58 protein-coding genes and 2 rRNA genes (1 of these 60 running past the window's edge) are annotated in these 57,671 nt (G+C 41.7%); 31 read left to right on the forward strand and 29 right to left on the reverse strand.

Annotation, left to right across the window (positions count from 1 at the left end):
- Together FTU35_RS00005 and rrf are read left to right on the forward strand one after the other, a co-directional pair.
- A 23S ribosomal RNA gene (locus FTU35_RS00005) occupies positions 1–109 on the forward strand; the annotation flags it as partial.
- 191 nt (positions 110–300) lie between these two features.
- Positions 301–415, forward strand: a 5S ribosomal RNA gene (gene rrf, locus FTU35_RS00010).
- A gap of 163 nt (positions 416–578) precedes the next feature.
- On the opposite strand, the gene FTU35_RS00015 is transcribed toward rrf, so the two are convergent.
- From FTU35_RS00015 to rplM, 5 genes are all read right to left on the reverse strand, one after another.
- Positions 579–1,229, reverse strand: coding sequence for a hypothetical protein (locus FTU35_RS00015; protein WP_004972488.1), 651 nt, complete (start codon positions 1,227–1,229; stop codon positions 579–581).
- A gap of 16 nt (positions 1,230–1,245) precedes the next feature.
- Positions 1,246–1,674, reverse strand: coding sequence for a ClpXP protease specificity-enhancing factor (locus FTU35_RS00020; protein ID WP_154321031.1), 429 nt, complete (start codon positions 1,672–1,674; stop codon positions 1,246–1,248).
- A 10-nt stretch (positions 1,675–1,684) separates the two neighbouring features.
- Positions 1,685–2,338, reverse strand: coding sequence for a glutathione S-transferase N-terminal domain-containing protein (locus tag FTU35_RS00025; protein WP_168418860.1), 654 nt, complete (start codon positions 2,336–2,338; stop codon positions 1,685–1,687).
- Between the two features lie 223 nt (positions 2,339–2,561).
- Positions 2,562–2,948, reverse strand: coding sequence for a 30S ribosomal protein S9 (rpsI, locus tag FTU35_RS00030; RefSeq protein ID WP_154321029.1), 387 nt, complete (start codon positions 2,946–2,948; stop codon positions 2,562–2,564).
- Positions 2,949–2,960: 12 nt separating this feature from the next.
- A complete protein-coding gene (gene rplM, locus FTU35_RS00035) occupies positions 2,961–3,389 on the reverse strand; it encodes a 50S ribosomal protein L13 (protein WP_004909012.1) in 429 nt (142 codons plus the stop codon).
- 266 nt (positions 3,390–3,655) lie between these two features.
- Between rplM and FTU35_RS00040 the strand changes: the two genes are divergently transcribed.
- From FTU35_RS00040 to FTU35_RS00055, 4 genes are all read left to right on the forward strand, one after another.
- Entirely contained in the window at positions 3,656–4,045 is a 390-nt protein-coding gene (locus FTU35_RS00040) for a hypothetical protein (RefSeq protein WP_154321028.1), read from the forward strand.
- 62 nt (positions 4,046–4,107) lie between these two features.
- Positions 4,108–5,076: a 4-hydroxythreonine-4-phosphate dehydrogenase PdxA gene (gene pdxA, locus FTU35_RS00045; RefSeq protein WP_154321027.1), complete on the forward strand. Its 969-nt coding sequence runs from the start codon at positions 4,108–4,110 to the stop codon at positions 5,074–5,076.
- Positions 5,077–5,095: 19 nt separating this feature from the next.
- Positions 5,096–5,908, forward strand: a complete 813-nt coding sequence (gene rsmA, locus FTU35_RS00050) for a 16S rRNA (adenine(1518)-N(6)/adenine(1519)-N(6))-dimethyltransferase RsmA (RefSeq protein WP_154321026.1) — start codon at positions 5,096–5,098, stop codon at positions 5,906–5,908.
- The gene (locus FTU35_RS00055; RefSeq protein ID WP_154321025.1) at positions 5,908–6,756 is read left to right on the forward strand and encodes a symmetrical bis(5'-nucleosyl)-tetraphosphatase; all 849 of its coding nucleotides are present in this window, start codon (positions 5,908–5,910) and stop codon (positions 6,754–6,756) included. The genes rsmA and FTU35_RS00055 overlap by 1 nt, the downstream gene beginning before the upstream one ends.
- Before the next feature lie 83 nt (positions 6,757–6,839).
- On the opposite strand, the gene FTU35_RS00060 is transcribed toward FTU35_RS00055, so the two are convergent.
- The 6 genes from FTU35_RS00060 to hflX form a co-directional block, all read right to left on the reverse strand.
- A complete protein-coding gene (locus FTU35_RS00060; RefSeq protein ID WP_004972473.1) occupies positions 6,840–7,292 on the reverse strand; it encodes a DUF2147 domain-containing protein in 453 nt (150 codons plus the stop codon).
- Between the two features lie 104 nt (positions 7,293–7,396).
- Positions 7,397–7,843, reverse strand: coding sequence for a DUF2147 domain-containing protein (locus FTU35_RS00065; protein WP_154321024.1), 447 nt, complete (start codon positions 7,841–7,843; stop codon positions 7,397–7,399).
- Positions 7,844–8,022: 179 nt separating this feature from the next.
- Positions 8,023–8,469 (reverse strand): DUF2147 domain-containing protein, encoded by a 447-nt coding sequence (locus tag FTU35_RS00070; protein ID WP_154321023.1) that lies wholly within the window; start codon positions 8,467–8,469, stop codon positions 8,023–8,025.
- 88 nt (positions 8,470–8,557) lie between these two features.
- Positions 8,558–9,232 carry an LrgB family protein gene (locus FTU35_RS00075; RefSeq protein ID WP_154321022.1) on the reverse strand — a complete coding sequence of 225 codons (675 nt, stop codon included), beginning with the start codon at positions 9,230–9,232 and terminating at the stop codon, positions 8,558–8,560.
- A 9-nt stretch (positions 9,233–9,241) separates the two neighbouring features.
- On the reverse strand, positions 9,242–9,613 hold the full coding sequence (locus FTU35_RS00080) for a hypothetical protein (protein ID WP_004972466.1): 372 nt from the start codon (positions 9,611–9,613) through the stop codon (positions 9,242–9,244).
- A 35-nt stretch (positions 9,614–9,648) separates the two neighbouring features.
- Positions 9,649–10,989, reverse strand: a complete 1,341-nt coding sequence (gene hflX / locus FTU35_RS00085; RefSeq protein ID WP_004972465.1) for a ribosome rescue GTPase HflX — start codon at positions 10,987–10,989, stop codon at positions 9,649–9,651.
- 292 nt (positions 10,990–11,281) lie between these two features.
- Between hflX and FTU35_RS00090 the strand changes: the two genes are divergently transcribed.
- The gene (locus FTU35_RS00090) at positions 11,282–12,100 is read left to right on the forward strand and encodes a 1-acyl-sn-glycerol-3-phosphate acyltransferase (protein WP_096901584.1); all 819 of its coding nucleotides are present in this window, start codon (positions 11,282–11,284) and stop codon (positions 12,098–12,100) included.
- Between the two features lie 97 nt (positions 12,101–12,197).
- Here the strand turns inward: FTU35_RS00090 and FTU35_RS00095 are convergent, their stop codons facing one another.
- A complete protein-coding gene (locus FTU35_RS00095; protein WP_225530245.1) occupies positions 12,198–13,808 on the reverse strand; it encodes a phospholipase D family protein in 1,611 nt (536 codons plus the stop codon).
- A 176-nt stretch (positions 13,809–13,984) separates the two neighbouring features.
- Between FTU35_RS00095 and FTU35_RS00100 the strand changes: the two genes are divergently transcribed.
- Positions 13,985–14,995, forward strand: a complete 1,011-nt coding sequence (locus FTU35_RS00100) for a metallophosphoesterase (protein WP_004972462.1) — start codon at positions 13,985–13,987, stop codon at positions 14,993–14,995.
- Positions 14,996–15,061: 66 nt separating this feature from the next.
- Here FTU35_RS00100 and FTU35_RS00105 read toward each other — a convergent pair whose 3' ends face one another.
- Both FTU35_RS00105 and FTU35_RS00110 read right to left on the reverse strand, forming a co-directional pair.
- The gene (locus FTU35_RS00105; RefSeq protein ID WP_180064411.1) at positions 15,062–16,375 is read right to left on the reverse strand and encodes an MFS transporter; all 1,314 of its coding nucleotides are present in this window, start codon (positions 16,373–16,375) and stop codon (positions 15,062–15,064) included.
- A gap of 185 nt (positions 16,376–16,560) precedes the next feature.
- Positions 16,561–17,208, reverse strand: a complete 648-nt coding sequence (locus tag FTU35_RS00110) for a hemolysin III family protein (RefSeq protein ID WP_180064412.1) — start codon at positions 17,206–17,208, stop codon at positions 16,561–16,563.
- A 107-nt stretch (positions 17,209–17,315) separates the two neighbouring features.
- Between FTU35_RS00110 and FTU35_RS00115 the strand changes: the two genes are divergently transcribed.
- Complete coding sequence (locus FTU35_RS00115; protein WP_180064413.1) at positions 17,316–18,536, forward strand: SAM-dependent methyltransferase; 1,221 nt, start codon at positions 17,316–17,318, stop codon at positions 18,534–18,536.
- 23 nt (positions 18,537–18,559) lie between these two features.
- A complete protein-coding gene (locus FTU35_RS00120; RefSeq protein WP_004972455.1) occupies positions 18,560–18,982 on the forward strand; it encodes a GNAT family N-acetyltransferase in 423 nt (140 codons plus the stop codon).
- 112 nt (positions 18,983–19,094) lie between these two features.
- Here FTU35_RS00120 and FTU35_RS00125 read toward each other — a convergent pair whose 3' ends face one another.
- The 4 genes from FTU35_RS00125 to FTU35_RS00140 form a co-directional block, all read right to left on the reverse strand.
- Positions 19,095–19,427 carry a hypothetical protein gene (locus tag FTU35_RS00125; protein WP_004972453.1) on the reverse strand — a complete coding sequence of 111 codons (333 nt, stop codon included), beginning with the start codon at positions 19,425–19,427 and terminating at the stop codon, positions 19,095–19,097.
- Positions 19,428–19,598: 171 nt separating this feature from the next.
- Positions 19,599–21,734: a 3-hydroxyacyl-CoA dehydrogenase NAD-binding domain-containing protein gene (locus tag FTU35_RS00130; protein ID WP_180064414.1), complete on the reverse strand. Its 2,136-nt coding sequence runs from the start codon at positions 21,732–21,734 to the stop codon at positions 19,599–19,601.
- Positions 21,735–21,745: 11 nt separating this feature from the next.
- Entirely contained in the window at positions 21,746–22,951 is a 1,206-nt protein-coding gene (locus FTU35_RS00135) for an acetyl-CoA C-acetyltransferase (protein WP_096901568.1), read from the reverse strand.
- Between the two features lie 229 nt (positions 22,952–23,180).
- A complete protein-coding gene (locus tag FTU35_RS00140) occupies positions 23,181–24,191 on the reverse strand; it encodes an AraC family transcriptional regulator (protein WP_004972448.1) in 1,011 nt (336 codons plus the stop codon).
- A gap of 210 nt (positions 24,192–24,401) precedes the next feature.
- Between FTU35_RS00140 and FTU35_RS00145 the strand changes: the two genes are divergently transcribed.
- The 4 genes from FTU35_RS00145 to FTU35_RS00160 all read left to right on the forward strand — a co-directional run bounded on the left by FTU35_RS00145 (position 24,402) and on the right by FTU35_RS00160 (position 29,215).
- Entirely contained in the window at positions 24,402–25,562 is a 1,161-nt protein-coding gene (locus tag FTU35_RS00145; RefSeq protein WP_178319464.1) for a CaiB/BaiF CoA-transferase family protein, read from the forward strand.
- A 237-nt stretch (positions 25,563–25,799) separates the two neighbouring features.
- Positions 25,800–27,443, forward strand: a complete 1,644-nt coding sequence (locus FTU35_RS00150) for a nitrite/sulfite reductase (protein ID WP_180064415.1) — start codon at positions 25,800–25,802, stop codon at positions 27,441–27,443.
- Positions 27,436–27,921 carry a DUF934 domain-containing protein gene (locus FTU35_RS00155; protein WP_167845799.1) on the forward strand — a complete coding sequence of 162 codons (486 nt, stop codon included), beginning with the start codon at positions 27,436–27,438 and terminating at the stop codon, positions 27,919–27,921. Before FTU35_RS00150 ends, FTU35_RS00155 begins: the two co-directional genes overlap by 8 nt.
- Positions 27,922–28,228: 307 nt before the next feature.
- Entirely contained in the window at positions 28,229–29,215 is a 987-nt protein-coding gene (locus FTU35_RS00160) for a diaminopimelate dehydrogenase (RefSeq protein ID WP_004972441.1), read from the forward strand.
- Positions 29,216–29,344: 129 nt separating this feature from the next.
- Here the strand turns inward: FTU35_RS00160 and FTU35_RS00165 are convergent, their stop codons facing one another.
- Together FTU35_RS00165 and FTU35_RS00170 are read right to left on the reverse strand one after the other, a co-directional pair.
- Positions 29,345–30,520: a thiolase family protein gene (locus FTU35_RS00165; protein ID WP_179988517.1), complete on the reverse strand. Its 1,176-nt coding sequence runs from the start codon at positions 30,518–30,520 to the stop codon at positions 29,345–29,347.
- 130 nt (positions 30,521–30,650) lie between these two features.
- Complete coding sequence (locus FTU35_RS00170; RefSeq protein ID WP_178867341.1) at positions 30,651–31,169, reverse strand: GspH/FimT family pseudopilin; 519 nt, start codon at positions 31,167–31,169, stop codon at positions 30,651–30,653.
- Between the two features lie 375 nt (positions 31,170–31,544).
- On the opposite strand from FTU35_RS00170, the gene omp38 reads away from it, so the two are divergent.
- Positions 31,545–32,585 carry an outer membrane protein Omp38 gene (gene omp38 / locus FTU35_RS00175; RefSeq protein WP_179991556.1) on the forward strand — a complete coding sequence of 347 codons (1,041 nt, stop codon included), beginning with the start codon at positions 31,545–31,547 and terminating at the stop codon, positions 32,583–32,585.
- A gap of 441 nt (positions 32,586–33,026) precedes the next feature.
- Here the strand turns inward: omp38 and FTU35_RS00180 are convergent, their stop codons facing one another.
- The 3 genes from FTU35_RS00180 to FTU35_RS00190 form a co-directional block, all read right to left on the reverse strand.
- Positions 33,027–34,490, reverse strand: a complete 1,464-nt coding sequence (locus tag FTU35_RS00180; protein WP_179991557.1) for an amino acid permease — start codon at positions 34,488–34,490, stop codon at positions 33,027–33,029.
- A complete protein-coding gene (locus FTU35_RS00185) occupies positions 34,487–35,524 on the reverse strand; it encodes a methyltransferase (protein WP_179991558.1) in 1,038 nt (345 codons plus the stop codon). Before FTU35_RS00185 ends, FTU35_RS00180 begins: the two co-directional genes overlap by 4 nt.
- 65 nt (positions 35,525–35,589) lie before the next feature.
- Positions 35,590–36,960, reverse strand: a complete 1,371-nt coding sequence (locus FTU35_RS00190; RefSeq protein WP_154321012.1) for a uracil-xanthine permease family protein — start codon at positions 36,958–36,960, stop codon at positions 35,590–35,592.
- A gap of 170 nt (positions 36,961–37,130) precedes the next feature.
- Between FTU35_RS00190 and typA the strand changes: the two genes are divergently transcribed.
- Together typA and mscL are read left to right on the forward strand one after the other, a co-directional pair.
- Entirely contained in the window at positions 37,131–38,969 is a 1,839-nt protein-coding gene (gene typA, locus FTU35_RS00195; RefSeq protein WP_154321011.1) for a translational GTPase TypA, read from the forward strand.
- 199 nt (positions 38,970–39,168) lie between these two features.
- A complete protein-coding gene (gene mscL, locus FTU35_RS00200; protein ID WP_004972423.1) occupies positions 39,169–39,603 on the forward strand; it encodes a large conductance mechanosensitive channel protein MscL in 435 nt (144 codons plus the stop codon).
- A 91-nt stretch (positions 39,604–39,694) separates the two neighbouring features.
- On the opposite strand, the gene FTU35_RS00205 is transcribed toward mscL, so the two are convergent.
- Both FTU35_RS00205 and mutM read right to left on the reverse strand, forming a co-directional pair.
- Positions 39,695–39,973, reverse strand: a complete 279-nt coding sequence (locus FTU35_RS00205) for a peptidylprolyl isomerase (protein ID WP_004972420.1) — start codon at positions 39,971–39,973, stop codon at positions 39,695–39,697.
- Positions 39,970–40,830 carry a bifunctional DNA-formamidopyrimidine glycosylase/DNA-(apurinic or apyrimidinic site) lyase gene (mutM, locus tag FTU35_RS00210; protein ID WP_154321010.1) on the reverse strand — a complete coding sequence of 287 codons (861 nt, stop codon included), beginning with the start codon at positions 40,828–40,830 and terminating at the stop codon, positions 39,970–39,972. Before mutM ends, FTU35_RS00205 begins: the two co-directional genes overlap by 4 nt.
- Before the next feature lie 288 nt (positions 40,831–41,118).
- Between mutM and FTU35_RS00215 the strand changes: the two genes are divergently transcribed.
- Complete coding sequence (locus FTU35_RS00215; RefSeq protein WP_154321009.1) at positions 41,119–42,255, forward strand: NADH:flavin oxidoreductase/NADH oxidase; 1,137 nt, start codon at positions 41,119–41,121, stop codon at positions 42,253–42,255.
- A gap of 123 nt (positions 42,256–42,378) precedes the next feature.
- Positions 42,379–43,311, forward strand: coding sequence for an AEC family transporter (locus FTU35_RS00220; protein WP_096901559.1), 933 nt, complete (start codon positions 42,379–42,381; stop codon positions 43,309–43,311).
- Positions 43,312–43,413: 102 nt separating this feature from the next.
- Here FTU35_RS00220 and FTU35_RS00225 read toward each other — a convergent pair whose 3' ends face one another.
- Both FTU35_RS00225 and FTU35_RS00230 read right to left on the reverse strand, forming a co-directional pair.
- Complete coding sequence (locus FTU35_RS00225) at positions 43,414–44,220, reverse strand: tetratricopeptide repeat protein (protein ID WP_026438287.1); 807 nt, start codon at positions 44,218–44,220, stop codon at positions 43,414–43,416.
- A gap of 190 nt (positions 44,221–44,410) precedes the next feature.
- On the reverse strand, positions 44,411–45,133 hold the full coding sequence (locus tag FTU35_RS00230; protein WP_180064416.1) for a folate-binding protein YgfZ: 723 nt from the start codon (positions 45,131–45,133) through the stop codon (positions 44,411–44,413).
- 256 nt (positions 45,134–45,389) lie between these two features.
- On the opposite strand from FTU35_RS00230, the gene acnD reads away from it, so the two are divergent.
- From acnD to FTU35_RS00290, 12 genes are all read left to right on the forward strand, one after another.
- Entirely contained in the window at positions 45,390–47,996 is a 2,607-nt protein-coding gene (acnD, locus tag FTU35_RS00235; RefSeq protein WP_168418122.1) for a Fe/S-dependent 2-methylisocitrate dehydratase AcnD, read from the forward strand.
- Between the two features lie 250 nt (positions 47,997–48,246).
- Entirely contained in the window at positions 48,247–48,390 is a 144-nt protein-coding gene (locus FTU35_RS00240) for a zinc ribbon-containing protein (RefSeq protein WP_004972403.1), read from the forward strand.
- Between the two features lie 105 nt (positions 48,391–48,495).
- Entirely contained in the window at positions 48,496–49,068 is a 573-nt protein-coding gene (locus tag FTU35_RS00245) for a DUF4126 domain-containing protein (protein ID WP_180064417.1), read from the forward strand.
- A 565-nt stretch (positions 49,069–49,633) separates the two neighbouring features.
- Positions 49,634–49,885 (forward strand): DUF6868 family protein, encoded by a 252-nt coding sequence (locus FTU35_RS00250; protein ID WP_179990539.1) that lies wholly within the window; start codon positions 49,634–49,636, stop codon positions 49,883–49,885.
- A 119-nt stretch (positions 49,886–50,004) separates the two neighbouring features.
- Positions 50,005–50,718 carry an SIMPL domain-containing protein gene (locus tag FTU35_RS00255; protein ID WP_004972399.1) on the forward strand — a complete coding sequence of 238 codons (714 nt, stop codon included), beginning with the start codon at positions 50,005–50,007 and terminating at the stop codon, positions 50,716–50,718.
- 193 nt (positions 50,719–50,911) lie between these two features.
- Positions 50,912–51,577 carry an RluA family pseudouridine synthase gene (locus FTU35_RS00260; RefSeq protein ID WP_180064418.1) on the forward strand — a complete coding sequence of 222 codons (666 nt, stop codon included), beginning with the start codon at positions 50,912–50,914 and terminating at the stop codon, positions 51,575–51,577.
- Positions 51,578–51,837: 260 nt separating this feature from the next.
- A complete protein-coding gene (locus FTU35_RS00265) occupies positions 51,838–52,788 on the forward strand; it encodes a DUF5660 family protein (RefSeq protein ID WP_180064419.1) in 951 nt (316 codons plus the stop codon).
- Positions 52,789–52,954: 166 nt separating this feature from the next.
- Positions 52,955–53,332: a ribonuclease E inhibitor RraB gene (locus FTU35_RS00270; protein WP_168418128.1), complete on the forward strand. Its 378-nt coding sequence runs from the start codon at positions 52,955–52,957 to the stop codon at positions 53,330–53,332.
- Between the two features lie 116 nt (positions 53,333–53,448).
- Positions 53,449–53,814 carry a DUF488 domain-containing protein gene (locus FTU35_RS00275; RefSeq protein WP_168418129.1) on the forward strand — a complete coding sequence of 122 codons (366 nt, stop codon included), beginning with the start codon at positions 53,449–53,451 and terminating at the stop codon, positions 53,812–53,814.
- 102 nt (positions 53,815–53,916) lie between these two features.
- Entirely contained in the window at positions 53,917–54,258 is a 342-nt protein-coding gene (locus tag FTU35_RS00280; protein WP_168418130.1) for a zinc ribbon domain-containing protein YjdM, read from the forward strand.
- A gap of 240 nt (positions 54,259–54,498) precedes the next feature.
- Positions 54,499–54,840, forward strand: coding sequence for a YegP family protein (locus tag FTU35_RS00285; RefSeq protein ID WP_004972386.1), 342 nt, complete (start codon positions 54,499–54,501; stop codon positions 54,838–54,840).
- Positions 54,841–54,986: 146 nt separating this feature from the next.
- The gene (locus tag FTU35_RS00290; RefSeq protein ID WP_154321003.1) at positions 54,987–56,054 is read left to right on the forward strand and encodes a DUF1176 domain-containing protein; all 1,068 of its coding nucleotides are present in this window, start codon (positions 54,987–54,989) and stop codon (positions 56,052–56,054) included.
- A 121-nt stretch (positions 56,055–56,175) separates the two neighbouring features.
- On the opposite strand, the gene FTU35_RS00295 is transcribed toward FTU35_RS00290, so the two are convergent.
- On the reverse strand, positions 56,176–57,111 hold the full coding sequence (locus FTU35_RS00295; protein WP_179988526.1) for a tRNA-dihydrouridine synthase: 936 nt from the start codon (positions 57,109–57,111) through the stop codon (positions 56,176–56,178).
- 316 nt (positions 57,112–57,427) lie between these two features.
- Positions 57,428–57,671, reverse strand: the final stretch of a protein-coding gene (locus tag FTU35_RS00300) for an inner membrane protein YpjD (protein ID WP_004972376.1). Its footprint extends 566 nt past the window's final position; only the last 244 of its 810 coding nucleotides appear in the window; its start codon lies off the right edge, out of view — the gene reads right to left on this strand; it ends in the stop codon at positions 57,428–57,430.

Below are 57,671 nucleotides of genomic sequence, written 5' to 3' on the forward strand. Positions count from 1 at the left end.
TTTATGCCTCCTAAAGAGCCGTTGAAGACTACGACGTTGATAGGTTGGATGTGGAAGCATAGCGATATGTGAAGCTGACCAATACTAATTGCTCGTGAGGCTTGACTATACAACACCCAAACAGTTGGGGTTGAATGCTCAATCGATTCAAATCCAATCAGTCAATTCAGACTGATCTTGATTTAGTTAACGCTAAACAATAAAATTCAGACCCAATACAGCCCAATCTGTTACAGATTCGGAAAACGCAGTGCATCACTATCGTGAGTAAGACCAATGCAAGTCTCCGTAAACAGTTGTGCTGGCGACCATAGCAAGAGTGAACCACCTGATCCCTTCCCGAACTCAGAAGTGAAACCTCTTCGCGCTGATGGTAGTGTGGGGTTACCCATGTGAGAGTAAGTCATCGCCAGCTCATTATTCAAACACCCTCAACAAATGTTGGGGGTGTTTTTTATGTGGAAAAGAAAATAAAGTTAGAAAAATAAAATTATAAAAAGAAAGGAAACATAAAAGTGAAGGCAAAATAAAACCATCAGATGATGATGGTTTTATTACGGCTTAGATAGAAGATTGATTTAAGCGAATAATTGAGTAACGGAACACCATAGAATTGCTAAAATCGCAATCGCAACGATAGGTTCTAGTACTTTAGACCAAGTGGGTACAATTGCTTCTACAGGCTCAATATTTTGATGATCATCGTGGGTATGTTGTTGTACCATTTGATTAAACTCCTTCATTGATGCCTCTAATGATAGCTCTTCTTGAGGAATTGGTTTAGAACCTTTTAACTCTATTAGATCGTTTGTTGACCAAACCCAATCATCCGCTTGACCGGATAAATGTTCAATTTGACCTAGCAATAATTCACCTAGACCTTTATTGCCAAAATTACCGGTTTGATCCAATTGCTTGAGCTCTGTGAGTTGTAAGGCTAAGACTTCACTAATATTCTGTTCAAGCTCAGTTTTGGAGAGAGGTGACTGATTGTGTGGAGATGTGGTGAGTCGACGTGCAATTTCCTGAATATATAATTCATCTTGATGATCAATTTCTTGATAAAGTTTTTGGTTGTCTTCTCGCCACAGACTGACCAGTTTGCCTAAGCTCAGCGCATTGATTTCTTGAATATATTGGTCGCGATCAACAGCATTATATTGTTTCAAAAGCGAGGGCTTTTGAAGTTTAATCTGCGCTGCAAAATATTGTACTAAATCAAAAGCCATTCACTACTCCATTGTTTTAATCTAATAATCTAAGGCTTGGTTTTTTCTTAGTTTGTTCGGTTTTTTCTTCAGTCTTTGATTCTAAAGCATCTTGATCATTTTGGATATGTGCATACTCACTTGGATCAAAGAATAAGCCTTGTCCATTCTCTCTTGCATAGATACCTACGACGGCATTCATAGGTACATATAAGTCGCGTGATACGCCACCAAAGCGTGCAGAGAAGGTGATTGCATCATTGCTCATGTGTAAGGCATGCACTGCATGTGGAACGATATTTAGGACAATCTGACCATCCTGAATAAATTGTTCAGGAACAAGCGTATTCGGCTGTGTAGCATCGACCAATAAATGTGGCGTGAGTTGGTTGTCACAAATCCATTCATAAATTGCGCGAGCTAAGTAGGGACGGGTTGGACTTAAGTCGATTTCAGATTCAGACATAATGTGCTCTTTAAGTATGAATTAAAAATTCCTGATAGCGATTTTTTTCCTGCAAGGTCATCGATTTTAAAAATGCAGGGCGATTAAAAATACGCTGGCAATAGAGAAAAATAGGTCTACAGTGTTGTTTGGGTAGCTCAATGCCCATGGCTTTGAGTCGTATAAATAATGGTGCTAGCATGCAGTCTAAAATATTAAATGTTTCAGACATAAAAAAAGGATAATGTTGAAACAGTGGTGTGAGTGAAATGAGTGTATCACGTAATTGTTTTTGTGCTGTACGTTGTGCTTGGCTATTTAAGCTGTCAGGGTGGCGCAGCATGTCATCGGCGAGCTTGAACCAATCGTGCTCAAAGCGCCAGATATATTGACGTTGTTCTGCGCGTGGCATAGGGGCATCGGCATAGAGCTTATTTTGTCGATAACGATCATCTAGATATTCTGAAATTATGCTGCTATTGAATAATTTGAGATCATTTTCTAATAATATGGGCAATTGATTGTAGGGATTGAGACTAGCGAGGTCTTCATCCTCATGATCGACAAGAATCAGTTGATATTTGATTTGTTTTTCGGCAAGAACGTAACGAATCCAATGTGAGCGAAAGTCGTCTGCATGACTATAGAGGGTGATGCCTTGTAAAGGTGCGTTTTCGACTGACATAATCCGAAATAAAACCAAATGAATAGAATAGGATACTAGACTTGGCGACTAAAATCACGCAGCAAACCTGACAAAAGTGTATGAGATATTTATTGAGCTGCTGATTGGGTTTTATAAGTAGCTAAAGTGTAGATTTTGGCTGAACCGTATATCTTGGTGTTGTTATGCAAATAAAAAAGCCTTGGAGAATCCAAGGCTTTTTGTGTCCGATTCGGTAAACGAATTAACGTTTAGAGAATTGTGGACGTTTACGTGCTTTACGTAAACCAAGTTTCTTACGTTCAACTTCACGAGCATCACGAGTAACGAAACCAGCTTGACGAAGAGCAGGTTTTAAAGTGTCGTCGGATGCGATCAATGCACGAGTAATACCGTGACGGATAGCACCAGCTTGACCACCAATACCACCACCAGCAACAGTGATGTAAAGGTCATATTTGTCAGTAGCTTCAAGAAGTTCTAACGGTTGACGTACGATCATACGAGCAGTTTCACGACCGAAATATTGCTCAAGAGTACGGTTGTTAATTACGAGTTTACCTGTACCAGCTGATAAGAAAACACGTGCAGTTGCGGTCTTACGGCGACCTGTACCATAATTAGTAGCCATGTGCTGTATCCCTTAGATGTCCAAAACTTGTGGCTGTTGAGCTGTGTGAGGATGCTCAGCACCAGCGTACACTTTCATTTTCTTGATCATAGCATAACCAAGAGGACCTTTTGGCAACATGCCTTTTACAGCGCGTTGGAAGATTTCTTCTGGTTTGTGAGCAACTAATTTCTCGAAATTAGTTTCACGGATACCACCAGGGAAACCAGTGTGGCGATAGTATTTCTTATCAAGTGATTTGTTACCAGTCACTTGAACTTGCTCAGCATTGATAACAACGATGTAGTCACCAGTGTCAACGTGAGGAGTATAAGAAGTTTTGTGCTTACCGCGTAAACGACGAGCGATTTCTGTCGCAAGGCGACCTAGAGTTTTGCCAGAAGCATCAACAACGTACCAGTCGTGTTGAACTTCAGCTGGCTTAGCGCTGAGAGTTTTCATTAAACCACTACCTATTATAGTTGGTTTGGACTATGGAAGCTGTCCAAACAAAAAGGAGTCCGAATTCTACCTGAAATTAACTAGAACCACAATGGAAATGTCACATTTTAAGCGCTATATTTTAGCGAGCTTAAATACAAAAGAAAAGTTGAATAAATTTGTAACATTCAACATTAAAAGCCTAGATTTATGCTGTTTTAAATCGCCTTTATAGGGTTATAAGTAAAGTTTTTAGCAGACAATATTGAAACAAAAGGGGGGATAGGATGTCGCAAGATTTGCAATCAGAAATACAGCAGCAGTCTGATCTACCTACTTCAAAATTCATTAAATTTATTGCTGGATGTTTTATTACATTACTCAGTGTCTATATGCTGGCTTTTGTAGTATTGGGTGCTGTATATGGTGTGGATGTGTTTAGCATCTTATTGCTGTATTCAATTTTTTTCCATTTAGCACTTTTCCCATTTTTATTGTATGGCGTTGGTGGAATCATTTTGCTGTGTTTAGCAGACACCCAATATCGGGAGGTGCTGAAAAAATCACAAAAAATATTGATGATGGGGCTGTTATTGGGTGTTGCTGTTACCGCTATTTCTGAATGGGCGCATGTGCAAGGGATTTTGCAGACTCGATTTATCTTGGACTGGAAATAAAACAATCAACTAAGATGGCGCTATACTTTAATTATCCTTAGATAAATCTGGACTGAGCATTTATGCGACCTTTATATGTCACCAGTGGTGAACCCGCAGGGATTGGACCTGATATTTGCTTGAGTTTGGCAGACCGAGTGGATGAGCGTCCAATTGTGGTATTGGCAGATCATCAATTATTACAACAACGTGCCGAAATTCTAAACCAAAAAGTCGAATTGATTGAATATTTAGGTCAGCAGCACGCAGCTGCAGTGGGGCAGTTGTATGTTGAACATGTGCCCTTGGCCGCAGAGGTACAACTTGGTCATTTAAATGCTCAAAATGCGGCTTATGTGTTAGAGCAATTACGTCGTTCTGCATCGTATGCCATGACGGGTAAAAGTGTCGGTGTTGCGACAGCGCCAGTACAAAAATCGATTATTAATGAAGCGGGCATTTCGTTTAGTGGACATACTGAATATTATCAGGAGTTTGCAGGTGTAGAACGTGTGGTGATGATGTTGGCGACTAAAACGCTACGTGTTGCCCTCGTAACAACGCATTTACCGTTACGTGCAGTCGCAGATGCGATTAGCAAAACCCGTTTGCAGCAGGTGATTGATATTTTGCTGCATGATTTAAAAAGTAAATTTAAGATCGAGCATCCTAAAGTGTTGGTGTGTGGTTTGAATCCACATGCGGGTGAAGACGGTTATTTAGGCATGGAAGAAATTGAAGTCATTAATCCTGTGCTGCAAAATTACCGTAACCGTGGGGAAAACCTAAGCCTGAGTTTGCCTGCAGATACGTTGTTTACCCCTGAAAATTTAAAAGATGCTGATGCAGTATTGGCGATGTATCACGATCAGGGTTTACCTGTGTTAAAATCTCAGGGCTTTGGTGAAGCAATTAATATTACTTTAGGCTTACCGTTTATTCGCACTTCAGTCGATCACGGCACAGCGCTCTCCCTCGCAGGTACAGGACTTGCGAAAAGTTCTAGCTTGCATGTTGCTGTCGATTTAGCGCTGGATTTAGCACGTTCATAATCTCAGCTTGGAAATCTTTATGTATCAAATTAATGCCCTAAACCCAAAGGAAGAAGGGCATCAGGCTCGTAAACGCTTTGGTCAAAACTTTTTACATGACCAACGTGTGATTGCCAAAATTGTACGCTCTGTTAACCCACGTCCGGGTGATAATATTGTCGAGATTGGGCCGGGTTTGGCTGCATTGACCTCACCTTTAATTGGTGAGTGTGATGCCTTGACTGTAGTGGAGTTAGACCGTGATTTGGCTGCAGGCTTGCCAGGGCGTGTACCGCATCCCGAACGCTTGACTATTGTTGAAAGTGATGCCCTGAAATACGATTTTAGTGAATTATTTGCTGAAGGCCGTCCTTTACGTGTGGTCGGGAACTTGCCTTACAATATTTCGACTCCGTTATTGTTCCATCTCTTAGAATTTGGCGACAAAGTCAAAGACATGCACTTTATGCTGCAAAAAGAAGTGGTGGATCGTATTACCGCATCGCCAAACACCAAAGAATATGGGCGTTTGTCGGTGATGATGCAATATTACTGCAAGCCAACCTTCTTGTTTGAAGTGCCGCCTGGTGCATTTAACCCACCGCCTAAAGTGACTTCTGCTGTATTTCGCTTAGAACCCTATGCAACCAAACCAATTATTGCCAAAGATGAAAAGGCATTGGCACGTTTGGTGTCGCATGTTTTTACCCAGCGTCGTAAAACTTTACGTAATAGCTTAAAAGGCATGTTGGCTGAAGATGCATTTGAGCGTGCAGGGGTAGACCCAATGGCACGTCCTGAAACTTTAAGTTTGGAAGCATTTGTCGCATTGGCAGATCAAATGGTGAGTTAATGGCAGAAATTCGATACAACTATGTGATTGGCGATGTACAGGGCTGCTTTGAAGCCCTGAAACTGTTACTTAAAGAAATACAGTTTGACCCTGATCAGGATTTTATCTGGTTTGCTGGCGACTTGGTTGCACGTGGTGAAAACTCAATTGGTGCATTGCGCTTTATTAAAAAACTGGTCGATCGCGGCGTTGCAGCAACAGTTTTAGGCAATCACGATTTGACGCTGTTAGCAGGCGCACGTGGCTTAAAGAAAATTAAAGAGCAAGACAATACCCGCGATGTAATTGATGCGATTGACAGTGATGATTTAATTGACTGGCTACGCAAACAGCCTTTGTGTCTTTTTCCGAATGGAAATACGATTTTGACCCATGCAGGTATTCCCCATATTTGGAATGCTGCACAAACAGCAGCCTATGCTAAAGAAGTCGAAGCGGTCATTGGGCATGAAGATTTTGCTGTGGTGGATGCATTTTTTAAGGAAATGTATGGGGCAGAACCTACAGTTTGGTCGGATGATTTAACGGGACATGCGCGTTTACGTTGTATTACCAACTATTTGACCCGTATGCGTTTAGCCAATGCACAGGGTGGTTTGGAATTCAGCTTTAAAGATGCCTTAGATGATCCGATGCCAGAAGGTTTTAAACCGTGGTTTGAATATCCATCTTTAGCTGCGCAAACACATCAAATCGTATTTGGTCATTGGGCAGCATTGCAGGGACAAACGGTAGCCGACAATATTCAAAATGTGGATGGCGGTTGTGTGTGGGGCAATCAGCTTGTGGCTTATCGTTTGGAAGATCAGCAATTGTTTGCAGCGGATAATCCGCTGGCAGAATGGTAATAACATTCATCTTTAAAATTTAAAAATGTGATGATGAAATGAAAATAGCCACCTATTGAGGTGGCTATTTTTTATCTTGAATTTTATTGAATTCGAATCCAAGTTTGACTGCGACCTAGTGTAGATACACCCATATAAGCACGTAAAGTTAAACGTTTACCTGTTGAGTTGAGGCGAATTTTTGCATCGTAAATACGACCTGCCAATGGATCAATTACGCGTCCTTTTTCGTAATTGTTGCTGTTTTTGACTTGTTGTAAGCCTTTTAAAATATCCATCCCTAAAATAGGTTGGTCGGTATAAGGCGCAGGGCATTTATTACAAAGTTCACGTGGGGTATAACCCGGACGCGGGGTTACTTTCACAATTTTACCCGTATAGGTTTGATTGGCTTCTTTACGAATTTCGATGACAGCTTTGGGTGAGCCTGTTTTATCATCAATTTGTTGCCAAGTTCCTGCTAAATCTTGTGCCATCGCCAAAGTGCTTAGACTGCCGAAGATGACGGCTATTCCTAAAGCCAATTTCTGAATCATTTTATTTCCCTTACTCGGTCTTTGCGGCTAGTCTAATCTGTGAATTAACGGACACAAAGTCCCGAGTATCCAGAAAAAATGACCGATGAGACACAATTACTCGCTTATTGTTGGCGAATCCACGTTTGTGTCCGACCAATGGCTGAAATTCCGACGTAACCACGCAAGGTTAGGCGTTTACCGTTGGCAGCAAGACGTCCTTTTAAGCTATACATTTTGCCTGCAAGTGGATCAAGAATACGCCCGTTGGCATAGTTGTTGTTATCCACATGTTGTAAACCTTTAATAATTTCTAAGCCGACGAGTGGTTTATTGGTATATGGGGCAGGGCAATCGACACAAATGGTTTTAGGGGTGTAGCCTGCACGTGGTGTGACTTTGACAATTTTACCCGTAAACGTACCATTCTCCGCTTTGGTAATTTCAATTAAAGCCTTAGGTGAGCCAGTTTTGTCATCAATGCTTTGCCAAGTTCCAGTTAAGTCTGCAGCAAATAAACTGCCACTGAACATTAAGCTTGCAAATACACCTATCAGTAAATTTTTCTTCATATCAGTTCCTTTGATTGCCGAAATTGATCACAGAGGTTTATTCAAGATATAAAGCGAGTTGTGGTAGGAGTCAAGCGATTTGAGAAAAAATTAATCTTAAAGTTGCGACTAAAATGTAAGAAAACCAATAAAAAATGCCACGAACGTGTGGCATTTTAAGTGAAAAGTGAAGCAATTAATTAGTCGCTTTTAATCCAAGTTTGGCTACGTCCTAAAGCAGATACGCCCACATAACCACGCATGGTCAGACGTTTACCATTGCTGCTTAATTTGGCTTTGGTGCTGTAGATATTGCCGTTTAATGGGTCAATAATTTTTCCACCAGAGAAGTTAGTACCACCTGTATGTTTTAAGCCTTTAAGTATATCCATTCCTAAAATAGGTTGGTTGGTATAAGGCGCAGGACAGTTGACACAGGTATCTTTAGGGGTGTAGCCAGGACGAGGGGTAACTTTGACAATTTTAGCCGTATAGGTGCCATTGGCTTCCTGACGAATTTCTAAAATTGCTTTTGATGAACCTGTTTTGTCATCAATATTTTTCCAAGTACCCGTAATATCTTGAGCTAGCGCAAAACTTCCTAACGCTGAGCAGATTAAGGCAACGGTGAGTTTCATCTTGACCATGTTCAATGTTCCTTGTTTTTGGCTAACTGGATATTTCATAGTAAAAAGAAAGTTAAAACTCGACAAGTCTAAATAAGTGATTGCTCAGTCACATTTTTTGTAAATACAGTATAAAAGTTGGCAGCCATACTGCGGTAAATACTGCATTGACGGCCATACCAAAGGCGGCATAACGTCCAGCTACGCTACCTCGTTGCCAAGCTTGGGCGGTACCAATTGCATGCGCAGCCAGACCTAGAGCCAAACCAGAGGCACGTTCATCATTGATGTGTCTTAAAATAAAAGGTGAGAAAGCAGCACCTACAACACCCGATAAAATCACAATCAAGACTGCCAGTTGAATTGGGGCTTCCAAAAGCGTGGCGATATTAATCGCAATCGGCGTGGTCACTGCACGGGTGGCAAATGCCATAATATCGGCACTGGACATATGTAGCGCATAAGCAAGCCCCATCGGCAGCGCCACAGCACTAAGACTGGCAAAGAACAAAATACCTAAAATCGCTTTGAGGGGTAAATCGTCATAACGCATGGCTGCTAGAGGAATGGCGAGTGCAACTGTCACATAGCCCAATAATTGATTAAACAAAGGGTTGGTTTGTGCGACGTAAGTTTCGTATGGAATCCCGAAAAAATACAACAGTAGCAACACAAAACACATGCCAAAGACAATCACAGGGATTTGCGGGACTTTTTGGTTGCAAGGTTTTGCCAGTAAATATGCAACGAGAGTGATTAAAAAACCATATAGAATTGACAGCATTTTAATCTCCTAAAGCCAGCGTTTTGCCATTTTGGCATACAGCCAAAGCGGGATCAGCGTACTGATAAACAACACAATTAAGAAGATTGGAATTTGTTTGCCCATGTGCGTGAGCATAATTAATGAACCCGCGCTGATGGGTAAAAAGGCAAAGGCACTTTCTTTCATGATTTTGTTGTTGGTATCGACCAGACGAGCAGGAATTTTACTGAGTTTGCGCCATGTAAATAATACCGCCAGCAGGCTGAGCAAACCGACTAAATTGCCTAATTCTGGGTGATTAAATTGGGTCATGATCCATACAGAGGCTTCACGAAACACAATAATCAAAAGGAGTGTGCCGATCCATGCTGGCCAATCGATATGTTTTATCCTGCTCATTTTTGATCTTTCATTAAAATTTTACTTATCACGTTTTAACCGATCTGATCGTCAATTTCAAATGCTTCAAGCGGACGTTTAAATTGTTCTGCCTGTGCACCTAAAATTTCGTCTATCGGTAAATGTGCCTGTTTAATCAGTTGTTCCAGTTTATGTGGTGCCATGCTGACTTGTAGATGTAATTGACCTTCATCATCGTACTGTTCTGCCTGAATGACATTGAGCGCATACAGTTGATTGCGCAGTTTGCCATAAGCAGGTTGTAATTTAAGATCAAACTTTTGAATTTGCCCCATCAAACATTCATGTACGGCTTGTTTTAACAAGTCTAAACCTTGCCCTGAATGTGCCGATACATAGACACGGTCAGGTTGATGCGGTTTTTCATAGATAATTTTGGCTGTTTCGCCTGAGACATCAATTTTATTGTAAACCCGCAAAATAGGTACATCTGCGCCAATTTCTTTTAGCACACCTTCGACTGCTTCAATTTGTTCCAACACATCGGGGCTGCTTGAATCAATCACATGCAGCAATAAACTGGCTTCTAAGGTTTCTTCCAAAGTTGCTTTAAAAGATTCCACCAAAGAGTGAGATAGGTTTCTTACAAAGCCAACGGTGTCGGCCAATACCAGACGTCCGATGCCATCCCATTCTAAACGCCGTAAAGTAGGGTCAAGCGTAGCAAACAGTTGGTCAGCAGCATAGACATCACTTTGCGCCAAAATATTAAATAAGGTCGATTTGCCTGCGTTGGTATAACCGACCAATGAAACGGTAGGAATGGCGGCTTTTTGCCGAGCCACACGACCTTGTGCACGGGTTTGACGGACTTTATCGAGTTTGGTTTTTAGTTGTCCCATGCGAATACGCAATAAGCGTCGGTCAGTTTCAAGCAAGGTTTCCCCAGGACCACGTAAGCCGATACCACCTTTTTGACTGTCTAAGTTGCTGCGACTACGCACCAAACGTGAAGATAAATGTTGTAATTGTGCCAATTCGACCTGTAATTTACCTTCGTAAGTGCGGGCGCGTTGAGCAAAAATATCTAAAATGAGTTCGGTACGGTCAACCACACGGCATTGCATCACTTTTTCTAAATTACGTGCCTGTGCAGGACTGAGTGCATGATCAAAAATGACCAAATTGGCGTCGTGTTCTTTGACCAATGCGGCAATTTCTTCGGCTTTGCCTGAGCCAATAAAGAGTTTGGCATCGGGTTTACTACGTTGAGTGTGGACGTGTTGTAAAACTTCTGCACCCGCAGATTCAGCCAAGAGCTGAAATTCTTCGGCATCTAGGTCTTCTAAAATTTGGACAGCGACACTGACCAGTACAACACGCTCGCCATCTTGATGTGGCACAAAATTTTCCACTCAGCGCAATCTCCATGCTAAAGCTATATTCTAGTAGAAAAAATGTTTGTGCAGGGAAATAGATGATTGGATTTTTCCTGCGCCCTGATTTGATGCTATATCAACGTATGTAAACTCAATTATAAGGATGACCCCAATATAGAATTTATCTATTTAGATTTTGCCAAAAGTCGCATGTTTGCATGCAGGTTTCGGTTTTTATTATCAATGCAAGTTCAGATTGAACAGTATAGAATGAGCAAAATATAGACCTTTATACGTTGTTTTGCGTTTAACAATTAGTGATGACCCTATGAACCCAGCTGTTGAAACTCACACATCTCCAATTCATGGTTTTGCAAAGCTTGCTTTGTATAGCAAAAAAGTTCTGGCAACGGCTGGCGCGATTGGTGAAGGGTTTTATTTGGTCTATCGTCATCAATTGTATAAAGACACCAACAACCCGAACAATACGCGCTATGTGCAATATTTTTGCCGTCAATTGTGCAAAGTTTTTAATATTGAAGTGCAAATTCATGGTGAAATTCCGCATGACCCTGCGCTATGGGTCAGTAATCATATTTCGTGGTTAGATGTAGCGGTATTGGGTTCTAGTGCGCGGGTATTTTTTCTGGCCAAAGCTGAAATTGAAAAATGGCCGTTATTGGGTAAGTTAGCCAAAGGTGGGGGGACGCTATTTATTAAGCGTGGCTCTGGCGATTCAGTCAAAATTCGTGAACAAATCACGCAATTTTTAAAACAAGATATTCCTGTATTATTTTTTCCTGAAGCGACCACGTCAGATGGAAGCAAAATTAAAAAAGTGCATGGTCGTATTTTAGGGGCAGCAATTGAAGCCAAACGACCTGTGCAAATTTGTCTGATTTGTTATGTAAATCAGCAAGGTGAGTTAGATACTGTTGCGCCGTTTATTAATGACATGACCTTTGTTGATCATGTGAAAGATGTTTTGGAAATGCCGAAAGTGACAGCGCATTTAATGGCGTTACCTGCAATTGTGGTAGAAGGGCACGATATTGAATCTTTAACTGCTGTGGTACAGGAACGCATGACAGAAGGTTTGGCTGAGTTGCATCGTCAGGTATTAAAACCACAAGTGCTGACATCATAAAACATGCTTAGGCGCATCTTCATGTTAAAGATAGCCTAAGCACATCACATTTTTTTAAGAATAATGGTCATCATCCAACAGCTTCAATATTATGTTGCTACATAAAGCCTTCAATTGGCAGCCATGAGGTAATTTTCATTGCCGCACGTTGATACCATTTCATCCCTGGTTCTTTTTTTAGAATTTGAGTTTCGCCTTGTGGATTTTTCATCTGCCATTGAATGTTTTGTTGCGCATCTAAAACCAGTTTATAAGCATATTTGGATAAATTGACATCCATGGTCTGGTGAACTGCGCGAGCCAATGGTGGACTATTTAAAATTACTCCAATTTCAGTATTTAAATATGCCGAGCGTGGGTCAAAATTAAACGAACCAATAAATACCTGTTTTTCATCCAATGCCATGAGTTTGGCATGTAAACTAGAACGGCTTAAACCTTTCATACTGACTTTGGCTTTTTTGGAAATTTCGTGCGTATGTGTGTTTAGGTTTTCCATTTCAGGTCGCGCCAAAAACTCATACAGCTGCACGTTATTTGCCAATAAATCTTCTCGATATTTGGCGTAAAAAGCATGCACCACAGGAACATCGTTGGCTTTAAAGGAGTTGGTCAGTACGCGTACCTGAACGCCATCATCCGCCAAGTCTTTTAGTTTTTCTGCCCCCGATTGTTCAGGGACAAAATACGCAGAAATAATATCGACACTACTGCTTGGCTTCTCTAAATGCGTCAGCAATTGAAAGTTGAGATGTTCTTCTTTTGAGGCGCGGTCTTTAATTTTACTCGGCGCATCTTTGACCACTTCAGCACTGACCCAATCGAACTTAATACTACGCGTCATCCACTGTTCAATCGCTTTAGAACGAGTCACCAAATCTAAATAATTTTGTACGGTGGCTTCTTGATCGTGCTGTTCTAATTGCTGTTTTAAGCTTTCATAACGCAAGGTGTAATGTTGTGGATTGACCAATTGCTTGACTGAATAAGCATAGTCATCATTCCAGTATTCATCAAAAGAGTGAATAATTTCATCCGAAGCCGAGCCGACTAACATCACATCGACATCAGAAAATTGATAATTGTCGCTGACGTTATAGTATTGATTGCTCATATTGCGCCCACCAATCAGAGAAATTTGGTTATCGGCAATAAAGCTTTTGTTGTGCATACGACGGTTAATACGCTTCAAATCCAAAATCATGTCCATGGCACGATAATGTCGAAAGCGATATGGATTATACAGTTTGATGTCGATGTTGACGTGTTGATCGAGCGCGAGATAAATGCCTTCCATTTTTTTGGCATTGTTATCATCGACCAATAAGCGGACTTTCACCCCACGATCTGCCGCACGAATAATGGCGTGTAGTGCAAGCGCGCCAATTTTATCGTTATCCCAAATATAATATTGTAAATCTAAAGATTTTTCTGCTTTATTAATCAGATAGATACGTGCTGCTAGGGCTTCGAGCGGATCATACAGGACATGATAACCCGTAAGCTGCGGATATTTTTCGCGTAGCGGCAGTACAATTTTGGCCAAACTGGTTTGATCGGTTGGGGTTTCAAACGCCATCTGGATCGGATGTTCAATCTGTTTGGGCAGCGTGCTACAGCCTGAGAGTGTCAAAACGAAGGCGCAACTCAGCCACAAGACGTTGTGCCGAATATTTTGAAATGGAGCGGATGAGCTGCGGTTTGCCAAATTAAATTCCTTTTTAGCACGAGGAGCAAATAAGTTAAAAATAGGGTTTGAGTATAATTGTCAGCTATGAAAAGATAAATATGACAATACAGATATATGACGTGTGTGGGTTAAATGCGACATCTGGGTTTAGCGCAGCATTGAATAGCAGAAGTATGAAGTAATAGAGAATAAATATGTGGGATAACGATTCAGTCGTGTTGTATTTCTATATGGGTATGGCAATTTTGGCGCTGTGGGCAGTTTCGCAAGCATGGCGCAGTCAGGCCAATACAGAAACCATTCACCCGTTTAAGGCCTTTGTGCATTTGTTGGCATTTTATTTGTCTTACCTGTTGCCGCCTTTGGTTTTTTTTAGTGTTTATGCGGGTATTCAGGGCTATTACTCCATCCACGAAGCGATTTTTGTATTTTTAGTCAGTGCTGTGTTGAGCTATGCGCGTTTTATTGAACCGCATTTGATTCAAGTCAAAACTACCAAATATCAAATTCATGCAGATCGCCGTTTATTAAAGCCTGTCAAAATTGCTTTAATTGCAGATTTACATATTGGCTTGTTTTCTGGGCATGAGCGTCAATTGAAGCAAATTGTGAAAAAACTCAATTTGCAAAACCCCGATATTGTCGTTGTAGCAGGCGACTGGACTTATGAGCCTGAAAATAAATTGGTCGAAGAATTGGCGGTATTAAAAGAAATTTGTGCGCCTGTATATTCGGTAAATGGTAATCATGATGAGCAGTATCCTGGCCCGCCCATTCAAGAGCTGTTAAAAACGGCTTTAGAACAAAATAACGTGATTGATATTGAAGGTAGAATTGTCGAGTTTGATGAGTTTCGTTTGCTCGGTATTGGCGATTTATGGGCAGGTAAAACCGACATGCGCTATATGCCCGATTTACCTCAGGATAAGCCGTGGGTGTTGTTATCACATAACCCTGATACAGTGGATATGGTACCAAAACTGCCGACACGTCCGTTGATGTTGGCAGGGCATACCCATGGTGGGCAGGTTGAACTGCCGTGGCTGACCGATTATGTGATGAAAAAAGTATCTATTTTAGGGCATAAAAAGGGGTTATATCGCCATGATCATGCCGATGTATTTGTGACTGTAGGGACAGGAATGGTCGGTGTTCCTTTTCGTTTTGGTGTGCCGCCCACGATTGATATTATTGAATTATTGTAAGCACCGTCACCATCGCCTACATGAAAAAAACCAGCCGAGGCTGGTTTTTTGATGCAATTTTTGCGCTTAAATTTGATTGTTTACATCATCATGCTTGGTTTCTCGAATCATTAAAAATGCGATTAAAGACAAGATGGATGCTGCACTTAAATAATAACCAACTGCAGCCAAGCCATAAGTGGTGGCAAGTTTGGTGGCAATGAGTGGGGCAAACGATGCGCCAAAAATACCCGCCAAGTTAAAGGTGAGTGCGGAGCCTGTATAGCGTACAGATGTTGGGAAAATTTCAGACAATACTGTACCAATGGGCCCGTAAGTAAGTCCCATAATTGCCAAGCCAATACACAGGAAAACAAATACAATCCACGTGCTGCCTGAAGCAAGCATGTCGGCAAAAAATAAGCCAAAAATTGCAGAGATGATGCACACTGCGATAGAGGTGGTTTTACGTCCAAATTTTTCGGCTAAAACGGCTGAGAGGGGAATAAAAGCAGCAAAACACAATGTGGCTAGTAGTTGAAGTTTTAAGAATTCTTCACGTGAATAACCCAGTTGTTTGGTGCCCCATTGCAAGGCAAATACCGTAGTCAGATAAAACACCACAAAGGTACAAATTGCAGCGATTGTACCGAGCACTAACATTTTAGCGTGTTTTTTAAAGACCTGAATAAATGGCACATTGACTTCTTTTTGTTTATTCAACACTTTTTGGAAGGCAGGCGTTTCATGCAGTTTTAAGCGAATCCATAAACCGACAATCACCAATAAGGCACTCGAAATAAACGGGATGCGCCAGCCCCATGTCATAAAGTCTTGCTCAGACATCAGCGCACCTAAAATAAGGAATGAACCTGTGGCAAGAATAAAACCAATCGGAGCGCCCAATTGTGGGAACATGCCATACCAAGCACGTTTACCTTCAGGGGCATTTTCTGTGGCTAACAGTACTGCTCCCGACCATTCACCGCCCAAGCCTAAACCTTGCCCTAAGCGACACAACGCCAACAGTAATGGCGCGATAATCCCAATTTGTGCATACGTCGGCAGTAAACCAATACAGACTGTAGAAATTCCCATGGTCAATAATGCCGCGACCAAAGTGGCTTTGCGTCCAATCCGATCTCCTAAATGTCCAAATAAAGCTGCGCCAATTGGACGGGCGATAAAGGCAATTGCAAAGGTGGCGAGAGATTGAATGGTTGCCGTCATTGGGTCAGTACTGGTCGGAAAGAACAGATACGGGAAAATAATGACTGCCGCAGTGGCGTAGATATAAAAGTCAAAAAACTCGATGGTGGTACCGACCAAGCTTGCAGTCAGTACTCGAAATTTAGAATTTTGAGTCGGCTGTTCAGCGGCAGCAGTAGATGAAGATGCCATACAGGACCTTATGTAAAGTGAATTTTAAATGAAAGTGCAATTTGGCACAGACCGCACTGGCAGAAAAATAGTAGATACTTCTTGTAGTTATACTTTTTTGAACAAGAAGTCGGTTACAAAACTGCATCCATGAACACCATTCAAATCTGATCGTTTTATCTGTAAGACATGAGCGATATTCAGCGTTAAATCACATACAGATAAATTGCCAGAAAGTGTGCGCCTGCACCAATTAAGACAAATACATGCCAAATTGCGTGGGTATATCTTACGCGTTTTAAGGCATAAAACAATGCACCCACGGTGTAGGCAATGCCGCCAATTAGCAAAAAGGTCAGGGCTTGGCTGCTTAAATAGGCTTGCATATCGTCCATGACCAGAACGGCTAACCAACCCATCACCAAGTAGGCAATTAAAGAAATTTTATGAAAACGGTTGATAAATACCAGTTTAAATAGGGTGCCAATCAGGGCAATAATCCACAGGGAAATTAACAAATATTGTGCTTTTTGAGTAGGAATCGCGATGGATAAAAATGGGGTATAAGTCCCTGCAATTAAATAATAAATTGCGGTGTGATCTAACTTTTTATAAAAATAACGGCGGTCTGCTGCGGTTGCCATGTGATACAGCATTGAAGCAGAAAAAAGCAGTACCATGCTTATTGCATAGGCCCACAAACCTAGCCATTGTCCCGTACTTAAATACGCACCTTTAATGATTAAAAGAATACCTGCAATAAATGCCAAAGCCGCACCAACACCATGGCTCAGATAGTTAATCCGTTCTTCTTGCAGGTCATAATCAGGCACTAAAGGGGCATTTAATTTCATGGCGAATCTGCTTTAATTTCTTTAATTATACAACTGTATCGTAATTCAATTTTGCTTTTAGGGTAATAACAATTAAACTTGAATTGTAATTTTTTCAGGTTTTTATTATGTCGACTTTGGCTTCTCCCTCTGTGCAGGAACAACAATTCTTAGAGGCTTTTCAGCAAGCCATTGATACACAAAAGCTTGATCGTGTGGTGCTGAGTCAATATAAAGGCGAACTGGAACAATTAGAAAAAATCACCTTACGGGTGATTCAGCTAAATCAAGACACCGTTTTAACTTGTTTGTATCGCCATAAAACGCAGGATATCACCAAAAACTATCCTTTGGCAGAAGCACAGATACAATTGAGTCACTTATTGGCAGATTGTAAACAGGCCAATTTATTCACGACAGATCAGGAAATTCAGCTAAAAAAGAACAAAAAGAAAGCCATGCTTAGCATCAGTAAAACAGCACCGACTATAGCGAAACCGAAAGAACCACAAGGACATGACCGAGAAAAGCAGCGTTATGTCGATCAATCCAGCCCATTTTTACAACACTTGGGGATTAGCGATGCCAAAGCGCAAATTATTCCGAGCATGGCGCGGAAATGGAAACAGATTAATAAATTTATTGAAATTTTTTCGGGTGCCTTGGCGCAAATCAAAATTTCGGAAAATACCTTGCGCGTGGTGGATTTTGGTTCAGACAAAGGCTATTTAACTTTTGCGCTCTATGACTATTTGCAAAAGCAGCAATTTATTCCCTTTGTGACTGGGGTGGAACTAAACCCGAAAATGGTTGAGTTTTGTCAGTCGGTGGCGAGTGCTTCAGACTTTCAGCAGCTAGATTTTTTTCAGGGCGATGTGCGCACCTATCAGCCAGAACATTTAGATGTAATGATTGCTTTGCATGCCTGTGATGTCGCCACCGATTTTGCAATTCATACTGGTATTCGCCTGAATGCACAAATGATTATGTGCGCGCCGTGTTGCCATAAAGAGTTGCGTCCACAATTACAAAGCCCAAGCGTGTTGCAACCGATGCTGCAATTTGGCATTCATGCAGGGCAACAGGCGGAAATGTTAACCGATACCATCCGCGCTTTATTGCTCAAAGCCTATGGTTATGACACCAAAGTTTTTGAGTTTGTCGCTTTAGAACACACCAGTAAAAACAAAATGATTTTGGCAACCAAACGTCAAAATTGGAGTGAACCTGATCAAGCAGTTTTGGCACAAATTCGTGATTTAAAAACCATGTACGGTATTCAAAAACATTCTTTGGAGTTGTTGTTGAACGATCAGTGGGATCAACAGGGCATTGGTTCTAAGTGCTAAGCAAGATGGAACAGGATATAAAGATGCAAGATTATGAAATTCAATCGGGCACTTGGACACAATTTGCTGCAGAGGCCAAATCTATTCGTGAGCAAGTCTTTATTCAGGAACAGCGAATTGCGCCTGAAGATGAGTGGGATGCACAAGATGCAGTTGCCTTGCATTTTGTGGTCTATGCAACTGGACAGGCGATTGCAACAGCACGTTTACTGGAAAATCACAGTATTGGACGGGTCGCAGTGTTGAAATCACAGCGCGGTTTAGGTGTGGGACGTGTTTTAATGCAGCATATTATTCAGGTGGCAAAGCAGCAGCAACGTCCGTGGGTCAAGTTGTCTGCGCAGGAACACGCGATTCCATTTTATCAAAGTTTGAGTTTTCAGGTTGAGGGTGAGTCGTATTTAGATTGTGGTATTCCGCATGTAGATATGCGATTGATATTTTAAACGAATTGTCGATAGTCCTGATTTTAATCGTGCAAAATAAAAATCGCCATGATGGAATGTGATCATGGCGATTTCTTTTTATAAACTGTATGAACAGAGCCGTTAGCGCATATTAATGTCCATGTGCGGGTGCTGGCTCATGGTTTTCAGGCATATTGGCATGTTCTGTTTCAGTCATACCGTGTGCATCTGCAGTTTCAGCAGCCAAAGCTTCACGTGCTTCACGATCTGCTTGTGCTTTTGCCAATGCTTCTTGTGACATAGCTGGCGCATTTTTAAAGGCGTGTTGCTGAGTATTCTGCTTTTGTTGCTGGCTAGGCATGTAGTCAGGTTCATTCGTGACCGCTAACCAGAAAATAAACATGAAAATTCCACCCAAAATACAGAAAATAAAGAGTGCTTTCCAACCCCAAGGTGATTTTTCAGGAGTAAGGCGTTCGGTCATGTGCATCTACCCAATTTGAATCTAAATCTTAAAATTATGTAACTTTATAACATAAAATGCATGAAAAACGGATTAAATTCTATTTATGCAGGGATATTCATTGTAATTTTGAGCAAATAAAAAGAGGGATGATATATCCCTCCCAGATTGCTTTAAATTTAAAGTTTAGCTTTAAATGCTTTTAGCACCTGCAGCAACACGATCTTGCAAGATTTTAGGTGGGGTAAAACGCTCGCCATATTCAGCAGTAAGTTGCTGTGCTCGTGCCAAAGCCTGTGTTAAACCATATTGATTCAAAAATTGTAAAGCACCACCTGTCCATGCAGGGAAGCCAATGCCAAAAATTGAACCAACATTGGCATCAATGACAGATTCTAAAACACCTTCTTCCAAGCAACGTAAGCTGTCCAGTGCTTGTACAAATAAGAAACGGTTAATCATCTCTTGTTCAGCGATTTCGGTATTTTGATACCAATGACTTAATCCCGACCAAAGCTGTTTTTTACCCTGTTCAGGGTAGTCATAAAAGCCTGCACCTGCAGCTTTGCCTTTACGTGAGAATTGATGAATCATGGTTTGAATGACTTCATCTGCACTCGACAGTGGTCGGTCTTTTCCTTCGGCTTGCAGCGCCTTACGTGCTTCCTGTGCCACGTGTTCAGATAAGGTTAAAGATACTTCATCCTGAATAGCAAGTGGGCCAACAGGCATACCTGCTTTTAAAGCTGCCATTTCAATTTTGGCAGGATGTACGCCTTCTGCCAGTAAGCGCAAGCCTTCCTGCACAAAAGTGCCAAACACCCGACTGGTAAAAAAGCCACGTCTGTCATTGACTACAATCGGTGTTTTACCAATGTGTTGCACAAAGTCATATGCTTTTGCCAAAGTATCGGCAGAGGTGTTTTTTCCTTTAATGATTTCTACCAACGGCATTTTATCGACAGGACTAAAGAAATGCAGTCCAATAAAGCGCTGTTGATCTTGCGCAGCTTGGGCAAGCCCGCTTATTGGCAAAGTTGAGGTATTGGATGCCATCACACCTTGTTCTGCCAGAAAAACTTCGGCTTCTTGTGTGACTTGCGCCTTGAGTTGAGGATTTTCAAATACCGCCTCAATAATCAAATCACAGCCTTGTAAATCGGCAGCCTGTGCCGTTGGATGAATATTGGCTAAGACTTGTGCTGCTCGCTCTGCACTTATACGACCTTGCGATACTTGTTTATCCAATAGTTTTTGACTGTAAGCTTTGCCTTTTTCAGCTTGTTCGATGGATACATCTTTAAGAACAACCGCAATGCCTTTGCTTGCTGTGGCATAAGCAATGCCTGCGCCCATCATGCCTGCACCTAAAATGCCGACTTTTTGAGTTTGATGCGGTGCAATGCCTTGCGGACGGCCACTGCCCGATTTAATCGCATTCAGCCCATGCCAAAAGGTGCCAATCATATTTTTAGAAATTTGACCTGTTGCGAGCTGGGTAAAATAGCGAGATTCAATGCGTAAGGCTGTATCGACATCAACCTGCGCACCTTCTACTGCTGCACTCAAAATTGCTTCAGGCGCAGGGTAACAGCCTTTGGTTTTGTCGCGTAGCATGGCAGGAGCAATGGAAAGCATTTGCGCGACAGCAGGTGTAGATGGTGTTCCTCCAGGGATTTTATAGTCTTTGACATCAAATACTTGTTGTGATTGAGGATGTGCAAGAATCCAGTCTTGGGCTTTGCTGAGTAATTCTGTTTCATTTTCAGCAAGATCATGGATTAAACCTAAACTTTGTGCTTTTTCCACACTCAGCTGTTTGCCTTCCATCAACAGAGGCAGGGCAGTTTGTAAACCCAATAAACGTACCATCCGCACAATACCACCGCCACCAGGCAATAAACCTAAAGTCACTTCGGGTAAACCAAACTTGGTTTTTGCATCACGAATTGCAATACGATGATGACAGCACAGAGCAAGTTCCCATCCGCCGCCGAGTGCCGTGCCATTTAAGGCAGCTACCACAGGAATACCACGGGTTTCAATATAACGCAGCTGTGCTTTTAGGTTTTCAATCATCTGAAAAAATGAGCTGGCATGCTCAGGCTGTACTTGAATCAACTCATCTAAGTCACCGCCTGCAAAAAAGGTTTTTTTCGCAGAGGCGAAAATGATTCCCGCCACTTGTTCGTCTGCTTTTAACTTTTGTACCACTTGCGCTAATGCATCTCTAAAGTCAGCATTCATGGTGTTGGCAGATTGATTTGGTGAGTCAAAGGTTAGAATGACAATGTTATCGGCATTTTTATAATAGTGAATGGCGCTCATTTTTATACTCCTTATACTCGCTCAATAATGGTGGCAATTCCCATCCCACCGCCTACACATAATGTAGCCATGCCGCGTTTTTTATCTTGTCGTTCTAGCTCGTCCAGTAAGGTGCCTAAAATCATGGCACCTGTAGCGCCAAGTGGATGACCCAAGGCAATAGCACCACCATTCACATTGACTTTGGCGGGATCAACCTGAAGTTCTGTAATAAAACGCAGAACCACGGCTGCAAAGGCTTCATTGACTTCAAACAGATCAATATCTTCAATGTTCAGTCCTGCTTTGGCTAAGGCTTTGCGTGCTGCAGGCGCGGGTCCTGTGAGCATAATGGCAGGGTCTGTGCCAACCAGTGCGGTAGCAAGCACTTTGGCGCGTGGTTTTAAGTTGTGTTGTTGTACCGCTTGTTCCGATGCAATCAAGACCAATGCCGCGCCATCAACAATACCTGATGAATTGCCTGCATGATGCACATGATTGACTTGTCCTGCTTCAGGATATTTTTGCAGGGCAATCGCATCAAAACCCATTTGTCCCATATTGGCAAAACTCGGCTTGAGCTGTGCCAAGCTTTCAGCCGTGGTCTGTGGTTTGATAAATTCATCTTGTGCCAAAATCACCACACCTGCCTGATCTTTGACAGGTACAATCGAGCGCTCGAAATGTCCCTGTGCTTGTGCTGCTGCGGCTTTGTGCTGTGATGCTGCTGCAAATTGATCGACTTCTGTACGGCTATAGCCATCGAGTGTGGCAATTAAGTCAGCGCCAATACCTTGTGGAATAAAATCACAAGCCATATTGGTTTCAGGGTCGAATGCCCAAGCACCACCATCTGAACCCATTGCCACACGTGACATAGACTCCACACCACCCGCAACAATTAAATCTTCCCAACCTGAACGAACTTTTTGTGCTGCTAAATTAACGGCTTCTAAGCCTGAAGCACAAAAGCGATTGATTTGTACCCCTGCAACATCATTGTCCCAACCTGCGGCAATCGCTGCAGTTTTGGCAATATCTGCACCTTGATCACCTATAGGTGTAACGCAGCCTAAAACAATATCATCGACTTGAGAGGTGTCTAAGTTATGTCGTTGCTGTAATTCATTCAATAAGGTGGTGAGTAGGCGAATGGGTTTAACTTCGTGTAATGCGCCATCTTTTTTTCCTTTGCCGCGCGGAGTGCGAATGGCATCAATGATGTAGGCCTCGCTCATAATCAATCCCTTGTCGATAGTTTTCTTTATGATTGCTTTTGAGTGTAATCTGAAAATTTTGAAGTGCAATGACGAGAACGGTACAGGTCAGTGAGGTTTTTTGCTAATTGGGATGACGCAGTAATTTGGCAGAAAGATTGAAACTATAATAGAGCGATAAAAAAAGCCCTTGCGGTGTGCAAGGGCAATCGATTGGAATTACGAGTTATTGTGAATTGTCGATTCTAAATTAATGATAACCGTGCAACTGACGGTATAAACCAGGTGTGACGCCAGTCCACTTTTTGAAAGCACGGTGGAAAGTACTGGTTTCGCTAAAGCCAACTTGTTGTGCCACATCTTCAAGGGTAAGTTCAGGATTCAGCAATAGGTGAATCGCGGCATCACGGCGTAATGCATCTTTTACCCCTTGATAGCTTTTACCTTCTGCAGCCAAACGACGACGCAAGGTTTGTGGCGATAGGTACAGCATGGATGCAACATCGTTCAAGGTTGGCATTTCTTCGCCAATTTGGCTCTTTAACACGTCACGAATACGCGAAGTTAAAGAATTGGTGTTTTTGAATTTCACCAACAATTGCGCAGGCGCGGTTTTTAAGAATTCGTCTAAGGTTTCTTGGGTTTGACGAATTGGTAAATCCAAGTAGTCGGCAGCAAAGGTAATTTCGGTGCGTGGCATGTCAAATTGCATGACAGGCGCAAAGAACAGCGCATCGTATTCATCTGCATGTGCAGGACGTGGATAGCCAAAATGTACGCGCTCCAAAGGCAGGCGACGTTCAATCAGCCAAGATGCCAAGCCGTGCCAAATCATCAACATACTTTCAGTAATAAAGTGATCAGGATCCATAGCTTGTGGAATAGATGGTACCAAACGTGCTTCGTGTTTATCACGTTCTAAGGTAACCGACCAATCATCACCAAACAGTTTGTAGAATTGCGAAGAGAGTTCTAAGGCATCGCCCAGTGTTTTGGCGTGAATTACCAATTGGCACATGATCGCGAATGTACCCAAACGACGTGGCTGAGAATCAAAACCCACGTGTTCGTCTTGGGTCACCATCCACAACATTTTAATAAAGCGGGTATATTGTTCAGGTGAAATACGTGCTTTCGGTTGGCGCAGAAGTTCTGCCTCAATACCGACATGAGATAATAAGGTTTCGACATCCATGCCGAGTCGCTTAACACCCGTGAGCGCTGCATTTACAAAATGGATACTAATGGTATCTCTGCTCATGTTAAATCCTTCAGTCTCTTTTGTATTCACGTAAGCTTGACCTAAATGACGCTAAAAAATTGAAATTGGCAATTTACAATACCAATTTTACTTATTTTACATAATAAATTGCCGAAATGATCAAGGTAAATGGCTGAACATGACATTGTGTTACAGTTTTGCTGTTTATAAGATGAACGGAAAATCAGTAAAAATCGAGTAATCACAACAATGACACATGCACTGAGCGGTTTAAAAGTTTTAGATTTTTCCACCTTATTGCCCGGCCCTTTTGCCAGTTTGTATTTGGCGGATATGGGTGCAGAGGTGATTCATATTGAATCGGCAACCCGTCCTGACTTAATTCGTTTATTTCCGCCCTATGCCAATGGACAAGCGACTTCGCACAGTTATTTGAATCGGAATAAACAGTCAATTACTTTGGATTTAAAATCCCCCGAAAGTATTCAGCTTATTCACGATAAAATTGCCGAATTCGATATTGTATTGGAACAGTTTAGACCAGGCGTGATGCAGCGTTTAGGGCTGGACTATGCCAGCTTGGCAAAAATTAATCCGCGACTGATCTATTGTTCCATCACAGGTTATGGACAAACAGGCGATTATCAACAAAGGGCAGGACATGACATCAACTATTTAGCCTTGTCTGGCATTGCGGGGCATAGTGGACGGCAAGCGGGTGGGCCGCCACCGCTCGGGATTCAAGTGGCCGATGTAGCAGGTGGATCATTGCATGCTTTGGTGGCGATTTTAAGTGCAGTGATAGAACGTCAGCGCAGTGGTTTAGGGCAGTATATTGATATTTCGATGACCGATTGCGCTGCGACTTTAAACAATATGGCCGCTTCAGCAGTTTTGGCGGCACAGGTTCCTCAATATGCCGAGCAATCTTACTTAAATGGTGGCACCTATTATGACTATTATGAAACAGCAGATGGCCGTTATCTTTCAGTCGGTAGTTTAGAGCCGCAGTTTATGCAGGGTTTGGCACAGATTTTAAACTTACCGATACTTTTGGAAAAAGGGGCATCTTTAGATCCGCAAGAGCGCTTGCAAGTCAAACACGCTATTCAAGATAAAATTAAAACACAAAGTTTTGCCACATGGCAGCAGGTATTCGCGCAATATGATGTCTGCGTTGAACCTGTATTCACTTTAGATGAAGCCTTACATTCACCTTTGGCACAGCAACGCGGTTGGACAGTAGAAGTTCCTATTCAGCAGAATGCCGAAAAAACTGAAACTCAGTTGGCGTGTCCAATTAAATTTTCACGTTCTCAAATGCGTTACGATTATATAGGGCAGGCTTTGGGTGCAGGGCAGTGGTCATCTCAGACTAAAAATCAGGATGAAGATGAAGCCAAGTCATAACCATAGGTATTAAATAAAAGTTCGAATAGATGCTTTAGCAGAAAAAGTGCTAAAGCATGCACTATTTCGTGATAGCTCTATAAAAAGCCTGTTAATTTTGGCAAAGGCTTACAGGCTGTGATGTTGCGATGGCTTATCAATAAAACCGCTAAGAAATATGTAAAAAACACATTTTGTTGATAGATTGAATCTCGCTATGCTGTCAGCCGTGATAATAGAAATGACTAGCTGTACGCCATGTATTTATATACTGATTTCGATCAGCAACTGATTAATGAACGTGTTGCACAGTTCCGCGACCAAACGGAACGTTATTTAGCAGGCAAATTGACTGAGGATGAATATCGTCCATTGCGTCTGCAAAATGGTTTGTATGTACAACGCTATGCGCCAATGTTGCGTATTGCGGTGCCTTACGGTCTGATGAACTCTAAGCAATTGCGTAAAGTTGCGCAGCTTGCCAAAGACTATGACCGTGGCTATGCGCACGTATCAACACGTCAAAATATTCAGTTTAACTGGCCTGCACTGGAAAATGTGCCTGACATGTTGGCAGAGCTTGCAACCGTACAAATGCACGCAATTCAGACTTCGGGTAACTGTATTCGTAATACCACTACAGATCAATATGCAGGTGTCGTGGCGGGCGAAATTGCTGACCCACGTCCAACCTGTGAATTAATTCGTCAGTGGTCAACTTTCCACCCTGAATTTGCCTTCTTGCCACGTAAATTCAAAATTGCGGTGTCTGCACTGGAAGAAATTGACCGTGCTGCGACTGCGTTTCACGACATTGGCGTATATATTGTTAAAAATGCGGCAGGTGAAACGGGTTACCAAATTAAAGTGGGTGGTGGTTTAGGCCGTACGCCAATTATTGGTAGTGTGATTCGTGAATTCTTGCCACGTGAAGATTTGATTGCTTATTTAGAAGCAGTATTGCGTGTCTATAACTTACACGGTCGCCGTGACAATAAATATAAAGCACGTATCAAGATTTTGGTAAAAGCCTTAACTCCAGCAGTATTTGCAGAAAAAGTTGAAGCTGAGTTTGCACATACAGTGAAAACTTTAAAAATTGATGCAGAAACTTTGCAGAAAATGGATGAAAACTTCACGCCATTTGCTTATCAAAACTATGCCGATGAAGATTTTAGCGAACTGTTTGCACAGTATCCAAAATTCAAGCAATGGTTCAACATCAACACCAATGCGCACAAAGTACAAGGCTATCGTATTGTCACCATTTCATTGAAACGTGCAGGTGTTGCACCGGGTGACATGACGACAGAAGAAATGAATCTGATTGCAGATTTAGCCGATCAATATACCTTTGGTGAGTTGCGTACCACGCATGAGCAAAATATTGCTTTGGTAGATGTGCCACAAAAAGACCTGTTTGCATTGTGGCAAGTGCTCGATGCCAATAACTTGGCGCGCGCGCATATTGGCTTTATTACCGATATTATTTGCTGTCCGGGTGGTGATTTCTGTTCACTTGCCAATGCCAAATCTATTCCAATTTCAGAAGCCATTTCACGCCGTTTTGATGATTTGGATACCATTTATAATCTTGGCAAACTGGATTTAAATATTTCAGGTTGTATGAACGCTTGTGGTCATCACCACGTTGGTAATATCGGGATTTTAGGTGTCGATAAAAAAGGCGCGGAATTCTACCAAATCACTTTGGGCGGGCATGCAGACCATGATGCGTCAATCGGTGATATTTTAGGGCCATCTTTTGCTGCTGAAGTGATTCCTGATGTGGTGGAAGAAATTTTAAATACCTACTTAGATTTGCGTAGTGAAGGTGAAGATTTCATCGACACTTATCGCCGTGTCGGCATTCAACCATTTAAGGAGCGCGCTTATGCTTAATACCGCACTGCCTGTGCTCGCAAAAGATGGCACGATTACAGACAATACTTATCAAGTGATTGCTGAAGATGCAGCATTACCGCAAGGTGATGTGGTGCTCAGCGTTGAACAGCTTGATCAGTTGGCACAAATTTCAGGTAAAAAAGCCCTATATTTAACGGTAGATGCTTCGCCTGAAAACCATGAATTTCCATTGGCAGAACTGGATGCGATTTTTATTGAATTTGCAGGTTTTAACGATGGCCGTGGTTATTCTTTTGCGGCATTGTTACGCCGTCAAGGCTTTCAGGGTGAACTTCGCGCAGTCGGTGATGTCTTTAAAGACGTCTTAAATTATATGAAGCGTGCAGGTTTCGATACTTTCGTGATTAAAGAAGGTAAAGATGTGCAAGAAGCTGCAGCAGGTTTGGCGGACTTTACCCATCCTTATCAAGCTTCTACCGCAGTGCCAAAACCAAATTATCAAACAGGTGCGTAATATATTGATGATGGATTTCATCGAAATGTAGATAGATTTTATCGAAATATCGCGGTTCACACATTTACAAACAGCCTGCCATGTGCAGGCTTTTTGTTTGCCTTAAAATGATCAAACGGCTTGTTTTATCGCACTTCTTAATGATTTAATTTACCGCAAAGTGCTGTAGTATAAGCACGCTGATGTAGCATCGCAGTCTTATGTAGGCGTTATTTTTACATTATCAAAAATCAATCAAGACGATAATTTGATGTGATTATCCTCTGATTTATTTTTCAATTTTTTCATGATGAAGTGATTTGTCTTTATGCAAAATTCTATCCGTATTGGTATTGCTGGTTATGGCAACTTAGGTCGTGGTGTTGAAACGGCGATTCATAAAAACCCAGATTTACAATTGGTGGGTATTTTTACCCGTCGTGCGCCTGAAAGCGTTTCACCATGTTTTGCTGAAACAGCAGTGTTTCACATGGATTCATTGTCAGATTTTCAAGACAAAATTGATGTGCTGATTTTATGTGGTGGTTCAAAAGACGACTTGCCACAACAAGGTCCAGTACTGGCGAGCCAATTTAATATTGTCGATAGTTTCGATACGCATGCACGTATTCCTGAATATTATGCATCTGTAGATGCACCTGCGACAGCGAACAAGAAAACTGCACTCATCTCAATTGGTTGGGATCCAGGCATGTTCTCGATTAATCGTTTATTTGGTGAAGCGTTGTTACCTGATGGTGAAACCTATACTTTTTGGGGTAAAGGTTTAAGTCAGGGTCACTCAGATGCCATTCGTCGTGTTGATGGTGTAAAAGCAGGTGTGCAATATACCATTCCATCGAATGATGCCATTGAACAAGTGCGTAGCGGTGCGCGTCCTGTATTAAGCACCAAAGATAAACATACTCGTGAATGTTATGTCGTACTTGCAGAAGGTGCCGATGCTGCTGCGGTAGAGCAAGCGATTGTGACCATGCCAGATTATTTCGCTGACTACAACACAACCGTAAATTTCATTGATGAAGCGACTTTAGCCAAAGATCACCAACGCATGCCACATGGCGGTTTTGTCATTCGCAGTGGCAATACCAGCGATGAACAAAAACAAGTGCTTGAGTTCTCATTGAAGTTAGACAGCAATCCTGAGTTTACCGCGAGTATTTTGGTGGCTTACGCACGTGCTTGTTATCGTTTAAACCAAATGCAGCAATATGGTGCAAAAACTGCTTACGATGTTGCGCCAGGCTTATTGTCAATGAAATCGCCTGAACAGTTGCGTGCAGAATTGCTCTAAGACTTTTTCAAGCCGTAAGCAAAAAGACGAATCATTGATTCGTCTTTTTGCTTTTTGAATAAAGAGGGGTTAGGGAATGACTGTATCCCATCTGCCCTAATTCCGTTTTACAAATAGGGCTTCAAGGCATTAAAGCAATTCAATCGCAACTGCAGTTGCTTCACCACCACCAATACAGAGAGCAGCAACGCCACGTTTGCCACCTGTGCGTTTAAGCGCATGAATTAAAGTCAGGATAATACGTGAACCTGTAGAACCCACAGGATGCCCAAGTGCACATGCACCACCGTTGATATTCACTTTTTCAGGATCAAGCTTGAACTCATCCATTGGGCACATGGTGACCATAGCAAAAGCTTCATTAATTTCCCATAAATCTACATCTGCAACTTGCCAACCCGCTTTATCCAATACTTTTTGAATCGCACCAATTGGAGCAATGGTGAATTCTGAAGGATGTTGTGAGTTGGTTGCATAGCCCACAATTTTTGCCATAGGCTTTAACCCTTGGGCAGCAGCATGTTCAGCAGAAGTGAGTACGAGTGCCGATGCACCATCCGAAATAGAGCTGGCATTTGCAGCAGTAATACTACCATCTTTAGCGAAGGCTGGACGAAGTGTTGGAATTTTTTCAATATTGGCATTAAAAGGTTGTTCATCTTTATCTACAATGACATCGCCTTTACGTGTTGCAACTGTCACAGGGACAATTTCATCGGCAAAATAGCCTTCATTGACTGCAGTTTGTGCACGTTTGAGTGAGCGAATCGCAAAGTCATCCATTTGTTGGCGTGTGTAACCTTTGCTATTGGCCATATCTTGTGCGAATGAGCCCATCAAACGACCTGTTTCAGCATCTTCAAGGCCGTCTAAGAACATGTGGTCTTTCACATCACCATGTCCCATACGGTACCCAGCACGTGCTTTGGTCAGTACATAAGGTGCATTACTCATTGACTCCATACCACCAGCGACAATGATTGAGGCAGAACCTGCTTTGATTGCATCGGCTGCTTGCATGACAGCTTTCATACCAGAACCACAGAGTTTGTTGATGGTGACCGCACCTGTAGAATCTGGTAAGCCTGCTTGACGCATCGCCTGACGAGCAGGGCCTTGCTTTAAGCCTGCAGGCAGGACGCAGCCCATAATGACTTCATCGATTTCTGTTGCTTGTACCCCCGCACGTTGAATGGCCGCTTGGATACTTGCCGCACCTAATTCTGGTGCAGTCACATTGGCTAAACTGCCTTGAAAGCCACCCATTGCAGTGCGTGCACCATTTACAATAACGATATCCGTCATTTTATTCTCCCAGTTTTTTATATGTGCTTTTGTCTAGATTTAATTCCAAGCAGGAATAGATCACTTCAGCAGTATAGGCAAAAAAAGATGAGAATAAAGTGACAATATAAAGATCATTTAGACTGCTCAGTTAACATCCATTGATGTCTTCAGCTCGAGTTTGCCCCATTTTACTAAGCACCAGTCGTTTGCTCGCGACGTGAGTAGAGCAGTAAAAGAAACTACCATTCGAGCCGATCGGCAAACCTTGTTGTGCATTAAAAGTTACACTGGGTATGTTTAAAGTGCCACGCCAATCCAAGGTACCGTATTTAAGTGCAGTTTTTTCTGTATAAAGAATGTATTCATTGTTGTCTATCTGACGATTTTTATTTCGATCAATAAAAATCATAAAACCCGTATTCCAGTTTTGCTTACTGCATTGGCTAAAGTCATGTGTTGGACAGATCACAACATTACTATGATGGGTGAAGGCATGGGAGCGTGCTATTTTCAGGCTGGACTGTAATGAATACTGAATTCGCTTGAGTTCTTGTTGTGCCATCAGCTGATGAAAATAGGGCAGGGCAATCATGACTAAAATCGCACTAATTGCTAACGTGACGATCAATTCAAACAGCGTGAAGCCATTTTTGCTTATATTCGACATAAGTCTATACCTGTTATTGTTATGTTTTTTTATGATTAATTTGAGTAATTTGTTGTTTTATAGCACTTTATGTGTTGTATAATAATTACTAAACAACTTTTCGTGAAAGTGTTAGAATAAACCGCAAGAAAGATAGGCTATTCGCACCAAATAATTGAGTAAAAAGTTACCGAATTACAACGGAAATTGTAAGTAATTTTGTCAATAATTTACTTGATTAAAATTATCAAGCACTTGGAAAAGTAAAAAAGTGTTTGTATGATTCAAAGTGACTAGCTTAAAAATAATACTGGGGTATAAGAAAGCCTATCTCAGGGTAGTCGAAAATTTAGGCTTGAGCTTGAACAACAATTGTTATCTCTGGAGGATAAATCCATGAAAATGAGTCGTATTGCATTAGCAATGCTCGTAGCTGCTCCTTTAGCTGCTGCAAACGCGGGCGTAACTGTTACCCCATTAATGCTTGGTTATACTATGTTTGATACACAGCATAACAATGGTGGTAATGATGGTAGTTTAACAAGTGGCGCAGAACTTGATGATGACTTGTTCGTTGGTGCAGCACTTGGTGTTGAGCTTACTCCTTGGTTAGGTTTTGAAGCTGAATATAGCCAAATCAAAGGTGATGTGAGTAACGGTGGTGAATACAAGGGTCAAAATATCGCAGGTAACTTCTATGCGACTTCTGATCTAATCACTAAAAATTATGACAGCAAAATCAAGCCATACGTACTTTTAGGTGCTGGTCACTATAAATATGACGTAGAAGGTGCTAATGGTGTCGGTTATATCCGTGATGGTGAAGAAGGTACTTTAGGTAATGCAGGTGTGGGTGCGTTCTTCCGTTTGAACGATGCTTTATCTCTTCGTACTGAAGCACGTGGTACTTACCACTTTGACGAAAAATTCTGGAACTACACAGCTTTAGCTGGTCTTAACGTAGTTCTTGGCGGTCACTTGAAGCCAGCTGCTCCTGTAGTAGAAGTTGCCCCAGTTGAAACCGTTGCTCCAGTTCAACCAGCTCCACAAGAGTTGACTGAAGACCTGAACATGGAACTTCGTGTGTTCTTTGATACGAACAAATCAAACATCAAAGATCAGTACAAGCCAGAAATCGCTAAAGTTGCAGAGAAGTTAGTTGAATATCCAAACGCTACTGCTCGCATCGAAGGTCACACTGACAACACTGGTCCACGTGCATTGAACGAACGTTTATCTTTAGCGCGTGCGAACTCTGTTAAATCTTCACTTGTAAATGAATACAATGTAGATCCAGCTCGTTTGTCTACTCAAGGTTTCGCTTGGGATCAACCGATTGCTGACAACAACACTAAAGAAGGTCGTGCTATGAACCGTCGTGTATTCGCGACGATCACTGGCAGCCGTACAGTGACTGTTGAACAACAAGCTCAATAATTTGAGTTAAGTTGAAAAAAACGACTCCTCGGAGTCGTTTTTTTATGCTTATTTTTTATGGCGTGTATCGATCAGAGAGCCTAAAATGATCCATATTCAATATGCTTTAAAAATACTGTAAAAGTATGATCTTGCAGAATAAAGGGTAAATAGAGTAGGGGCTGATAGTACTTAATATTTTGGTCTGTTGAACCCTAAACTAAGTCAAATTTTTTAGACAAGACATATAGACTTGATGTATCTCAGTCAATCAAGTAGTTGATTAGCGATTATGAAAATCAACATTGAGCAGTTTGTGGCGTGATTTCTCGCCGTATTATCAATAACGAAATTGCTTTAAAATAAAATTTGTCTTAAATTTACGCCATAAAAAAACAGCCAAATGTTGGCTGTTTTAGAATCTTAGCTTCTCAAATGAAGTGCAATAGAAGAAGATTTACTTTAGTCATGATCAGGGTGTAGTGGTTTCACATCCATCTCCTGATATGCAATCAGTTTGGTTTTGTGTTTCCATTTATAGCTTAACCAAATGACCAAGAACAAAAGAATACCAATATAAGTCGATAAAACAGCGAGCCATTCACCTTCAAGCACTGCTTGGTAGTTTTGCCCTAATACAACAATCGCACATAAAATAAAGGCAAACCATGGCGCAAAAGGAAAGAATTTGGCGCGGTAATCTAAATCTTCAAGTTTGTAGCCTTGTGCCAAATAGCCTTTACGGAAGCGGTAATGCGATACAGCAATTCCGAGCCAAACGATAAAGCCACACATGCCTGACATATTCAGAAGCCAGTTAAATACTTGTTTTTCACCAATAAATGTTGTTAAAAAACATAGTGCAGCGATTGCTGTTGTGGCATACAGTGCATTCATTGGGACGCCACGAGCATCCAAGCGGGCAAAAGCTTTTGGTGCACTGCCTTTACGTGCCATATCAAATAGCATACGGGTCGATGAATACATACCCGAGTTACCAGCAGAAAGAATCGCAGTTAAAATTACTGCATTCATGACACTTGCGGCAAAGGCAAAGCCTGCCTGTTCATATAGTAAAGTAAACGGAGAGAGTGCAATGTTATCGGTGGCGGCTGCTTGAAGTAAACGTGGGTCATCATAGGCGATTAAGGTACCAATAATAAAAATACACACGATATAAAACAACAAAATACGCCAGAAGATTTGTTTAATTGCAATTGGAATGGTTTTCTTGGGATTTTTAGATTCACCCGCTGCAACGCCAACCATTTCAGTACCTTGAAATGAGAATCCTGCAATCATCGCCACACCAATTAAGGCAGATAGTCCACCTACAAATGGCGCTTCGCCTTTGCTCCAATTGGCAAATGTAGCAACATCAGGGTTGAGCATGATTTTGACAATCATAAAAATACCGATAATGATGAATGCCACAATCGCAAGTACTTTGACCAAAGAAAAGAAGAACTCAGACTCACCAAAACCTTTGACGGTTAATGCGTTAATTGCGAAAACCACCGCTAAAAATAATGCACTCCAGTAAAAGCCAGGAATATCAGGAAACCAAAATTTCATGATGAATTGCACCGCAACCAATTCAAATGCCACGGTAATAGCCCAGTTGTACCAATAGTTCCAACCTAGTGCAAAACCGAAACCACCTTCGACATATTTACTGCCATAGGTAAAGAACGCGCCTGAAGTTGGATTATGCGTTGCAAGTTCGCCTAGACTGGTCATCAAAAAATAAATCATGACGCCAATTAGGGCATACGCAAGCAAGGCGCCACCAGGACCTGCATTGGCAATGGTCGCACCTGAAGCAAGGAATAAACCTGTACCAATTGAGCCACCAATGGCGATCATGTTTAAATGACGCGCACCGAGCTTACGCTGCAGTTTTCTACTGTTGTGTGAGTCGCTCATCCTACTTCCTTTGTATTTTTCTGCGTGCTAGCAAACAGCACTTTAAAGCCTTGTTGATCTGCCTTGATTGTGCATTGACCGAAACTTTGTTCAATTAAGAGTGGATAATTCAAAAAGCGATTGGCCACAATCCAAAGTTCACCACCCGATTTCAGATGACGACGTGAAGTTTTACACAGGTTTTCACTGGCATCGTAATGTGTTTGAATGCCTTGGTGGAATGGGGGATTACTCACGATGGCATGCAAAAATAGCGGTGCATCTTCAACGCCTGTCACGGCTTTAATTTCAAGTTGTTGTGGATTGAGCTGATTTTTTTCAAACGTCATTAGCGTTGACGCTAAAGCAAAGGCATCGACATCTAAAGCAAAAATACGATTTTCAGGGTTAAGTTTGGCTAAGTAAGCACTGATCACACCCGCACCACAGCCAAAATCTGCAATTTTTCCAGACGTCACCTGACTTAAATAAGGCAATAGAACTGCAGTACCGACATCTAAATGCTTTTGGCTAAATACGCCTGGTAGCGCACAAATTTGTAAGTCACCTTTTGGTGTGCTGATGTTATAGCGTTGTGCCCAGTCAGACAGTGCTTTAGCCTGAACATTTTGTTCTAAAATCAGCTGCCAAAGTTGGCAATGGCGTGCGCTATCAAGTTTGAGCATTTTGCCATAAGGCTGTAACTGTTTGGCTGCGCGCTCAACCCCACCTTTCTTTTCGCCCACCAAAAATATGCTACTGCCCACTTTGAGTTGGGCCGCAACATTATGAATTAAATAATTCAGTAATTCTTTGGATTTGGGTACGAAAATAACTGCTTGATCAAACTCGGCAGCAGGAAACTCTGCACCAAAATGCACTTGAGCCTGCTGATTTTGAAAGTATTGATAGTCGTTGAAATTCCATGTCCAGACAGAGGCTTGGATTGAGTCACCCAATTCTGCGAGGAGTTGATCGGTTGGGGCATTGATCAGTAGAACACGACCAGACAAATAGTCATATTGTCTGAGTAAAACTTCGCTTTGGGGGTTCATGGTTCTCTCTCCAATAGAAAAACACTGTCTAAGTTCAGCTCAGACAGTGTTTTTTGGACATGCAATTACTTTTTAGTTTCAGGAAGCACAATATTTAAAATGAGTGCTGCAATACCGCCTGTGGCAACGCCTGAGCTGAAAATATTACGGAATAATTCAGGTAAGTGTTCCAAAATTTGTGGCACTTGTGCAACACCTAAGCCTAAGCCAAGAGAAATTGCAATAATCAGTAAGGCACGACGATCTAGCTGTACCCCTGAAAGAATGTTGATACCTGAAGCTGCGACAGCACCAAACATCACCATTACAGCACCACCTAGAACTGCTTGAGGTACTGCCTGAATCACGCCTGCAACTGCAGGGAGTAGACCTAAAATAATCAGCAGTGCTGCAATCCAAATTCCTACATAACGGCTGGCAACACCTGTAAGTTGAATCACGCCATTGTTTTGGGCAAATACCGAACTTGGGAAGGTGTTGAAAATACCTGCCAAGAATGAGTTAGCGCCATTTACCAATACACCGCCTTTAATGCGTTGCATCCACTGTGGGCCATCGACAGGTTGATTGGAGAGTTTAGAGGTCGCGGTAATATCACCAATGGCTTCCAGTGAAGTCACCAAATAAATAAATGCCAATGGAATGAATAAGCTCCAAGAGAAATCCAGTCCAAAATGCATCGGTGTTGGAACTTGTACCAGAGGCGCATCTTTCAGACCTGAAAAGTCGAGATGACCCATCATGCCTGCCATTGCATAACCAATCACCAAGGCAATTAAAATGGCAGAGCTTTTAATCCAGGTGATATTGATACGGTTCAAAATAATAATGATGGCTAAGACCGTACACGACATAATCAGGTTGTCAGTATTGGCAAAAGTATTATTGCTCATGGCTTGATAGCCACCGCCCATACTGATGAGGCCTTCTTTAATAAGGGTTAGACCAATTAACAGCACCACAATGCCAGTAACCAGTGGTGTAATCAGCTTTTTGACCCACGGTAAAATTTGCGATACGCCCATTTCAATAAACGAACCTGCAATGACCACGCCAAAAATTGCCGCCATGACCGATTCAACAGGTGTGCCTGCGGCGACCATAGCAGAGCCAATACCAATGATTGGGCCAATAAAGTTAAAACTGGTGCCTTGCACAATGAGCAAACCTGCACCAAAAGGGCCGACTTTTTTACATTGTAAAAAGGTTGCAATGCCTGAAATGACCAAAGACATTGACAAGATCATGTTGGTATCTTGTTTGGAAACACCTAAAGCCAAGCAAATTAAGAGACCTGGTGTGACAATTGGAACAATAATTGCCAGTAAATGCTGAAAAGCTGCTAAAAAAGCGATGAATGGTTTTGGACGGTCATTCAGACCATAGACCAAATCGAGCTGGTCTTTTGGGTGGGGAGAGTGGTTTAAATCAGACATGAGTCATAAAAATTGCAAAAGTGGCGCTATTCTAATCGAGTTACACAGCTTTACAAAACCCAAAGCACGCCACTCATCAAAAAAATTGTGTGTGTCAATAAAGTGTCACTATAAAACTTTAGTATTTTTCTGTATAATTTGCCCTCAAATTTATAGCGTATTGAATTTAAATGTCTGATATTAAAACTCTCCGCAACATCGCAATTATTGCGCACGTTGACCACGGAAAAACAACTCTTGTGGATAAACTTTTACAACAATCGGGCGCACTCGGTGAACGAGCGGGCGAGATTGAGCGTGTCATGGATTCAGGCGCTATTGAAAGTGAACGTGGTATTACCATTCTTGCAAAAAACACTGCAATCAAATGGTTAGACAAACGTACTGATACTGAATACCGCATTAACATTGTGGACACCCCGGGACACGCCGACTTCGGTGGCGAAGTTGAACGTGTAATGTCGATGGTGGATTGCGTACTTCTTTTGGTTGACTCACAAGAAGGTCCAATGCCACAAACACGTTTCGTAACGCAAAAAGCGTTCTCACGCGGTTTGAAGCCAATCGTGATCATCAACAAAGTAGACAAGCCAAACGCGCGTCCAGACTGGGTTATTGATCAAGTATTTGACTTGTTTGATAACTTGGGTGCAACCGATGACCAATTAGACTTCCCAATCGTATATGCATCAGGCTTACGTGGTGTTGCTGGTCCTGCGCCAGACGAATTAGCGGAAGATATGACACCGTTGTTCCAAACAATTGTAGATATCGTTGAGCCACCAGCAGTTGATGTTGATGGTCCATTCCAAATGCAAGTCTCTTCACTTGACTATAATAGTTTCGTGGGTGTGATTGGTGTGGGTCGTATTCAACGTGGTTCTGTGAAATTGAATACACCTGTAACCGTGATTGACCAAGAAGGCAAAACACGTAACGGTCGTATCTTAAAAATCATGGGTTACCACGGTTTAGAGCGTATCGACATCGAATCTGCATCTGCAGGTGACATCGTTTGTGTAACAGGCATGGACGAATTACATATTTCTGACACGATTTGTGATCCGAAAAATGTAGAAGCTTTACCGCCGCTTTCTGTAGACGAACCAACCGTATCGATGACATTCCAAGTCAACAACTCACCTTTTGCGGGTAAAGAAGGTAAGTTCGTGACTTCACGTAACATTCGTGAACGTCTAGACCGCGAATTAATTCACAACGTTGCACTTCGTGTAGAAGATACTGACAGTCCAGACCGTTTCAAAGTATCTGGTCGTGGTGAGCTTCACCTTTCTGTATTGATTGAAAACATGCGCCGTGAAGGCTTCGAAATGGGTGTATCTCGTCCGCAAGTCATCTTGAAAGAGATTGATGGCGAAATGCAAGAACCATACGAAAACGTGACTTTTGACGTAGAAGAACAGCACCAAGGCGCTGTGATGGAACAAATGGGTAACCGTAAAGGTGAGATGACCAATATGGAAGTAGACGGTAAAGGTCGTATCCGTATTGAAGCCACTGTGCCTTCACGTGGTTTAATTGGTTTCCGTTCTGAATTCATGACCATGACTTCTGGTACGGGTATCATGACGTCAAGCTTCTCACACTATGGCCCAATGAAAGCAGGTCAAGTTGCGAAACGTCAAAACGGTGTGTTGATTTCTATGGTTCAAGGTACTTGCCTTGGCTATGCATTGTTCACATTGCAGGACCGTGGTCGTCTATTTGCTAAACCTCAGTTAGAAGTTTACGAAGGTATGATCGTAGGGATTAACTCTCGTTCAGATGATATGGTGGTTAACCCAACCAAAGCGAAACAGTTAACAAACGTACGTGCTTCTGGTACTGATGATGCGTTGACACTGGTACCTGCAATTGAATTCACGCTTGAACAAGCGCTTGAATTTATTGAAGATGATGAGCTGGTTGAAGTAACGCCAAAGTCAATTCGTATCCGTAAGCGTTACTTGACTGAAAACGAACGTAAACGTAACCGTTCTGGTAAATAAGTTTTAAAAATGATGTTGTCCTCATGCGGGGCAGCAAAATTTAAAAATGCCATCAATTTATTGATGGCATTTTTTGTTTAAAATTAGCAAACCAATATATAAAAGCAGATGATTTCCGAGTAAATTACGTGGAAATGAAGCTATAAAATTAATGTATACTTCGTCACATAAATTAAAGTCAAAAAAACTGGAGATTTAAATGAGTATTATTCAAGAGTTCCGCGAATTTGCGGTAAAAGGTAACATGATCGACTTGGCTGTCGGTGTGATTATTGGTGGGGCATTTGGTAAAATTGTTGACTCATTAGTGAAAGATATCATCATGCCATTGATTACTGTGATCACTGGCGGTGGTGTGGATTTCACACAAAAGTTCTTTGTTTTGGGCGATAACCCAAACAATTTACAGTCTTTAGATGAGTTAACCAAAGCAGGTGTAAATGTCCTGACCTATGGTAACTTCCTTACGATTTTAATTAACTTCATTATTTTGGCATGGGTGGTGTTCTTAATGGTGAAAATGATTAATCGTATGCGCCGTAAACAAGAAGAAGCAGCGCCAGAACCAGCAGCAACGCCAGAAGATATCGCGTTGCTACGTGAAATTCGTGATGAATTGAAAAAACGTCAATAATTTTTAATACGCAATCAAAACAAACGGCGCTTTATGCGCCGTTTGTTTGCACCCTATTCTCTAGGATGGAGAGGCGCTGAATGCATAAAAATTACATCCGAAACTTTACTTCTACCAAATGAAAACCAAACTGACTTTTTACAGGTCCGTGTAGTACGCGTTCTGCTGCGGTAAACACTAATTTATCAATGACGGGTACCAATTGTCCTTTTTTGACCTCACCCAATTCCCCACCTTTTTTTCCTGAAGGGCAGGTCGAAAATTGTTTGGCAATTTTGGCAAAATCAGCACCCGATTGAATCCGCTTTTTCAGTTGCTCACAGGTTTCTTTATCTTTCACTAAGATATGACGCACAATTGCGGTTCTCATATTGATTTACCTCGTTTGCTTGTTGCAGCTTTGGTCGCGGTAGGTACTTTTTTCAAAGGCTGACATTCAGGACAAAATACCGAGGCACGTTGGCCCAGTTTTAAATTTTCTAGTGTGGTTTCACAGTTCACACACATTTCACCTGCACGTCCATACGCCAACAAGGTTTGTTGGAAATAGCCATTTTCGCCCATCGCATTGCTGTAATCACGTAAGGTCGAACCGCCTAAATCAATCGCTTGTTTTAAAATGCGTTTGATTTCGAGCACTAGTTTTTCAATCTGTTTCAAACTGAGTGATGATGCAGGTTGTGCAGGGTGAATACCTAAATTAAACAGACTTTCCGTGGCATAAATATTGCCCACACCCACCACGACATGGTTATCCATAATTGCAACTTTGATGCCAACATTTTTGTTTTTGAGCTTCTGTGCAAGATAGTCGGGGTTAAAAGCGTCACTTAAAGGCTCAGGGCCAAGTGGATCAATCAGTTTCTGTTGCGAGCTTTCATTGAGCCATAAAATACAGCCAAAACGACGTGGATCGTGGTAGCGCAATTGTATATCTTCAAACTGAATAATCAAATGGTCGTGTTTGCGTAAATCTTCGTGCGCATCGCAAAGACGAAAACTGCCCGACATGCCTAAATGCCACAACATGCTGTCCTGTTCAAATTGCGCCAGAATGTATTTGGATCTGCGGGTCAATTGCAGTAATTTTTGTCCTGTGAGTTTATGTAGGTTTTCTGGAATGGGCCAGCGTAAATTGGCTTGACGTACTTCTACATTCAGGACTTTTTGATCAAGTAGCGGCAATAGACTAGTTTTGGTAGTTTCAACTTCTGGTAATTCTGGCATGGTACAAATTCAATCCGCTTTTAGAAATTAAGCAGGCAAGGACATACAGTAATGCGCTTAATATTGGGCATTATCCATAGAATACAAGCCATAGTGTGCTGTCGCAAAATTATTCTGTGTAAAACAAAAGCAGGCTTTGCAAAAACCATACAACACGTTATAAATAAATCATTTTTAAACATCTATTATAGAAAAACCATCTAAAACAGATGGCAGATTCTGAGTGATTACTTCTTTTTTATTTAATGATTCGCTTTTGGTGAATCGCACTGTATGAGGGCTTGCAGCGTGACATTACTTTTTCAGCCGATTCAATTTGGATCACTGCAACTTGCCAACAAAATTGTTATCGCCCCGATGTGTCAATATTCTGCCAATGAACAAGGTGAATTGAGCTATTGGCATGAGCAGCAATGGGCCAATTATGCCTTGTCGGGCGCAGGGATGTGTATTGTAGAAGCCACGGCAGTGCAGGCAGCAGGACGTATTAGTTATGCAGATTTAGGCTTATGGAATGACATGCAGCGTGCGCAGATGAAAGCACTATTGCATAAAGTCAAAAGTATATCGCCTATGCCATTTGCTGTGCAGTTGGCACATGCGGGTCGTAAAGCTTCAACCGATAAACCGTGGCAGGGCATAGGACAGTTTGCACCGAATGAAGAACATGGTTGGCAGACGGTATCGGCCAGTGAGTTGCCATTTCAATCGCACGAACATCCACCGCATGCTTTAACGCAAGATGAAATTCAACAGGTCATTGCAGACTTTGCCAGCGCCGCAGTACGAGCGGTGGATGCAGGTTTTGACTTAATCGAAATTCATGCCGCACATGGCTATTTATTGCATCAATTTATGTCGCCATTGTCTAATCACCGCCAAGATGAATATGGCGGCAGTTTGGAAAATCGGATTCGCCTTACATTGGAAGTATTTCAAGCGATTCAAAATGCTGTTCCACAAGGCTATCCAATTGGGGTGCGAATTTCTGCAACAGACTGGATGGATGATGCAGATGGCTGGAATGTGGAATCTTCTGTGGGTTTGGCAAAGGCACTAGAGCATTTAGGTGCGGCTTATATTCACGTGTCTAGCGGAGGTTTGCATGTCGATCAAAAAATTGATGTGCATGCGGGTTATCAAACGCCGTTTGCTCATGCAATTAAGCAAGCTGTAAAAATCCCTGTAATTGCGGTGGGTTTGATTACTGAAGCGATGCAGGCAGAAGGTATTTTGCAATATGAACAAGCCGATGCAATTGCGATAGCACGTGCCATTTTATATGACCCACGTTGGCCATGGCATGCTGCGGCAGAATTGGGCGAAAAAATTGAAATTGCCCCGCAATATTTACGATGTCAGCCGCATGGGTTCCGTACTTTATTTGCGCCGTTTAAATCCACAGATACGGAAGTGGAATCCTAATATTTTATCTGCTTAAAATAAGTGAAACTTACACTATTTTGCCGTGCTTTATCGGGAGCTTCGGTGTAAGCTAAATCAGTAAAACCATGTCGATCATGGGCAACACTGAAAAAGGATGTCAGGGTGTTACTGAGTATTTTATTTCCCATTTGTACCGTAGTACTGTTGGGATATTTTGCCGTCAGAAGCCAATTTATTGAGACCAGTGCGATTCAGTTTCTAGGTCAATTTGTCATGAAAGTGGCGTTGCCTGCATTTCTATTGCAGGCATTGGCCAGTAAAAGTTTGTCAGAAATCTGGCATCCCGCTTATTTTTTAGGTTACGGTGGCGGTTCTATTCTGCTGTTTATCTTTGCCTTTTTACTGTATCGGCATTATTTTAATTCAAACTTAACCCATGCCAGTGTCTTGGCAATGGGTGCATCAATGTCAAATACAGGGTTTATTGGCACTGCTATTTTGACTTTGTTGATTGGCAGTCAATCGGCAATTTATTTGTCTTTAACTTTAATTGTCGAAAATTTAATTATTGTGGCATTGATGCTGATTTTGGCAGAACGAGGGCTACAATCTTCAGCGAAATCAGGTTGGCAGGTGTATGCCGAAACTGTGCAGCGCTTACTGAAAAATCCAGTAATTTTATCTATTTTATTGGGTATGCTGTGCGTATTGTTGAATTTCAAACTGCCGCAAGCTATTGCACAAGTGCTGGAAATGTTGGGCAAAACTGCTTCACCTTTGGCTTTATTTGTGATAGGTGGAAGTTTGGTCGGCATGCAAATCAAGTCGGTGAATTTGCAAAGTATTGTTTTGGTTGCATTCAAAGTATTGCTGATGCCACTCACGATTTTTGGAATTTTATGGGCATTAGATGTGAACCGAGAAATGCTATTTGTCGGGACTTTGCTTGCGGCTTTACCAATGCCAATTGCCTTTGGTATTTTCGGGCAGCACTATGGTTTACATGAAAAAGCCTTAGCCCCCTTGGTGTTGAGTACAGTTTTTGGTTTTGTGATGGTGGCGATTTTATTGACACAATCGGGTAAGTATTTATAGCATCGGTATCGAAGTGCTCAAATCATAAAAAAAGTCTGTACCATGCTGATACAGACTTTTTAAAAAATTTCTCTGATTAATAGCTTTTATAAAGAAACTATCTTAACTTTTCTTAGCGGTTGCCTTGTTGGAAGCTTTGGCTTGATCTGCCATCATTTTTTCAACCACAGCCAATGATTCTTTGGCTTGCGCTACATTTTCCTGTGCCAGTGAGGCAAAAATCTTTTTCGCTTCAGGCAAGTTTTGCGGCACGATATTGCCATTCACAAACATATTGCCCACTGCCATGAGTGCAGGAATATAACCCTTTTGCGCCAAGTTTTGAATGCTTTGCAGCCCTTGCTTAATTGGTGCTTCATCTTTGTTTTTAAAGCCTGTGCTAATTTCGTACAAGGCTTTTGCATGTATGGCTTGATAATGATCTTTGGCAATTAAAGGTTGTAATAGTTTTAAACCTTTTTGGTCAGATGCTGCCGTATTTTCCGAGAAATATAAAACGGCTAAATCGACTGTGGCATCATTAAAACCCTGATTGGATGCCGTCTGTAAATATTGTTTGGCTTTAGCAGCATCCTGTTTTAAACCCAGTGCGCCAGTAAGATAGTTTTTGCCTAAAACATAACTCGCAACAGGGTAGCCTTTTTGGGCAGATTGCTCATACAACTGAATGGCTTTCTTTTCATTTTTTGCTGTGCCTTGTCCAGTTTGTGTCAAATAGCCTAAGTTATACATGGCTTGCGCATTGCCTGTTTTGGCAAGCTTTTCTAATTCCTGATAGGCATCTTTAACCTTGTTGGCTTGCATTAATTGTTCAATTTTGGCAAAAGCAGGATCGGTTGGAATGTTACTATTTGCCATACTGATGCTGCTAGATAGGGCGATTGCACCCGCAATGAGTAGTTTTTTCATCATTTGAGTTGTACCTTGTTCTCTTTTACACATCATTCCGTTGATGTGCGTTTTGTTTTTACAGTGGTGCATTCATCATAAGTTGAAAAGTGTGAATGTAAATATAAAAAATGTGTACGAATGCTTTTTTTTTCATTGTCATTTGAAGGGAATCTTGCGACTCCCTTAACCTGAGCGGGTGGAATCTATTTTATTGCGGACGTGCAACATCGCCATTCAAATGTTCAGGCAAAGCCAATACTTGTACAGCTAACTCTTCCAAAGCACTTGGTTTGGCAACCACCAACGCTTTAAAACCTTCTGCAGTCGCTATGCTATTCACCACTTCCACATCATTATTCAGTTTGGCGGCAGGTGCAGGTGCTTCGCCTGAACCCTGAATTAAATGCAACCAATGTTTTGGTTTGGCTTTAAACCATAAACGTGCCACGACTTCCTGACCCAAATAACAGCCTTTGTCATAATGCACGCCATCTCGTTGATGCAAACGCAATTCCTGCGGTTGAAACACTTCTGCTGTTGAGGCTTGAATCCATGCCTGACCTGTTTCAATCGCTTGTAGTTGCCATGCGTTTAAATCAGTCACTTCAGCTGAAAATTCAGTTTGATTGCCCTGAATGGTTGGGTAAACCGTACCGATGGTTTCAAGCTGCATTTTTGAAAATGCACCAAACTTTTTAATGTGTTTGGCTAAATCTTCGGCTTTGTCGGCTGTGCTGATGATTTCAAAACATTCGGACGAGATTTTTTTAAGCCAGAAGCCAAACTGAACGCGTCCTTTTAAACTGCAAATTGCGGTATAACAGGTTGTATTTTCAGCTAATGTTTCGACATTGACTGTTACCTGACCTTGCAGGAATTTTTGTGCATCGACACCGTTTAAACTTAAAGCACTGAAAGCTAAATCGCGCATGAATAACCTTTCACATTGAAATCTAAGACTAAAGAATGAGGTCAATTTTGCGCTATTTTTCAAAAAAAAGCATTTTTAGGGCAAGAATTTTACTCAAAATGTAATTAAATGTTTCAAAAACCCCTGTTTTTATATTTAAGTGTATGAAATATATAGGATTTGGGAAATGGGTTTTTGGCAGCGTACAATGCTTTCGACGGGTGGAAACAATCATCCCATAAGATGTTGAGAACAATAGAGTAAGGGCGAATACCAGATGAATAACAACTACCGCAAACCACTGCAAGGCACTCAGCTCGATTTTTATGACGTGCGACAAGCCGTTGAAGATATCCAGCCAGGCGCTTATGCCAAACTTCCTTATACCTCAAAAGTACTTGCAGAACAGTTAGTGCGCCGTTGTGATCCTGCAATTTTAGAACAATCTTTAAAACAATTGATTGAGCGTAAACAAGAGCATGATTTTCCGTGGTATCCAGCGCGTGTGGTATGTCACGACATCTTGGGGCAAACTGCGCTCGTTGACTTAGCAGGTTTACGTGATGCAATTGCCGATCAAGGTGGCGATCCTTCTAAAGTGAATCCTGTCGTACCTACCCAGTTAATTGTCGATCACTCTTTAGCTGTGGAATATGGCGGTTTTGACCCAGATGCTTTCCGTAAAAACCGTGAAGTGGAAGATCGTCGTAATGAAGACCGTTTCCACTTTATTGAATGGACGAAAACTGCATTTGAAAATGTTGATGTGATTCCTGCGGGTAACGGCATCATGCACCAGATTAATCTGGAAAAAATGTCTCCAGTGATTCAAAACCGTGAAGGTCTGGCATTTCCAGATACCTGCGTAGGTACAGACTCACATACGCCACATACTGATGCTTTGGGTGTCATTTCTGTAGGTGTGGGTGGTTTAGAAGCTGAAAACGTAATGTTGGGCCGTGCTTCTTGGATGCGTCTGCCAGATATTATTGGTGTGGAGTTAGTCGGTCAGCGTCAGGCGGGTATTACAGCAACTGACATCGTATTGGCTTTAACTGAGTTCTTGCGTAAAGAACGTGTGGTTGGTGCTTATTTAGAATTCTTTGGTGAAGGTGCAGACAGCATGTCGGTGGGTGATCGTGCCACGATTTCCAACATGACCCCTGAATATGGTGCAACTGCAGCGATGTTCTACATCGACCAAAACACCATCGACTATTTAACTTTGACTGGTCGTGAAGCAGAGCAGGTAAAACTGGTTGAAAACTATGCCAAAGAAATTGGTCTTTGGGCATCTGATATGACTCAGGCAGAGTATCCACGTGTGTTACGTTTTGATCTTTCAACGGTAACGCGTAACATTGCAGGCCCATCTAATCCGCATGCGCGTGTATCTACTGCAGACTTGAAAGAAAAAGGCATTGCAGGTGTAGTTGAGCAACGTAGCGATGGCTTAATGCCAGATGGTGCGATCATTATTGCGGCCATTACCTCTTGTACCAATACCTCAAACCCACGTAATACCGTAGCAGCAGGTTTATTGGCACGTAAAGCCAATGAATTAGGACTCGTGCGTAAGCCTTGGGTGAAATCATCATTTGCACCCGGTTCTAAAGCCGCTGCTTTATATTTAGAAGAAGCAGGCGTACTGAAAGATTTAGAAAAACTTGGCTTTGGTATTGTGGCCTATGCATGTACTACCTGTAATGGTATGTCTGGTGCATTAGACCCAGCTATTCAGCAAGAAATTATTGACCGTGACTTGTATGCGACTGCGGTGCTTTCAGGTAACCGTAACTTCGATGGTCGTATCCATCCGTATGCGAAACAAGCTTTCTTAGCATCTCCACCATTGGTTGTGGCTTATGCGATTGCGGGCACTATCCGTTTTGACATCGAAAAAGATGCATTAGGCACCGATCAAAATGGCAACCCAATTTACTTAAAAGATATTTGGCCATCTGATGCTGAAATTGATGCTTTGGTGAAAGAGTCAGTTAAACCTGAACAATTCCGCCAAGTGTATATCCCAATGTTTGATTTGGGTGAGTCAGAAAAATCTGAAAGTCCGCTATATGACTGGCGTCCACAAAGTACTTATATCCGTCGTCCGCCGTATTGGGAAGGTGCATTAGCGGCACCACGTACTTTAGCCAATATGCGTCCTTTGGCAATTTTGGGCGATAACATCACCACAGACCATTTATCTCCATCGAATGCGATTATTTTAGATTCGGCAGCAGGTGAGTACTTGGCAAAAATGGGCTTGCCAGAAGAAGATTTCAACTCTTATGCAACGCACCGTGGTGATCACCTGACGGCACAACGTGCAACTTTGGCGAATCCAAAATTGTTTAATGAAATGGTGGTACGTTCAGACGGCACAATTAAGCAAGGTTCTAAAGCGCGTGTTGAGCCAGAAGGCGAAGTAATGCGTATGTGGGAAGCGATTGAAACCTATATGAACCGTAAACAGCCGTTAATTATTATTGCAGGTGCTGACTATGGTCAGGGTTCTAGCCGTGACTGGGCTGCAAAAGGTGTGCGTCTTGCTGGTGTGGAAGCAATTGTCGCTGAAGGTTTTGAGCGTATTCACCGTACCAACTTGGTGGGCATGGGCGTATTGCCACTTGAGTTTAAAGCGGGTGTAAACCGTAAAACTTTAGGTTTGGATGGTACAGAACTCTATAGCGTGATGGGTAATATTGCGCCACGTTCAGACTTAACTTTGGTGATTGAGCGTTCAACTGCAGACGGCAAAAATCAAATGATTGAAGTGCCTGTGACTTGCCGTTTAGATACCGAAGAAGAAGTGTCTGTATATGAAGCGGGCGGTGTATTGCAACGTTTTGCACAGGACTTCTTGGAAGGGAATGTGGCTTGATGCTTTGATCTAAAATGATCTAGTTAATTATTTTTACAAAAAGACCTTATCCAAATGATAGGGTCTTTTTTTTATTGAGATGGGGATTGTCCTAGATTGCATAGGCAAACTCCTTGTAAACCTGACTTAATTTTCTGCCTAAATCATGCTTAGCCCAATTGCCATCATCACCTGTCAAAATGGACAATAGACAATCATCACAGAATAGATATACTGGATTGACCATTTCTAAACCACACGGAGAACAAAGATGGTAACTGCAGGTGATAAACCAGGAACAGGCTTCTATTTTTGTGTCCAATGCGGGCATCGCGTTTACTTAGAAATTGGTACAGACCGTCTACCACCGTGTACCAAATGCCATGGCACCCAATATAACAACAAGGTTGCCTAAGCTACACGACAAAAACAGCTGATCCTGTTTTTAATCTAAAGCCCTATCACCCGATGGGGCTTTTTGCTATTTTAGCCATAGAAACCACAAACAATGAGGTACAGCATGGAAACAATACTCGGTTTATGTGTTGGCATTGGTCTGAGTGCTGCCAGTGGCTTTCGGGTTTTCGTACCATTATTGGTTATGAGTGTTGCAGCACTGATGGGGTGGTTTGAACCTTTAAAAGGTTTTGAATGGCTGGCAATGCCTGCTGTTTGTCTAGCTTTGGCTGTAGCAACAGTCAGTGAAATAGCCGCATATTATGTGCCGTGGGTCGATAATATGCTCGACACCGTTGCCACACCTGCTGCCATGATTGCAGGAACACTCACCACTATGGCAGTAAGCAGTGGCGAAATGTCGCAATTTGCCAGTTGGGCTTCGGCAATTATTGTGGGTGGAGGTACAGCGGGTGTAGTGCAAATGAGCACGGTTGCGGTACGTGGGGTATCGACTGCAACTACAGGTGGGGTTGGGAATCCTATCGTTTCTACAGGAGAGTGGATTGGTGCAGCAGTACTTTCGGTATTGTCTTTAATTGTGCCTGTGTTAGTGGTGTTTGTGGTGGTCATTGCTTTAATTTGGGCTATTCGATGGATTCGTGGCAAAAAGAAAGTCGCAGAATCTTCGATATAAGTCTTTCAGGAGCAGTTTGAAACCATTTCATAAAATATGTGGTAATAAATTCAATATTTCTGCTTTATTTGATGGTTTAAGCGCATAAAAATTGCCTACCTGGGAAATATTTTAAAATATTGTTAAAAATGTAATAAAAAATTCAAAAAAATATAAAAATTAAATCATTTTGGGGAAACAATCCCATGCTCAAATCACTACTATATATCTCAAGGGTGTGATGGGGATCGAAAAGAGTAGATTGCTACCAGTTGCGTACAACGTGCGTGTAGTACTTACCCAAAAGGTCTCGATTCGGCTTAGGACGCTATAAACCAGAAGTTTATAGGCTATAAGATCATGGCTTATCCAGCATGATAGTTGAAGTAAACCACAGTTGTTTTCCCTAACACCCTAAAGAATATTGTTAAAAATATAAAAAACAAAACAAGATCAAGAAATAAAATTATCAAAAAATAAAGACTTAAATGAATTTTAAACCATCTTTCCGCTACAAAACTCCCATCAAGTTTTTCGTTTAAATCTGTTAATTTGTAATGATCATCCACATCTAATTAGGTGGGATATGAGTGTTGATTACGATTTTTGGTGTCGTTTATTACTGACCTGCGCACTGATTAACTATACCATTTTAATGCTGTGGCTTGTGGTGGTGATTTTCGCGCATGACTGGCTTCGACAGTTACATGGCAGATGGTTTAAACTGTCAGATGCAAGTTTTGATGCCATTCATTATGGCGGCATGGCAGTCTATAAAATTGGGGTATTGCTATTGAATATCGCGCCACTTATCGCGCTGTACATGATGCGATCTTGATTTAGAACTCTATAAACAAGCATCGAAAAGCATAGAAACAACCGCTTTAAACAGTACATTAAAAACACACGGTCATCGAAATAGAGGCGAAAAGCCCGCAATTTAAGGAGTTGGTAAACATGAATCAATTTAAACCTGCACTGATTTTAGGCGGTCTAATTTGTTTGGGGATGGTGCTGGCGGGTTGGATTTTAGGCAATAGCGCACTTAAAATTAAACAATATGAGCGTGTAGTTTCAGTCAAAGGTTTGTCTGAACGTGAAGTAAAAGCCAATGTGGCGGTGTGGCCAATTCGTTTTAGTACTGCCAGTCAAGACTTGGCAGCATTATATGACACCATGCAAAGCCAAACCTCCCAAATTCAAAACTTTTTAAAAAATGAAGGTTTTAGTCCTGAAGAAATCACCATTGCTGCACCTGTAATTACCGATAAATACGCCCAACAATATGGTGGCGATGGCAATGTCGCTTTACGTTATACCGCACATCAAACCATTACGGTCTATACCAAAAATATTGATAAAGTGCGCAGCGCACAAAGTCGCTTGGTCGATTTAGGCAAAAATGGAATAGCCTTTGGTGGTGAAGATTATGGGCAACGCACTGAATATTTATATACCCAACTCAATGACATTAAACCTGCCATGATTGAGCAAGCCACACAAAATGCCCGCAGTGTTGCAGAAAAATTTGCTGCAGATTCTGACAGTCGTTTAGGCAAAATTAAATCGGCCAATCAGGGCGTATTTAGTATTGAAGACCGTGACAGCAACACGCCATATTTGAAAAAAGTACGTGTGGTGTCTACGGTGGAATACTATTTAGCAGACTAAGTTTGGCAGACTAAGTTTGGCAGACTAAGTTTGGCAGACTAAGTTTGGCAGATTTAGCTTGGCAGATTTAGCTTGGCAGACTCAGCCAATTCAAAATCTAAATCTTTACATTAAAAAGCACATCGCCCGACTGAATTGACAGTTCGGGCTGTGCTTGATATTTTGCCCGCACCGCTTTTTATGCTGTATGTTCATGGCTTTAAACGACAACTTTATTTATGCACCACCACAAGAACCTTTAGAAATTGTCTATGAAGATGATGATTTGCTGGTGATTGATAAGCCCGCAGGTTTGTTGTCTGTGCCGGGACGTTTGCCTGAACATCAGGACAGTGCCTATTTAAGGGTTTTAGCTCAACATCCCAGTGCAAAAATTGCCCATCGTTTAGATATGGCGACATCCGGTATTTTAATGTTCGCCAAGCACCGTGATGCAGAAGTTGCATTAAGTAAAATGTTTCAGGCCCGAACGGTCAAAAAAAACTATATAGCTTTAATTCAGGGGCAGCTTGAGGGGCAAGGCAGTGTCGATGTGCCGTTAATTACCGACTGGGAAAACCGCCCACGGCAAATTGTGCATTTCGATTTAGGCAAGCCTGCACAAACGCTGTATCAGGCTTTGGAATATCGGGCCGATGAAGATATTACCCGTGTATTGCTGACGCCAATTACAGGGCGTTCGCATCAGTTGCGGGTACACATGCAATATATTGGTCACCCAATCACAGGCGATAAGTTATATCATCCTCAGCCGCAACAAAGTCCTTTAAAACGAATGGCGTTGCATGCCAGCTATTTGGCGTTTACCCAGCCGTTGAGCCATGAAACTGTAGAAATTCGGGCACAGCTTCCTTTTTAATCACTTTCTTTCTAACAGTCACATTTTTTTCAAATTATTGTGAAAATACTCAAAATTTGGGATAGCCTTCATCCCAAGAACTAGTTAATTTAGCGCTATAACCGTAGATATTCATTTTCCTTGCATAAAAAGGAGGTTGATTGGTTATTTTGAAAATTTTGTGTTGAGTGTTTGGGGCTGCAACTGGAGGTTGAAGTGATTTTTAGCGTGAAAAACGCATCACTTGAACGGGGCAGGCCGATGGGGTGGGAGGCAAAGTTATGTTGTATATATTGGGCGCAATAATTGTAGTTCTTGTGGTGATTGTTTTTTGGCAAACATTACGCAGCCGTGAATTATCAGCAGGTATTCAATCATTACAAACTAATTTAGACCGTACCCGTACCAATTTGGCAACAGATGAGTTGGAAAGTAACGAGTTAGAGCATCAGCTCACGCTGCTTCGGGTAGAAGTAGGGAGTTTGAAAAACCGTGTGGAAAGTTTGCAGCATTATCAAGATATTTTAGATGTTGAACAATATGTGCAGGAGCGTCGCCAACAAGTTGAAATGTTTGTAGAAATGGTCAAGTCTGAAGCAGAAAACATGCGTGATCAATGCAAACAAAAAATTGAAAAAGTCAGTAATTTTTTAGTCGAACACGAACAAAAAGCCAAAGCTAAAACCCTAAAAGCAGCTCAAGAACAATTAGGTGCTTTTTATCATTTAGCAGAAGAACGTCAAAAGCTAGAGCAGGTGACTGCCGCGCTTTATCATAAAATTGAAGAGAATACCCCCGCGTTTCAATTGCCAGCACAGCAGTTACTCGATCATTTAATTGAAGACTATAGCCAGTCTGATGCAGCACAGCATTTAGTACAGGTACGTCAAAAAATTATGCAAGCGATTCAAAATAATGAAATGGCTTATTGTGCATTTGTAGATGAGCAGCGTCGTCTTTCTGCGGTAACATTACTTAGTCACGCATTTAACAGCAGAGCAGACTTATATTTAGCCCAGTTGAACCAACACAATTTAGGGGAATCTCTACAAGCGTTGCAGGATGATTTCACCTTGCTTAATCACTATGCGGCATCTTTTGGACATAGCAAAATTTTAGAATCTTACTTGGCACTTCGTCTTGAAGAGTTAAAATTTGCATCTTTAGTGATTGGCCTTAAGCAACAGGGCACTGACACCACACAGCCAGTAAAACTGGCAGTGAATGCTTAAGGATAAGTTGTATCTATAAGGTGCAGACTCTGTAGGGCTGTCCGACTAAAGTCAGCGGCAAAATACAGAAAACTTGATCAAGTACGGCAAAATTGTGCTATGTTGAATTCACTATTTTGTCACTTGCCAGATATATATTGGCTAAAAAGATAACAAGGATATTCGCATGACACGTGACTATGAACAATTCCCAGATGATGATAACGGCAATGTACTTTGGCAAATGCATGAAGATGGGGATGACCTGACAGAGCCACATGAAATTGAGTACTCCATTGCTTTTACCACACAAGAACAAGCCGAAAAATGTGCGTTGTATTTGTTGGCAGAAGAGCAAAAAATTTCATTATTTCAAGATGAAGAATCTGATGCTGTTGAATGGATTATCACCATTTATGTGTATATGGAACCAGAGTATTCAGACATTGTAGATTTAGAACAGTGGTTCACTAAAATTGCCGAAGAGCATGGCGGTGAATATGACGGTTGGGGCTGTATGGCCTACGTCTACGATGATGAAGATGAGTACGAAGACGAAGAATAAATTTGATTTCCCAAAAGCATGTGTTAATCACATGCTTTTTTAATTCTGCATGACGCATAAGGATTTGTTTTTAGAATCAAGCCTTGTAAGCGTCTTGTAGAGCAGAAAGAGGCAATATGGATATTGCAATTAAGCGAGCCTATCTGGATGCTGTACCTACAGATGGTACACGGGTTTTAGTCGATCGTTTGTGGCCACGTGGTGTGACTAAAGCGCGTGCTCAAATTGATTGGTGGCCTAAAGAAATTACGCCCTCAACTGAATTACGCAAGTGGTATCACCAAAACCCTGAACAAAACTGGGATGAATTTCAACAGCGTTATCGGCTCGAACTGACTCAGCAGGAAGCGACCTTACAGGAACTGCTTCAACTGGCACAGCAGCAAAAAGTGACCTTAATTACCGCTGCAAAAGATGAACAGCATAATCATGTGGTGGTGTTAAAGCGTGTTTTGGAGCAATCTTTAACATCGTTAGAGTAAAAATCCATCGGATTATTCAACCATTATCCTTATGCTTTATAAGGTTTTTAAGTTTATGAATAATCAGTGAAAAATGTTATAATAAAATTTTTGAGGTTTTTTATGTCTTTGCCAAATTGCCCAAAATGCCAGTCAGAATATACTTATGAAGATGGTGACTTGCTCATTTGCCCAGAATGCTCACATGAGTGGAAAGAAGGTGATGTAACTGAAGAAGCGGCTGCAGTAATTAAAGATGCAAATGGTAATGTGTTATCAGATGGCGACACGGTAACCGTGATTAAAGACCTTAAAATTAAAGGTTCTTCTGCTGCTGTAAAAGTAGGAACGAAAGTGAAAAATATTCGTTTAATTCCAGACGCTGCCGATGGTCACGACATTGATTGTAAAATTGATGGTATGGGCGCGATGAAATTAAAATCTGAGTATGTGAAAAAAGCTTAAGTTTAAGCAGATTTCAACAGCGCAGGCGACTTGAGTTGCCTGCGCTTTTTTATGGAGTTTATAAAAGTATTTTAGTATTCAAATTGAGCAACAATAACTTTAAGAGTGTACAAAATTAATACTGTTTTCTTGTGCCTAAGTCCTTTATATTTTAAGTGAAAAGAATAATTTTTAGGCAGTTTAAAGCCTAGCATCATTCAACAACACACTTCACCACTCATAAGAAAACTGGGGGCAAGTATGTCAGGATGGTTTGAGATTTCACAAGCAAGCAATGGTCAGTACCGCTTTGTACTTAAAGCTGGGAATGGCGAAATTATCTTAACCAGTGAACAGTATAAGGCGAAAGCATCGGCAAAAAATGGCATCGCTTCGGTACAAAAGAACAGTCAGGATGATGGGCGTTATGATCGACTGACATCTAAGAATGATAAGCCGTATTTTAATTTAAAAGCTGCCAACCATCAGATTATTGGTACGAGTCAGCTCTATACTTCTGAGCAATCACGTGACAAAGGTATTGAGTCGGTGAAAACCAATGGCGCAAGCACCACGGTCAAGGATTTAACGCAGGAATCGTAATCTTTTGCATTAAATCTTGATGTTAAATTGCATTAGAAAAGCATGCTCTGGCGTGCTTTTTTATTGAGCTAAGTAGGCAAGGTGTTAAATCTAGCCTTGATTAAGCCGTTGAATTATAGATGACAATTTCAGGAGTTGCGAAGATTATGAATTTCAAATGCAATCTAAAAATATTACTGGCGATCAGTGGTTTATTCGGTAGTGTTGGTATTTTTGCAGCACCGATCACTGCTGAAAAAACGATTGCTTCAAGCCAGCCGACTGCTTTGCAAGGACTGTATTTTCAGCATCAAGATTGGGAGTTGGCCTGTGATAATACAGGAACCTGCCGTGCCGCAGGCTACCAAAGCGATGATGATTTTGAACAACCGATCAGTATGTTATTGACCCGTCAAGCAGGTGCAAAGAGTGCTGTACAAGGGCAATTGCAAATTCAAGAAGATATTGCTCAAGCGACTTTATTTTTAAATGGACGCACTTTGCAACAATTAAACTTTCATGAAAGTATCGCCAATTTATCTGCTGCCAGTGTGCAAAAGCTGTTGGCGCAGGCGCGTCAGCATGTCGTGATCGAGTTAAAACATGGTCAACAACGCTGGAAATTGTCTGATGCAGGCATGAGTGCAGTGTTGCTAAAAATGGATGAATTTCAAAAACGTGTGGGTACAGACTCCGCAATATTGGCAAAAGGCAATCAAGCATCCACGCAGGTCTTAAAAGCGCAAGCGATGCCTAAAATTAACATTCTCATGCAGCCTCAACACCGAACCGCCAAAGCACAGGTGCTTACCGCGGCCAGTGCAGAAAAGTTATATCCAATTTTACAAAAAACTGTAGATCGTGAAGATTGTTATATGCTGTTTGAACCTGAACAAGCAGAACAGCAGATTCATACTTATCCCTTAAATCAAGATAGCGTGTTGGTTGAGGCAAGCTGTTGGCGAGGGGCTTATAATTGGGGTGTGGCTTATTGGGTTATGGATAAAAAACTGCAAAAGATACAGCAATTTGTAACTGATTCTGCTTCAGAATTTAGCAATGGACAGATTTTTGCCTATCAAAAAGGGCGTGGAATTGGCGATTGTTTCAGTCAAATTGAGTGGGCGTGGAATGGTCAGCAGTTTGTCAAAAGCTATCAATTCGATGCAGGACAATGCAAAGGTTTTGCAGGCAGTGCATGGGAAATGCCAAGCTTTGTCAGCAAGGTTGAATAAATGACATTCACTAGGGTCTGTTGACATTTCATAAATGGCTTGTGCTGTAGGCTAAAACTGAGCAGACCCTAATAAAAGCTGAAATTTTTTAGATAAATCTGGAGCTCGCTGGATGCACTGTTTAAGTCGCGTGTGCGACTAATTTTTCAATGATTTCATCCAGCTTTTTCAGACGCTTGATTTCATCCCACAAAGCTTTGGCTTCGGGATAATGTTTCGACATCATGCCGAGCCATTGTTTATAACGTCCCAGCATCCCAATTTCTGTTTTGGCAGGGCCGTGAATAAAGCGAATTTGTAGTTGCAGCAAATCTTGCCAACTCAGCAAAGGCAGGTCTGAATTTTGACGAATACATTGGGTCAAGTCTGGGGTGGTGACCGCACCACGACCAATCATCAAATCTTCACAGCCCGATTCTAACTGGCATTGTTTGGCATCGGCATTGTTCCAAATTTCACCATTGGCGATGACGTTAATCTTCAAGGCTTCACGAATAGGACGTAGCTGATCCCAAAATGCGGGAGGCGTATAGCCATCGGCTTTGGTACGTGCATGTACTGTAACCCATGCTGCGCCTGCATCTTCAATGGCGTGCGCATTTTCTAGCATGAAGTTCCGATCCATATAGCCTAGACGCATTTTGGCGGAAACTGGAATATGAGCAGGAACGGCATCGCGAACCGCTTTAACCAGTTCATATACTACTTCGGGTTCATCGAGTAAAACTGAACCGCCACGATGCCGATTGACTGTTTTGGCAGGGCAGCCAAAGTTCATATCAATTGCAGGTGCACCCATAGCCGCAACTTTGGCTGCATTGGCGGCTAACATTTCAGGATTATTCCCCAAAAACTGAACATGCACAGGCGTACCTGCCGCAGTTTTGCCATTGGTGAGTAGTTCTGGGCAATAGGTGTGGTAGATATGGTCTGGCAAAATGCTGTCTGTGACCCGAATAAACTCTGTTACACACCAGTCAAAACTGCCTACAGACGTGATTACATCACGCATGATGGGGTCGGTTAAGCCTTCCATGGGTGCAAGAATCAGTTTCACAAGATGCTGCCAGTTCAAACAAAAGTGGAGTTATACGTTTTTTTCTGTGGGTTGTCTAGGAAAAGGGTTTTGAATTGAAGTGGTTGTAGCTAAGGTTCTGGTATTTAAGCTGTTTTATTTGACACAGTGATCTGTATCTCAAGTTTTATCTAGTCCATGCAGTTGATGTGCATCCTAGACTAGATCTTTTAATTGAGTTCTTACATCGTTAGAAATCATTTAAATGATTGGCTTAATTTAAACAGCCCATTCCCCCTCGACTATGCTATTAAATAATTGATCATCCTACACTTTGAATGAGCAAAATAAAAACACCTTACTTACTCAAAATCATTTCCAACACAAATTTAGAACCAATAAAACCGAGCGCCAATAAAAAGAAGCCAATAATGGTAAAGCGAATCGCTTTTTGTCCACGCCAGCCAAACTTATAACGCCCAAGTAACAACGACCCATAGACAAACCAAGAAATAATACTAAAGGCAGTTTTATGTGCTAAATGCTGTGCAAAGAAATGTTCTACCGTAAAGAAACCAAAACCTAGTGCGACTGTGAGTAAG

Origin of the sequence: Acinetobacter sp. YH12095 (assembly GCF_013419245.1) — a bacterium.
GTDB classification, from domain to species: Bacteria; Pseudomonadota; Gammaproteobacteria; order Pseudomonadales; family Moraxellaceae; genus Acinetobacter; species Acinetobacter towneri.

What these genes read in the sequence shown, in the direction of transcription:
- FTU35_RS00015 (WP_004972488.1), bottom strand. Translation starts at nt 1,229, where the DNA reads ATGGCTTTTGATTTAGTACAATATTTTGCAGCGCAGATTAAACTTCAA.
- FTU35_RS00020 (WP_154321031.1), bottom strand. Translation starts at nt 1,674, where the DNA reads ATGTCTGAATCTGAAATCGACTTAAGTCCAACCCGTCCCTACTTAGCT.
- FTU35_RS00025 (WP_168418860.1), bottom strand. Translation starts at nt 2,338, where the DNA reads ATGTCAGTCGAAAACGCACCTTTACAAGGCATCACCCTCTATAGTCAT.
- rpsI (WP_154321029.1), bottom strand. Translation starts at nt 2,948, where the DNA reads ATGGCTACTAATTATGGTACAGGTCGCCGTAAGACCGCAACTGCACGT.
- rplM (WP_004909012.1), bottom strand. Translation starts at nt 3,389, where the DNA reads ATGAAAACTCTCAGCGCTAAGCCAGCTGAAGTTCAACACGACTGGTAC.
- FTU35_RS00040 (WP_154321028.1), top strand. Translation starts at nt 3,656, where the DNA reads ATGTCGCAAGATTTGCAATCAGAAATACAGCAGCAGTCTGATCTACCT.
- pdxA (WP_154321027.1), top strand. Translation starts at nt 4,108, where the DNA reads ATGCGACCTTTATATGTCACCAGTGGTGAACCCGCAGGGATTGGACCT.
- rsmA (WP_154321026.1), top strand. Translation starts at nt 5,096, where the DNA reads ATGTATCAAATTAATGCCCTAAACCCAAAGGAAGAAGGGCATCAGGCT.
- FTU35_RS00055 (WP_154321025.1), top strand. Translation starts at nt 5,908, where the DNA reads ATGGCAGAAATTCGATACAACTATGTGATTGGCGATGTACAGGGCTGC.
- FTU35_RS00060 (WP_004972473.1), bottom strand. Translation starts at nt 7,292, where the DNA reads ATGATTCAGAAATTGGCTTTAGGAATAGCCGTCATCTTCGGCAGTCTA.
- FTU35_RS00065 (WP_154321024.1), bottom strand. Translation starts at nt 7,843, where the DNA reads ATGAAGAAAAATTTACTGATAGGTGTATTTGCAAGCTTAATGTTCAGT.
- FTU35_RS00070 (WP_154321023.1), bottom strand. Translation starts at nt 8,469, where the DNA reads ATGGTCAAGATGAAACTCACCGTTGCCTTAATCTGCTCAGCGTTAGGA.
- FTU35_RS00075 (WP_154321022.1), bottom strand. Translation starts at nt 9,232, where the DNA reads ATGCTGTCAATTCTATATGGTTTTTTAATCACTCTCGTTGCATATTTA.
- FTU35_RS00080 (WP_004972466.1), bottom strand. Translation starts at nt 9,613, where the DNA reads ATGAGCAGGATAAAACATATCGATTGGCCAGCATGGATCGGCACACTC.
- FTU35_RS00090 (WP_096901584.1), top strand. Translation starts at nt 11,282, where the DNA reads ATGAACCCAGCTGTTGAAACTCACACATCTCCAATTCATGGTTTTGCA.
- FTU35_RS00100 (WP_004972462.1), top strand. Translation starts at nt 13,985, where the DNA reads ATGTGGGATAACGATTCAGTCGTGTTGTATTTCTATATGGGTATGGCA.
- FTU35_RS00105 (WP_180064411.1), bottom strand. Translation starts at nt 16,375, where the DNA reads ATGGCATCTTCATCTACTGCTGCCGCTGAACAGCCGACTCAAAATTCT.
- FTU35_RS00110 (WP_180064412.1), bottom strand. Translation starts at nt 17,208, where the DNA reads ATGAAATTAAATGCCCCTTTAGTGCCTGATTATGACCTGCAAGAAGAA.
- FTU35_RS00115 (WP_180064413.1), top strand. Translation starts at nt 17,316, where the DNA reads ATGTCGACTTTGGCTTCTCCCTCTGTGCAGGAACAACAATTCTTAGAG.
- FTU35_RS00120 (WP_004972455.1), top strand. Translation starts at nt 18,560, where the DNA reads ATGCAAGATTATGAAATTCAATCGGGCACTTGGACACAATTTGCTGCA.
- FTU35_RS00125 (WP_004972453.1), bottom strand. Translation starts at nt 19,427, where the DNA reads ATGACCGAACGCCTTACTCCTGAAAAATCACCTTGGGGTTGGAAAGCA.
- FTU35_RS00130 (WP_180064414.1), bottom strand. Translation starts at nt 21,734, where the DNA reads ATGAGCGCCATTCACTATTATAAAAATGCCGATAACATTGTCATTCTA.
- FTU35_RS00135 (WP_096901568.1), bottom strand. Translation starts at nt 22,951, where the DNA reads ATGAGCGAGGCCTACATCATTGATGCCATTCGCACTCCGCGCGGCAAA.
- FTU35_RS00140 (WP_004972448.1), bottom strand. Translation starts at nt 24,191, where the DNA reads ATGAGCAGAGATACCATTAGTATCCATTTTGTAAATGCAGCGCTCACG.
- FTU35_RS00145 (WP_178319464.1), top strand. Translation starts at nt 24,402, where the DNA reads ATGACACATGCACTGAGCGGTTTAAAAGTTTTAGATTTTTCCACCTTA.
- FTU35_RS00150 (WP_180064415.1), top strand. Translation starts at nt 25,800, where the DNA reads ATGTATTTATATACTGATTTCGATCAGCAACTGATTAATGAACGTGTT.
- FTU35_RS00155 (WP_167845799.1), top strand. Translation starts at nt 27,436, where the DNA reads ATGCTTAATACCGCACTGCCTGTGCTCGCAAAAGATGGCACGATTACA.
- FTU35_RS00160 (WP_004972441.1), top strand. Translation starts at nt 28,229, where the DNA reads ATGCAAAATTCTATCCGTATTGGTATTGCTGGTTATGGCAACTTAGGT.
- FTU35_RS00165 (WP_179988517.1), bottom strand. Translation starts at nt 30,520, where the DNA reads ATGACGGATATCGTTATTGTAAATGGTGCACGCACTGCAATGGGTGGC.
- FTU35_RS00170 (WP_178867341.1), bottom strand. Translation starts at nt 31,169, where the DNA reads ATGTCGAATATAAGCAAAAATGGCTTCACGCTGTTTGAATTGATCGTC.
- omp38 (WP_179991556.1), top strand. Translation starts at nt 31,545, where the DNA reads ATGAAAATGAGTCGTATTGCATTAGCAATGCTCGTAGCTGCTCCTTTA.
- FTU35_RS00180 (WP_179991557.1), bottom strand. Translation starts at nt 34,490, where the DNA reads ATGAGCGACTCACACAACAGTAGAAAACTGCAGCGTAAGCTCGGTGCG.
- FTU35_RS00185 (WP_179991558.1), bottom strand. Translation starts at nt 35,524, where the DNA reads ATGAACCCCCAAAGCGAAGTTTTACTCAGACAATATGACTATTTGTCT.
- FTU35_RS00190 (WP_154321012.1), bottom strand. Translation starts at nt 36,960, where the DNA reads ATGTCTGATTTAAACCACTCTCCCCACCCAAAAGACCAGCTCGATTTG.
- typA (WP_154321011.1), top strand. Translation starts at nt 37,131, where the DNA reads ATGTCTGATATTAAAACTCTCCGCAACATCGCAATTATTGCGCACGTT.
- mscL (WP_004972423.1), top strand. Translation starts at nt 39,169, where the DNA reads ATGAGTATTATTCAAGAGTTCCGCGAATTTGCGGTAAAAGGTAACATG.
- FTU35_RS00205 (WP_004972420.1), bottom strand. Translation starts at nt 39,973, where the DNA reads ATGAGAACCGCAATTGTGCGTCATATCTTAGTGAAAGATAAAGAAACC.
- mutM (WP_154321010.1), bottom strand. Translation starts at nt 40,830, where the DNA reads ATGCCAGAATTACCAGAAGTTGAAACTACCAAAACTAGTCTATTGCCG.
- FTU35_RS00225 (WP_026438287.1), bottom strand. Translation starts at nt 44,220, where the DNA reads ATGAAAAAACTACTCATTGCGGGTGCAATCGCCCTATCTAGCAGCATC.
- FTU35_RS00230 (WP_180064416.1), bottom strand. Translation starts at nt 45,133, where the DNA reads ATGCGCGATTTAGCTTTCAGTGCTTTAAGTTTAAACGGTGTCGATGCA.
- acnD (WP_168418122.1), top strand. Translation starts at nt 45,390, where the DNA reads ATGAATAACAACTACCGCAAACCACTGCAAGGCACTCAGCTCGATTTT.
- FTU35_RS00240 (WP_004972403.1), top strand. Translation starts at nt 48,247, where the DNA reads ATGGTAACTGCAGGTGATAAACCAGGAACAGGCTTCTATTTTTGTGTC.
- FTU35_RS00245 (WP_180064417.1), top strand. Translation starts at nt 48,496, where the DNA reads ATGGAAACAATACTCGGTTTATGTGTTGGCATTGGTCTGAGTGCTGCC.
- FTU35_RS00250 (WP_179990539.1), top strand. Translation starts at nt 49,634, where the DNA reads ATGAGTGTTGATTACGATTTTTGGTGTCGTTTATTACTGACCTGCGCA.
- FTU35_RS00255 (WP_004972399.1), top strand. Translation starts at nt 50,005, where the DNA reads ATGAATCAATTTAAACCTGCACTGATTTTAGGCGGTCTAATTTGTTTG.
- FTU35_RS00260 (WP_180064418.1), top strand. Translation starts at nt 50,912, where the DNA reads ATGGCTTTAAACGACAACTTTATTTATGCACCACCACAAGAACCTTTA.
- FTU35_RS00265 (WP_180064419.1), top strand. Translation starts at nt 51,838, where the DNA reads ATGTTGTATATATTGGGCGCAATAATTGTAGTTCTTGTGGTGATTGTT.
- FTU35_RS00270 (WP_168418128.1), top strand. Translation starts at nt 52,955, where the DNA reads ATGACACGTGACTATGAACAATTCCCAGATGATGATAACGGCAATGTA.
- FTU35_RS00275 (WP_168418129.1), top strand. Translation starts at nt 53,449, where the DNA reads ATGGATATTGCAATTAAGCGAGCCTATCTGGATGCTGTACCTACAGAT.
- FTU35_RS00280 (WP_168418130.1), top strand. Translation starts at nt 53,917, where the DNA reads ATGTCTTTGCCAAATTGCCCAAAATGCCAGTCAGAATATACTTATGAA.
- FTU35_RS00285 (WP_004972386.1), top strand. Translation starts at nt 54,499, where the DNA reads ATGTCAGGATGGTTTGAGATTTCACAAGCAAGCAATGGTCAGTACCGC.
- FTU35_RS00290 (WP_154321003.1), top strand. Translation starts at nt 54,987, where the DNA reads ATGAATTTCAAATGCAATCTAAAAATATTACTGGCGATCAGTGGTTTA.